Source organism: Demequina sp. NBRC 110056, from assembly GCF_002090155.1.
GTDB lineage: Bacteria > Actinomycetota > Actinomycetes > Actinomycetales > Demequinaceae > Demequina.
This window is the reverse complement of sequence record NZ_BBRM01000003.1, coordinates 1-57,671: the sequence shown is the minus strand read 5'-3', so window position 1 is coordinate 57,671 and position 57,671 is coordinate 1. Positions and strand designations below refer to the sequence as shown.

Sequence of the window (57,671 nt, the reverse complement as noted above, 5' to 3'; positions counted from 1 at the left end):
CCGCGTCGACCGAGTCGTCGGTATTCAGGCGACGCGCCTTCCGCGGCTCAGTAGCCGTCGGTCGGGAAGATCGGGCGCACCTCGACGGCCCCGGTGCCGATTGGCACCTTCTTGGCCCATGCCAAGGCATCGTCGAGGGTGTCGACGTCGAGGACGTAGTAGCCGCCCAGGTGCTCCTTGAGCTCGGCGAAGGGCCCGTCGACGATGGACGTGGATCCCTCGGCGTGACGCACGGTCGTGGCGGTCTCGTGGCCCTGGAGGGCCTCTCCGCCCTGGTAGACGCCGGCCTCGACCAGCTCCTGGGTGTACGAGCCCCACGCTCCCATGTAGGCGTCGAAGTCGTCGTCGCCAGGAGCGGGCGACGGGATGGCGGGGTCCGAGGCGAGAATCAGCAGGTACTTCATGGCAGTTCCTCCGTGTCTGAGAGAGCCGGGCCTGTCCCGAGTCTCACCCCTACGACGCAGCGTCGGCAACAGATCGACACCGCTTCGCGAGAAACTTCTACGAGTGCCCACTCGCGATGTCGGCGTGCTGGCGCACCCACTGGTGCATCGCGATGGCCGCCGCGGCCCCCGCATTGATGGATCGGGTCGAGCCGTACTGCGCGATCGCGAGCGTCGCGTCGGCGGCGTCGCGCACGGCGTCGGTCAGCCCCACCGACTCCTGGCCGAACACGAGGACGCACGCCCGCGGCAGCTCGGCAGTCTCGAGGGGGACCGAGCCGGGCAGGTTGTCGATGCCGATCACCGCGAGCCCCTCGCCGTGGGCCCACGCCACGAACTCCTCGACCGTGGGGTGATGCCGCACGTGCTGGTAGCGATCGGTGACCATCGCGCCGCGCCGGTTCCAACGGCGGCGCCCCACGATGTGCACCTCGCGAGCCGCGAAGGCGTTCGCAGTGCGGACCACGGAGCCGATGTTGAGGTCGTGCTGCCAGTTCTCGATGGCGACGTGGAACGGATGGCGCCGCTCGTCCAGGTCCGCGACGATCGCCTCGTGCCGCCAGTAGCGGTAGCGGTCGACGACGTTGCGGCGGTCGCCTTCGCGCAGCAGATCCGGGTCGAGCCGGGGGTCGTCCGGCCAGGCATCCTCGCCGCCCGGCCACGGGCCGACGCCGTGCTCGGGCACGTGCTCCGCGCCCTCAGCCCCGCTCGTGGTGTCGCTCACCGCGCCAGGCTAGCCCCCGCATCGGCGCTGCGGCGCCGGCCCGGAAGCCTAGAAGGTGACGGTGGGCGCCTCGCGCGTCTCGGGGTCGACCACCTCGAAGTAGTCCTCGCGACCGATGCCCATGGTCGACGCGACGAGGGTGGTCGGAAAGGTCTCGACCTTCGTGTTGAGGGCGCGCACGTTGGCGTTGTAGAACCGGCGGCCGGCGGCGACGCGGTCCTCGGTGTTCGTGAGCTCCGCCTGGAGCTGGCCGAAGTTCTGATTCGCCTTGAGGTCGGGGTACGCCTCGGCGACCGCGAACAGGCGGCCGAGCGCCTGCGTGAGCACGTTCTCCTGCTCGGCCTGCTGCGTGCGCGACGAGCCGGGCTCCGCCGCCGTGTTGCGCGCCGCCGTGACGTCCTCGAGCGTCTGACGCTCGTGGGCCGCGTAGCCCTTGACCGTCTCGACGAGGTTGGGGATGAGGTCGTGGCGGCGCTGCAGCTCGACGTCGACCTGGCGCCACGACTCCTCGACCAGATTGCGTAGCTTGATGAGCGCGTTGTACTGGACGATCGCCCAGATGATGACGACGACGATCAGCGCGCCGAGCACTGCGATGAAGACATCGATCACGGTGTCCACCCTCCCGTTCACCGGTACGTGCCGACCCTAGCGCGCCCGCGCGCGTTCACCCGCGAGGCAGCTGCCGCCAGTCCTCGATGCCGTCGCCGTCGGCATCCACGCCGACCCCCGTGTACCGACCCGTCGTGAGGGCCCCTGACTCGGTCGCCCAGGCCGGACCGGCGAGAGGGGGCTGGCCCTCCCGAGCCGCGAGCGCATCGGCGCTGTGCCCGCTCCCTCCACCGACCGCCGCGCCGCCGCGGCCCGGGCCGCCGCCGGCCTCGACGGGCATCGGCGTGTAGCCGGCCTGCGCGGCGAGGTCGGTCGGGCGGCGCGAGGTGAGCGCGCCGGGCTCGGTGGCCCACGAGGGCGCGCCGTCGGAGATCCCCTCGGTGACGCCGTGGCCGCGCTCGCGGTACTCGCGCAGCACGTGCGGCGGGATGCGCCGGGCGATGCCCGCGACGAGGCCGAGGCTCTTGGCGAGAGCGTCGACCCCCTGGCGGCCCGGCGTCCACGTGTAGACGGCGCCGCCCTCGATGCGGATGGCCGCGCCCCACGCGTCCGGCGAGAGCAGCCGCTCGATCATGCGGGGATCGAGCACCGCGTGGGCGTAGCGAGCGTCGTCGGCGATGACGCGCCAGCGGGCGTTGAACTCGTGCGACTCGACGTCGACGTCGCGGCCACCGAGACGCTTGGCGACCTGCGCCCCGAGCGTCTCCGGGACGATGTCGAGCCGCGGCAGCGCCACCGGCAGCTCCGCGAGCGTGACCTGATGCGCGACCGGGATCCGCACCTCGCCGTCGCGGTTCGAGCTCTCCTCGTAGACGTGGGTGAAGCTCGCGCAACGCACGCCCGAGAAGTCGCCCCGCACCACCGACTCCTGGCGCCGCTGGATGCCCTCCGCGAACGGGTACGCGCGGAACCTGCCGCCGTACTCGTGGCTGCTCGCCAGGTAGTCCCAGCCGTGCTCCGCGGCGAAGGTCGCGTAGGCGTCGCGCTGGCGCGCCGCACGCACGCCGTCCGCGATGGCCCACGCCATCCCCGTCGCGATCGCGACGACGCCGATGATCGCGACCCAGCCGCTGCTGGCGCCGAGCACGACCGCAGCGAGTCCTACGGCGATGGCCGCGAAGGCCGCCCACCGACCCCTCGTCTGGCGCAGCATGGCGCCACCCTACTCGCGGGGGTGGCCGGCGTGAAGGACGGTGTGACTAGGCCAGGCCGAGGTCGTCAAGCCCGAACAGCGACAGGTACGGCAGGCCCTCGGCCTCGATCTTCTCGCGCGCGCCGGTGTCGCGGTCGACGATGACCGCGACGGCGGCGACCGTGGCGCCCGCCTCGCGGATCGCCTCGACGGCCGTCAGCACGGAGCCGCCCGTGGTCGAGGTGTCCTCGACGGCGACCACGGTCCGGCCGGCGATGTCCGGACCCTCGATGCGGCGCTGCAGGCCGTGCGCCTTGCTCTCCTTGCGGACCACGAACGCGTCGAGGTCGAGGCCGCGGCTCGCGGCGGCGTGCATGAGGCTCGTCGCGACCGGGTCGGCTCCGAGGGTGAGGCCGCCCACCGCGTCGACGTCGGCGGGGCCGTAGCCCGACACCTCGAGGTGGTCGAGCAGCACGTGGCCCACGAGCGGAGCGGCGCGGTGGTGCAGGGTGATGCGGCGCAGGTCGACGTAGTAGTCGGCCTCCTTGCCGGAGGCGAGGGTGATGCGGCCGTGCACGACGGCCAGCTCCTTGATCAGATCGCGCAGCTGCTCACGGGGGGTGCTCATGGGCGAGATCCTACCGACGCGGGTCCGTCCGCCCCTCCCCATCTTGCTGGAGGAAGGCTTTCTGCGCGCTTCGCCATCGGGCGGCGTCCTGGAGGACCGATATCCCACCTCGCACGCGAGACAATCGGATCAGCTTTCTCGAGCGTGCGAAGAGGCGGGACCGAGCCGTGTCAGCGCGAGCGCCGCGTCAGGGAGCGGGGCGCCAGCCGCATGAGGCTGCCGCTGGCCGCGTACCGCACCGACGGGGTGACCGTCACGGCCTTGCGCCGCACGGCCGCGAGCGCGGACTCCACGACCTGCTCGGGCTCGAGCCACGCGAAGTCGGGGTAGTCGTGGCGCATGTGCTCGAGGTCGGGGCCGTCGTGGAAGTGCGTGCGCACGAGGCCAGGTAGCACGGCCGTGGCGCTCACTCCGGTGCCCTTGAGCTGGCCCGCGAGGGCCTGCGTGAACTCGACGACCCAGCGCTTGTGGGCGGCGTACGTCGTGTTCGACAGGTGGGCGGCGATCGACGCGACGTTGAGGATCGCGCCGTGGCCGCGCGCGGTCATCGCCTTCGCGGCCGCCTGCGACAGGCACAGCGGGGCGGTGACCAGCACTGCCAACGCGTCCCGCTCCTCCTCCCACGTCGTCTCCAGCACGCCCTTGCCCAGCCCGTAGCCGGCGTTGTTGACCAGCAGGCTCACGGGTCGGTCGGGGTCCGACACCCGCGCCTCGACCGCCGCGAGCCCCTCGGGCTGGGCGAGGTCTGCCTCGAGCACCTCGGCCTCGACGCCCGCGGCGCCGCGGATCGTGTGGGCGAGCTCGGAGAGTGCGTCACCGCTGCGGGACACGAGCACGACGTCGTGGCGGGCGGTCGCGAGCTGCCACGCGAACTCCTCGCCCAGGCCTCGGCTCGCTCCGGTGATGAGTGCGGTCGCCATGGCCCCAGCGTACGTGGAGCGATCAGACGCTCGGACCCCGCGGGCGCATCGACCCGGCTCCGCCCCGCCCCGCCCCGCCCCGCCCCGCCCCGCCCCGCCCCGAGATGAAAGTGGGCCCACGTTCGTGCGGAAGGCGCCGTTCGCGATGACAGTGGACCCACTTTCGTCGACGCTGGCGGCGGGTAGCGTGGGGCCATGCGTCTTGCCACCTGGAACGTGAACTCCGTCCGTGCCCGCTGCGACCGCGTGGTCGACTGGCTGCAGCGCTCAGACACCGACGTGCTGGCGATGCAGGAGATCAAGTGCAAGCCCGAGCAGTTCCCGCGCGAGCCGTTCGAGGCGGCGGGCTACGAGCTGGCGATCCACGGCCTCAACCAGTGGAACGGCGTCGCGATCGCGTCGCGCGTGGGACTCGCCGACGTCGAGACCTCCTTCCCCGCGCAGCCGGCCTTCGGCAAGCCCGGCCAGGACCCCGTCGTCGAGGCGCGCGCGCTGGGGGCGACCGCCGGCGGCGTGCGCGTGTGGAGCCTGTACGTGCCGAACGGGCGCGGCCTGGCGGACCCGCACTACGCCTACAAGCTCGAGTTCCTGCGGACCCTCCGCGAGGCGGCCGCGACGTGGGCCGATGCGCCCACCGCGCTCGTGGGCGACTTCAACGTCGCGCCGTTGCCCACGGACATCTGGTCCGAGGAGGACTCCGAAGCCGAGACGCACGTCACGCCGGAGGCTCGCGCGGCGTTCCACGCCTTCGCGGACGCCGGCTACACCGAGCTGTCCCGCCAGTTCATCCCCGACGAGCGCCGGTACACCTTCTGGGACTACAAGCAGCTGCGGTTCCCCAAGAACGAGGGCATGCGGATCGACTTCGCCTACGCCTCCCCGGCGCTGGCCGCGGCGACCACCGGCGTGACCATCGAGCGCGACGAGCGCAAGGGCAAGGGCGCCTCGGACCACGTGCCCGTCGTCCTGGAGATCGGCGCGCTGTGAGCGACTCGTTCGCCGCTCCCGGAGGGTTCACCCCTCCCGGCGGCGAGCCGCGCGACGACGGGTCGCGCGCGAGTGCCGACGCGACCCCGGCGACCCAGCCAGGCGGCGCCACCCCCGCCCCGTCCCGAGGCGAGCGTGCCGGCGCGACCCAGCCCGCGCATCGGCCCGCCGGCGGGCGCGACACGACCACCGCGCGCAAGGCCGGCCCGGCCATGGCGATCGCGGCATGGACAGGCATCGCCGCGGGCGTCGCGCTGCTCATCGGCATCTCGTGGTCCGTCGCCCTGGACTGGCAGGGCGCGTCGCTCGAGCCGGCGGACCCGGGTGCGACGGGCGACCTGGCGGCGACGGCCCTGGTGCCCGGCATGTGCCTCGAGACCGTGGGCGACGACGGCGCCGTCGGGACCGCGACGGTGGTCGACTGCGCGAGCGCGCACGAGGCGGAGGTGATCTCCGAGGTCACGTTCCCCGAGGCGCGCTTCCCCGGCGACGAGGCGGTGGCCGAGCGCTCGCTCGAGGCCTGCGCCACCCGGATGGACGGCGTGGGGCCGGCCGGGTCGACGTGGACCGCGTGGGTGCCGACCGCGGATTCGTGGCAGCGGGACGACAAGCGTGCGCTGTGCATCCTCGTGCTGGACGCTCCCACGGAGGGCCGCGTGGGACCCGACGCGGGCGGCTCGACGGGCAAGGATCCCGTCGACGGTCAGGACGTCTGAGGGCTCACGCCACCGAGACGGACGGGCCCGCCGATGCCGGCCCCTGCATTCCGGCGGCGCGAGTCGAGCGAGCGGCGATGGCCGCGTTGATCTCGGCGTCCCCGTGCGTGGACAGCCACTCGAGGACGGCGAGGGGCGTCGCCGGGTTGGCGGCGACGATGGGCCGCAGGTGCTCGTGGCGCCACGCGATCTGCGCGAGCTCGTGCGCGGACGACTGGGGGCTCGCGGCGCGGGCGCGGAGGGCCCGGCCGGCGGCGGTCTCGATCTCGCCGGAGACCTGCGTCGACGAGCGGCGCACGACGGGTGCCTGACGGGGCGTCGCGGCCGCCCTCGAGGCGTCGCGCGCGATGACCACCAGCACGATGACCGGCACGACCGGCGCCGCCCACAGGAGCGGCGGGTAGAGGACGTCCTCGATCCTCGCCAAGAGTGCGGCTGCCCCGGTGAATGCGATAGCGCCGATGGCAAACGCCGCTCGCGACACGGGGGTGAGTTCCACCCTCGGGAGGAAAGAGGATGCCACGACTACCAGGAACAGGAGGCCAGTGATGACTAGGACGAACTCCTCCGCCGACCAGTGCATCGCCCATCCCCTTCCGGGCTGTGTGGCAAGGGGGGCGAACCCCGCCTCAACCTCGTCTCCGAGACTGCCACCGACGCGGGGACCGCGGTATCCCCACTTGTGGGGGGTGAAGGTGAACTTTTCGCGTCCGGTCACGGCACAGGGCCGATGCGCGCTCGCCTGCCCGGTTCGGGCACCTCACGCCTGGTAGAGCGCTAGGGTGGCGACCAGGTCAGGTCAACGGAGAGGGGGCGCGGTGGAGGCGCATCGCATCGCGCTCGTCGAGGACCACGCGCTGGTCGCGAGGGGCTTCGAGACGCTCGTCGCCAGCGCCCCCGACATCGACCTCGTCGCGACCGTCGGCACGGTCCACGAGCTCACGACCCTCGACCCGGCGCCCCAGCTCGTCGTGCTGGACCTGCGCCTCGCCGACGGCTCCGACCCCGCCGCGAACGTCGCCGCGATCCACCGCCTCGGCGCGTACGTCCTCATCCACACCGGTGCCGAGGATCGCGCGCTCGTCCAGTCCGCCGCGCGCTCGGGTGCCCTCGGCCTGGTGCGCAAGTCGTCGGACCCAGACGAGCTGCTCGATGCGATCCGCACGGCCGTGCGCGGGGACGCCGTCTTCAACGCCGACTGGGCGGCGGCCATCGACGCCGACGCGGCGCTCGCGGATGCGCGCCTGTCCGACCGCGAGGCCGAGGTGCTCAGCATGTACGCGTCGGGCGAGACGGCGGCGTCCGTCGCCTCCGCCCTCGGCATCTCCCGAGCGACGGTCGCCGACTACGTCAAGGCCATCCGGCGCAAGTACGAGGCGGTGGGGCGGGCCGCGGCGTCGCGCGTGGACCTGTACCGCCGCGCGGTCGAGGACGGCATCCTCGAGTGAGCACGCTGTCGGTCGAGTCCGCCCGGGATCGGCTCCAGCGCGCGCTCTACACAGCGTCCGGCATCGGCGCGGTCGTGTTCGGCGCGCTCCTGCTCACGGGCTCGAGCGGCATCCTCGCCCAGCGCGCCTCGCTCGAGCCTTGGTACTGGTGGGCGAGCGTGGTGGTCGCGCTGCTGATGCCGATGTCGCTGCTGCTCATGGCCCCCTTCGGGGCGCTGCGCGCGGCCACTGCGACGGCACGCATCGCCGTGATCGGGTTCCTCACCCTGCAGGTCCTGTGGATGCCAGGCATGAGCGTCGAGCAGCTGCCCACGGGGACCACGCCGTGGATCCAGGGGGTGACGGCGCTGTGCTGCACCCTTGCCGGCATCACCTGGCGGTCGCGCTGGGTGTGGCTCGCGCCGGTCCTGCAGGGCCCGCTCGTCGCCGGCGTCCAGATCGCCGCTTCGGACACCGCCGTCATCGACGCCGTGCTGGACGGTGTGGGAGCCGTGCTGTTCTGCTCGATCCTCGCAGCGATCGCGCAGGCGGTCCTCAAGGCCGGCGAGGCCCAAGACGACGCCGCACGCCGAGCCCGTGAGGCGGCGATGGCGGCCGCCTCCACCGCGACGCGGGAGCGCGAGCTCGCCCGCATCAACGCCATCGTGCACGACGACATCATGTCGGTGCTGCTCGCCGCTGACCGCGCGAGCGACGACCCGACCGTGCCGGAGCGCGCGACGGAAGCGCTCGACGTCATCCGATCGCTGACCGCCCCGGACGCGGCGCGGCGCGACTACGCGCCCGACGAGCTCGCGGCCGTGCTGCGGTCGACCGCGACGGACGTGCGCGAGGAGGTGGTCGTGAACGCGGCCGCCACAGGCTCCGGGGAGATCCCCGCCGCGGTCGCGGCCGCGGTCGCCGAGGCGCTGAGCGAGGCGCTGCGCAACGTGGAGCGCCACGCCGGCGCCGAGGCGCGCGTCACGGTCGACGCCCAGCTCACCCCCGATCGTGTCCGGGTGGTCGTCGCCGACGACGGGCGCGGGTTCGACCCGCGGCAGGTCGGCCAGACCCGCCTCGGGATCCGCACGTCGATCGTGGGCAAGCTCGCGTCCGTCGACGGGGGACGCGCCGACGTCGACTCCGCTCCCGGCGCCGGGACCCGCGTGACCCTCAGCTGGAGCGCGCCGTGACGGCCCCCGCCTCCCGAGTCAGGCCGCCCGAGGCCGACGTCTCGTCGCTGCTGTACCTCGGCTCCCGGCCCGCCCTGGCGCTCGTCATCCTGTTCATCGCGGCGAACGCGATCTTCACCTTCGCGACCATCGACGTCCTCATCCAGCCGTGGCAGTCGTACCTCGCGATGGTGCTCGTCAGCGGCGCCGGCGTGCTCCTCGCCCGCGCGCACCCCGATCCGTTCCCCCGGGCCGACACCTACGCGGTGCTTGCGGTGGTGGTCGTGTCGACCGCGCTCGTCGCCACCAACCTCAGCGACGTCGACGACCTGGGCCGTGCGACCTGGCACCTCGGATCCAACACGTGGCTGCTGTTCTTCCTCGCCTTGCGCCGACGGGCCTCCATGGCGTGGGTCGGCATGGCGCTCATGGCTGCGATCACGATCGCGTGGGCGGATCTCAGCGGACGCGGGCTGCTCGCCGGCGTGCTGATGCTGAACACCCACCTGGGCATCCTGCTCGTGGGCACCCTCTTCGCGCTCGCGCTGCGGCGCACGGGCCGGCGCATCGGCTCCCTCGAGCGCCGGTCCCTCGCCGCCGCGGCCGACCAGGCGGAGGCCTCAGCCGCCGAGGAGATCCGCAGGACTCGGTCCGCCGAGCTCGCCAAGCTCGCGGTGCCGCTGCTCGATCGCATCGCGGCAGGTGCGCCGTTCAGCGCCGACGAGCGTGCGCGCTTCCGCCTCGCCGAGGCTCGGCTCCGCGACGGCGTGCGCGGCAGGGCGCTGATGCTGCCCGAGGTCGCCCAGGCTGCGTCGGGCGCGCGGTCCCGCGGCGTGGCCGTCACGATCCTCGATGACCGTGGCACCCTTCCCGCCGAGGGGGACGCGACCGAGCGGCTCATCGCCGCGTGCGTGGGGGCGCTCGAGAATGCGGCCTCGGGAACCGTCACCATACGACTCGTGCCCGCCGGGCGGAGCACCGCGCTGACGATCGTCGCCACCGAGGGTGACGAAGTCCGCCGCACGACGCTCGCGCCCGACGGGCACGAGGTGACGGTGAGCGACTAGCTGAGGGCCTTGGCCTTGAGCGCGTCGTACTCCTCCTGGGTGATGGTGCCCGCGTCGAGCAGCTCCTTGGCTGCCTTGATCTGGCCGGCAGCACCGCCGACCTCCTCGACCACGCCGCGGGTGTACTCGCGCTGGGCGTCGCGGATGGCCGCTGCGTCCTGCGCGTCGCGGGAGGCCATTCCCTTGCCGCGAGCGAAGAGGTAGATCAGCGCGCCGAGAGCCGGCAGCAGGATCACGAGGATGAGCCAGCCGGTCTTGCCCCAGCCGCTCAGCTCCGAGTCACGGAAGATGTCGAGGATGATGCGGATGACCACCACGAAGAACGCGATGACGATCATGAACCACAGCGTCCAGAGCAGGATGCTGAAGAAGTTGGCGAAGAAGTCCACGGGTGTTGCTCCTTAGAAGTAGTGCTGTCCCGATGCACAGGGGACTACACGCACACTAGCGCGTCGCGCGCCCCTCGACGTTGGGGAACGCGCGACGCACGAGGCTGAGCCTCAGCTCTCCCGGACGCGGCGGCGGCGACCCGCGACCGCGAGCACTCCTCCTACCGCGACGAGCCCGGCCGCTGCCGCGCCCCATGCGAGGGAGTCGGCGCCGGTGTGCGACAGGTGCGTCCGGCCGGCAACCGGGTGGTGCGGGGTCGGAGCCTGCGTAGCCGGGTGCTGAGCCGTCGGGTGCTGGACCGTCGGCTGCGGCGCGCGAGGTGTCGAGTGGGCGACGGTCGTGGTCGTGACCTTGCCGGGCACCATCGGAGGCACGGCCACCGGGGTCGGCGTGGGCACCTGGCCCGGCACCTGGTGCGGAGCGTTCAACACCTGCGGCACCATCGGCGGCACAGCCACCGGAGTCGGCGTCGGCACCTGGCCCGGCACCTGGTGCGGAGCGTTCAACACCTGCGGCACCATCGGCGGCACAGCCACCGGAGTCGGCGTCGGCACCAGCCCCGGCACCTGGTGCGGAGCGTTCAACACCTGCGGCACCATCGGCGGCACAGCCACCGGAGTCGGCGTCGGCACCAGCCCCGGCACCTGGTGCGGTGCATTCAGCACCTGCGGCACCATCGGCGGCACAGCCACCGGAGTCGGCGTTGGCACCTGGTGAGGCGCCTGGTGGGGCGCGAGCACCGGTGCGAGGGGCGGCACGGCGGCCGTCGGGTTCTCGAGCCGCACCTCGACCGTTCCCTTGCCTCCGGAGACGGTCGCCGACCGAGCGCCGGCAGCGTTCACGCCGTGGCCGGTGTAGACGGGAGCCGTGAACACCACACCATCGACGTCGTTGGCGGCCTCGGTGAGCGTCACGGTCTGACCTTCGGGGATGCGGGCCAGCGTCGCGCTCGAGCCATCGTGGACGTGCAGCACGCCGTTCTTCGCGTCGGCACCTGAGCCGTAGCTCCACGTCACGTCGAAGGGGGTGTCGCCCACCTGGGCCTCGCCGGGACCCGTGACGTCCTTGGTGACGTGCAGCGCCCACAGAGCGACACCCGTCGCGGCGCCACCGGCGCTCGCGGTGTAGGTGACGTCCTTGGTGGTGGTGACCGAGCCGATGTCGACCGTGTTCGAGTACGCCTCACCGGAGAAGGCGTCGCGGGGGTAGGCCGTCGTGTAGGTCAGCACGTACTGCCCTCCGTCGACGCGGCAGGTCTGGTCGGTGACGCTGACCTCGAGCAGCTGGCTCGACGGGTCCGAGCCGGACGCGGTCCACGCCGAGCCCGACAGGTGCTGGGTGCGGCCGAGGACGCGGCACTGGAGGGACACCGAGTCGGGGTCCAGAGTGAGGCGGTCCGAGTAGTGGTCCGAGATCACGGCCTCGCCGGAGCCGAGAGAGGCGGCATCGGCGACGACCGTCCAGGATGCCCGGCGGTTGGCGTTGTCGCCCTTGACCGACTTGGACAGCGCCGCCGGGGGGTTCCAGGTGGCGTGCGCCGTCGCCCGGTGCGCGCCGGGGACGACCGCCACGTTGCCGTAGGTGGCGCGGCCGGTCGCAGTGGCGGGGATCTGCGTCGAGTAGTCGAGAACGTACGTGCCGTCGCAGCTGGAGTCGGTGATCGACACCGTGACGCCGTCGGCACGCTCCGTCACGGCGTAGCCGCGGGCGGCGACGGCCGAGGTGTGGCCGGAGGGCTGGGCCTTGCACGTGAGCTTGGCGTCTCCGGTCAGCGACAGCGGGGTGCTGCCGCTCCAGGTGTCGGTGACGGTGAGCGGGCCGTGGCTCGGGCGGGCTGCCGTCGGCACTGTGACCTCCCAGTCGATGCGGCGACGCGTGGAGTCGACCCGGCGCGAGCGCTTGGTCGGCTGAGCTGCCGGGTGGTAGGCGTGGGTGGCGCCGGTGTGAGGCTGCGTCGGCGTCGGCTGCTGGACCGTGAGGTCGATGCGGTGGGTCGCGCCGCCAGCCTCGACGAGGTCCACGTGGGAGGCGCCGTCGGTGTAGTGCGCCGTCACCTTGAACCACAGGGTGCCGTGCACGTCCTGGTGGTGAGCGACGTAGTCGCCGGCCGTGCACTCGATGCCGCCGCGCGTGACCTCGCAGTCACCGACCGGCTGCCCGGCGGTGTCGAGCAGCGGGAAGGGCGCGATGGGCGCCGCGACGAGCTCCGCGGGGAGCGAGAGTCCGAAGGTGCTGCCGGGCGCCGTGCCGGCGGGCAGCGCCCATCCGGCGTCGATGCGCAGCTGCTTGCCGTCCGCGACGTCGCTGACGCTTGCGTGGACGTTCGACAGAGCGTCGATCGCGGTGGGCGCGGCCGGAGCGGGCGCCGGGTCGGGAGCGGTGCCGGCCGGCTGGTCGTCCTCGACGACGGCCGCGGCAGGTGCGGGCGCAGACGAGTCGCTGGCGTCGGCCGCCGGCTGGGCGGTCGGCGCGACGGAGGGTGCTGCCGCCGGCTCGGCGGTCGCGACCGCTACGGGCTCCTGCGCGCCGGGCTCGGGAGCGGGTGCCGAGGAGACGGGCTCAGAACCCGCACCCACCGACTCCGCGGCGGAGGCGGGAAGCGCCGCGAGCCCGAAGGCCAGGAGCGCGATCGCGGCGAGGGCGACGACGGCGATGATGCGGGCGACGATCGCGACGGCCAGGCCGGCCGTGCCGCGCGTGACGCGTGCAAGTGCATTCATAGGGACCACTTCCTCAGAGTTGGGCCGGAGCAGTCCTCGAGGGGGGTCGTGGTGAAGGTCGCCATCGGGCGACGGGCGGGGACTCGTGGGGCCCCGGCTTGTCATGTCGTTGTGACGTAACTCACAGTGTCACGTTCACGTGGGGAAGGCTCGGGCCCTTGGTCCCTATTTTCGCGACTCTCGCAACAAATATGGCCGGGGACAGACGAAAAGCCCCGTCACCATCGGCGACGGGGCTTGGAAGCGCGCCCTGAGGGATTCGAACCCCCAACCTTCTGATCCGTAGTCAGATGCTCTATCCGTTGAGCTAAGGGCGCACGGCCCGTGAGGGCCGAGTCACGAGTATACAGGCTTCGCGACATGCGTCGCGACGGGCCCGATCCCGGTGGCGGAGACGGTGGGATTCGAACCCACGGATGGGTAACCCCATCACATCCTTAGCAGGGATGCACTTTCGGCCGCTCAGTCACGTCTCCCGAATGCCACCACAGGGTACCGGTCACGGGCCGCGCGGAGCAAAACTGAGCCGCCGGAGCGGAGAGTGCGGGATTCGAACCCGCGGAGACGGGTTACGCCTCAACAGTTTTCAAGACTGTCACCTTCGGCCGCTCGGTCAACTCTCCTCGGCGACCCGGGGGTCGCCAGCGACCATTGTGCCAGGCCCTGTGAGCGCATCGGCCCTCAGGTGGGGCGTCCGCCCCCATGCCAGCCCGGCTCGAGGCCGGGCGTGATGACGGTGAGTCCGTAGAGCTCGGCGGCCTGCGCGAGCTCCGCGTCGTACGTCGCGATCGTGTCGATCGCCGGGTGCGCGACGGCGGCCCCCAGATGGAGCGCGGCGAAGGGCTTGAGGACCGCAGCCGCGTGGGTCGAGACCGACACGTTCTGGTCGGAGAAGCGGATCATCGCGATCTTCGCGCGGACCTGATCCACCACGTCGTAGGCGAGCGACTTCTGCTCGCGGGGCATGAGCTCCGCCGCCTGGCGCAGCTCCGTGACGCCCAGCTGCGTCATCGCGACCTGGTCGATGCGCGGCACCACCCAGGAGTTCCAGTCGTCGAAGTGCTTCACGCCGGGCAGGAAGCGGCACAGCGCGGAGCCGTCGACGTAGATCACGGACACCAGGGTAGTCGGGCGGCGAGCCGATGCGCACGCCCCATTGCGCGCGCACCGGCCGTCTTGTTCAGCCCTTCCGGAGCTGCTTCATCGCGAGCTGGACGACCGCGATGAGGGCCTGCTTGGTGGCCGCCTTCTCACGGGCGTCCGTGTACATGACGGGGACCTCGGGCGGGATGCCCAGGGCCTCGCGGACATCCTCGAGAGTGTGGCGGGCGACGCCGTCGAAGCAGTTGACGCACACGACGAACGGGACGCCGCGGCCCTCGAAGTAGTCGACGGCCGGGAAGCACTGGTCGAGACGCTCGGTGTCGACCAGCACGACCGCGCCGATGGCGCCGCGCACCAGGTCGTCCCACATGAACAGGAAGCGGTCCTGCCCCGGCGTGCCGAACAGGTACAGCCACAGCGAGCCCGGAAGCGCGATGCGTCCGAAGTCCATGGCGACCGTGGTGGTGGTCTTGCGGTCGGTCACACCGCCCGCGTCGTCGATGCCGATCGACTTCTCGGTCATCGCCGCCTCGGTGTTGAGGGGGTCGATGTCCGAGATCGAGCCGATGAACGTGGTCTTGCCCACCGCGAATCCGCCCGCGATCACGATCTTGACGACGGTGGGGGCAGTGGGGGCGGCGGTCGTCACGACCGCCGCGTCAGAGGGCTGCGATGCCATCGAGGACACTCTCCAGGAGACTCAGGGAAATGCCGCCGGACTCGTCGTGCGTGGACGTGTCGTCGGCCGTTCCGCCGGTGTGAATCGTCAGGTGATTTTCTTCAGCAAGATCCGTCACCAGCACGCGGACCACACCGAGCGGGAGCCGGGTGTGGGCCGAGAGCTCGGCGACGGATTGATATTGACCTGTAGCAAGCTGCAGGATCTTCTTCTTCTCCGGGGTGAGCCCCTTCAAAGCCTGGGTGTCGGAGCGCGACTCGACCAACGCCTCCATGGGGAGGTCCTTGCTCGCGGCGCTCACGCGGCCGCCCGTCACGGCGTAGGGGCGGACCGTGTAGGTCTCCTCCTCGCCGTGCGGCGTCAACGCGTCGGTCATGGTCGCATCCCCTTACGAGCGCAGCAGGCCGTCGGTGGGAAGGTTCTGACGCATCTCGGTGATGAGCTGCGGCGTGAGGGCGTTCTCGGTGCGCGACACGAGCAGCGTCATCTCGTAGCCGACGAGGCCGACGTCGCAGGTCGAGTCCGCGGCCACGGCCAGCACGGAGCCGTTCGACACGCTCATGAGGAACAGGAACAGCTCGTCCATCTCGATGATCGACTGACGGACCTCGCCGGCGCCCAGCTGGCGGGCGGCGCCGCGCGTGAGGCTCGCCATGCCGGAGACGACCGCGGCAAGCGTGTCCCCACCCGTGCGGTCGAGGTTCTTCGACATCGCCATGAGCAGACCGTCGGCGCTGACCACCAGGGTGTGGCGGGTGCCGGGCACGGTCTGAACGAAGTTGTCGAGAAGCCATCCGAAGTTGGTGGCCTCAGTGCTGAGCTCGGTCACAGCTCCTCCTTGCTGGTCGCGCTCCCTCGGTGGAGCGAGTTCTGGTTGGTGGGGATGGTAGTCGGTCGGTGTGTCACGATTCGTTCGCCTCCACAGGCTCACCCTGGCGCTGGAAGGTCGCGACATCGTCCTTCGCGCGCTGGGTGCCGGAGTAGAACGAGCTGAAGCGGTTGCGCACCGCGTCCGCGTCGCGCTCCGCCGGAGCGATCTCGACGGACTCCTCGATGGGCTTGACCTCGACGGGCGCCGCGTTCGACGGGCGACGACGCTGCAGGCCAGCGCGGGTCTTCTCCACCTTCGGGCGCTCCGAAGCGAGCGAGCTGAGCTCCGAGAAGACCGCGGACATGTCCTCGCCGCCGCCGGCATCCGGCTGGATGACCGGCTGGTAGCTGGTCGCGACCTCGGGCTCCGCCGCCTGCAGCGCGCTCGCACCGGCAGCCTCCCAGCCCTCGGGCTTGGCCAGCTGCTCCGGCGTGTAGGCGCCCGGCTGGGCTCCGGCCGTCTCCTGGTAAGGGCTCCAGTCGCTTTCCGCGGCCGGGAAGTCCTCCGCGACGGGCTGCGCCTGGGACTCCGGCGCGAACGACGTCGGAGCGGACGGCGCCGCGGGCGCCTCGGCGACGGGCTGCGCCTGCGGCTCTGGGGCGAAGGAGGTCGGGGCCGACAGCCACGGCGCCTGAGGCTCCTCCACCGGGGCGGACGGTGCCTCGTTCACCGGCTCGCTCGCGGGCTCGGCGATCGGCTCCGGCGAGAAGCCGGTGGGCGCCGATGCGGGCTCGGGGGCGGACTGGGGAAGCGGCTCCGGGGTGAAGCCCGTCGTGCTCGGCGCGGACGGCGCGCTCGGGTACAGGCTCGGTGCCGACGGAGCGGCTCCCAGCGTGGGCGACGGCGCGCTCGGCGCGGGCTCGTTGGCCGCCACGGGCTCGAACGTCGGTGTCGACGGCTGCGAGGGTGCGCTCGAGCGGGTCGCGGCCGTCGCCGCGGCTCCGGCGGCGACTCCCGCAACTGCGGCTCCGGCTGCCTTCTTGTTGCCGCGTCCGAAGAGGCGGGCGAAGAAGCCGGGACGCTGCTCTGTGTCCTCGTCGACGGCGCTCTGGATGAGGTCGTCGAGGCTCGGGCTGGTGGTCGCGGGTGCCGCGTCGGCCGGCTGAGCCGATGCGGGGTTCGCGACCTCGCCGTACGCGGGCGCCGGGGCGGCGAAGCCCACGGGCGGGTCGTCGGCGATGGCCTGCGGCTCCGGGGCGCTCACGGCCGCAGGGCCTTCGAACGCCGGGGTCTCAACCGCCGGGGCCTCAGGCGCCTCCGCCTCGTATGCCGGTGCCTCGTACGCAGGTGCCTCGGGCGCGGTCGGCTCCTGGGCCGACGTCGCCCACGGCGCGGGCGCCGCGTCGTCGGCCTGTGCCGCGGTGAAGGGCTCAGGGCTCGACGCCGCGAACGGCGCGGGCGAGACCGCTGAGGGCGCCTCGGGCGCGGACTGCTCCCACGCGAGGGCCTCGGGCGCGGACGGCGCCGCGTCGAAGGCAGGCTCAGGGGCCGAGGGCACGCCGGGGCCGGCGTACTCGTCCTCGTCGAGCGACACCTGGTCGACGCCGCCGAGCACGGGCTCGGGAGCGCTCGCAGGCTCGGGAGCGGACACGGAGTCCGTCACGGGCTCGTCGTCGGCCTCGAGGCTCGGGATCACCATCGGCGCACCCGAGTCGGCCGCGAGCGTGGGCTCGTAGGCGTCGGCGCTGGTGACCGACGGCTCGTCCGCATCCTCGTTCTCGAGCGACGGTGTCGAGGCGGGCTCGGGCGCAGACGCGCTCGTCGCCGCGACGGCGGCGGCCGCAGCCCCAGCACCCGCGAGCTTAGGCATGCGGAACGTGGGCAGGTCGTCGTCATCGTCGGCGGCCACGTCGGACTCTGCGGCCTCGGCCGACTCGTCGTATGACTCGTCCACGGGGGCGGCAGAGGCAGCCGATGCGGGCTCGGGTGCCACCTCGTTGTCGCCGTCGAGGACGACGGCCTCGGGCGCGCTCGCCACGCTCGGTGACGACACCGCGGAGGTGACGTCCGACGCCTCGTCGGCGGGCGCATCGGCCCCACGCGATCCGAAGAACGCTGCAGCACCGAACGCGGCGGCGCCAGCGGCCGCGGCACCAGCCGCGGCACCGAAGCCGTCACCCTCCGGGCTCGAGGCGGTCTCGGGCGCGGAGGACTCGGCGACCGGGGCCGCGTCGTCGGGCTCGAGCGCGGGGATCGACAGCTCGGGCTCGTCGTCCTGGTGCGCGGCGGCGAGCGCGGCGGCGTCGAGGCCGCCGCGGCGCGCGGCGTGACCCAGCGACTCGCCCTCGGGGTCCACCGCCGCGTCCTCCTCGGTGGACTTGCGCGACCGGAAGCCGCGGAACATCGACGCGCGCTCCTCGGCGGACTGCGGGGCCACCTCGGACGGCGACACGGTCGGCATGAAGCCTCCCGCCTGCTCGGCCTCGAGGGCGGACAGCTGCTCGTCGGTGGCGCGGGCCGGCAGGCCCACGATCGACTGCTGCTCGCGCTCGGCGTCCGCCGGTGCGGGCGCCTCGCGGCGGCGGCGCGTCGGCAGACCAGCCTCGGTGGTGCCCTCGGTGAGGTCCGCGAGGTTGGTCTGCTCGCCTGCCGGCGCATCGGCCGCGTCGGCGGCGATGAGCGCCTCGATCGAGTTCGGGTCCTGCGCTGGCGTGGCCTCGGCGGGGGCGCCGGCGGCGGCGCCGCGGCCCGCGAGCAGGCTCGCGCCCTCCTCGATCACGGTGGGCGTGTAGGCCGGCGCCGCGTTGGCACGCGACGGCAGGTCCGTGATCTCCTCCCGCGCGTCGTGGCTGACCAGCGCCGCCGGAGCGTGCGTGGTCTCGTCCACGGCGGTCGACGAGACGTGCGCCTCGGGAGCGTGGTCCTCTGCCGCGAACAGCGACGGCGGCATGGTGATCGTCGCGACCGTGCCCTTGTTCTCCTGCGACGCGATCGAGACGCGTGCGCCGACGCGGCGGGCAATGCGGCCGACCACGAACAGGCCCAGGCGCTGGGCGCCGAGGATCTCGGATGCGGCGGTCGACGCGACACGGTTGTTGGCCTCGACGAGCTCCGACTCGGACATGCCGATGCCGGAGTCCTCGATCTCGACGACGTAGTTGCCGTCGACCTCGCTCGTGCGCACCACGACCTGCGTGCCCGGGTCGGAGAACACGGTCGCGTTCTCCAGCAGCTCCGCGAACAGGTGCGCGGCGGTGAGCGCCGAGTGGCCGAGCATCGACGGGTCGGCGTCGAGCTCAAGCTGCACGCGCTCGTACAGCTCGATCTCCGACGACGCGGTGCGGATCACGTCGGACAGCGGCATGGGGCGACGCAGGCGGCGACCGGTGTCGATGCCCGCGAGCACCAGCAGGGACTCCGAGTTACGACGCATTCGCGTCGCGAGGTGGTCGAGCGCGAACAGACGCGTCAGCGTGTCCGGGTCGTCCTCGGTGCGCTCCATCTCGTCGATGGACTTGAGCTGGCGGTTCAGCAGCACCTGGTCGCGACGGGCGACGTTGACGAACATCTCCGAGATCGAGCCACGCAGCGCGGCCTGCTCGGCCGCGATCGACAGGGTTGCCGCGTTGACGCCGTTGAACGCCTCCGCGAGCGTGCCGATCTCGTCCTGCGACTCCACGGTGATCTGCACCTCGGAGACGTCGACCTGCTCGCCGGGCATCGCGACGCGCTCCACCAGTCGCGGCAGCTCCTGACGCACCGCGGTAGCGGTCGTGGTCAGGCGTCGCAGCGGGTTGATGATGCGGCGGGCGATGACGAGCGCGATGAGGATCGAGCCGGCGACGACGAGGATCGCGACGATGCCGGTGGCGATCGCGCGGAACAGCGCGTTCTGAGCGTCCTCGGCCACGAGCGCCTCGACCTCGTCCCAGCGCGCCTCGCGCAGCGGGTCGTAGACCGCGAGCTCCTCGTCCACCTGGGTGGCCCACTGGGAGTCGCGCTCGCCGACGAGGTCGGTGTCGGTGCCGCGCAGGATGGACGAGCGGACGGACTCGTAGGAGACCTGGTCCAGCCCGGAGTCGAAGCCCACGGAGGCGCCGTAGTCAGGCACGGGCTCGGCGCCGGCGATGGACGCCGACGAGGCCTGCGCGTCCTCGAGGCTGATGTCGGTACGGGCGACGAGGTTGCGGGCCTGGGTCGACTCACCGACGAGGAAGGTTCCGGCGCGGATGAGGCGCTCGAACTGCACCTTCTCGTACTCCATGTTCTCGATCAGGATGTCGAGGTCACCGTAGGCCTGGAGGTTCGCGACGACGTCGCGCTGGGGGATGGCGACGGCGATGTCGTCGGCCGCGCCCACGATGGTCGTGAGGATCGTGCGGTAGAAGCCCGCGTAGGTCGCGACGTTGCCGGCGCCGGCCTTCACGCCGGCGCGCACCTCGCCGAGGCTCGCGATGGCAGCCTCGCCCTGGCCCAGCGCGGACACCGCCTGGGCGTTGTCCTCGTTGTCCTGGAGCTCCTCCGTCGAGCCGAGCATCGCGGCGATGGACGCGTCCACCGCGGCGGACGAGCTCTCGATCGCGTCGATGTACTCCTGCGGCTCCGTGAACAGCGTCGTCGCGGTGTCGGACTCGAAGGAGATGCGGAAGTCGAGAGTGTTGAAGGAGCCGCCGGTGTCGGCCGGCGCCTGCGCGCGCACCGCGGCGAGCGCCTCGCGGGCGGCGGTGTAGCCGTTCTGCATCGCGGTGACGTCCTCGGCAGCGGGGAACTGGACCCAGCCGCCCTCCTCGGTGGGCGGGCCGAGCGCGAGCGCGCGCTGGTCCACGAACAGCGGGTCCTCCGCGCCGGTCACGCCGAGCGCAGCATACGTGGCCGCTACCAGGTCGTTCGCGTCGTCGGCGCCGGAGGCCTGGAGGTCGGCGACCAGGGTGGCGAGCGCCTCGTCGGTGGCGACGCGTCCCTGCACCAGCTTCGACGAGGAGTCCTGGATGACGTTGACGTAGGTGACGGAGCTGTAGCGCTCGTCCTGCAGGTCCGACTCGAGCGTGCGCGCCGTGTCGAGGGTCTCGACGAGCTTCTCGGCGTTGCGCGCGGTGGAGAGGTCCTGGGCAGCACCGAAGGTGATGAAGACCGCCGCGAGCACCAGCACCAGGATGGGCACTGCGACCACGGCGAGGATCTTCCCTCGAATTCCAAGCCTCTGGAGCATCTACTCTCTCCTCACAAGCCATGTGCTGGGCGGACCGGATACCTTCCAGCCGCGCGACCATGCATCTGGACCCCAGCGTTATCGGCACCTTCGCCGAGAACCTGAACCACGCGGCTCTGTGGACTGAGACGCTATACCGTGGCGGCGATGACGGGAACAAAAGGCGGTCCAGGTGTGATCATCTCCACTTTGCGAAGTTTTGGTGGACCCGAGGTGCTCGACCTCGCGGAGGTCCCCGCGCCGGTGCCCGCCCCGCACGAGATCGTGATCTCGGTGCGCGCGGCCGGAGTCAACCGCGCGGACGTCCTCCAGCGCGAGGGCCACTACCCCCCGCCGCCGGGTGCGCCCGAGTGGCCCGGGCTTGAGGTCGCGGGCGAGGTCGCCGCCGTCGGCGAGGCCGTGTCCCGGTGGCAGGAGGGCGACGCGGTGTGCGCGCTGCTGGCCGGCGGCGGCTACGCCCAGGGCGTGGCCGTGCACGAGGACCTCGTGCTGCCGATGCCCTCAGGCCTCACCTGGGAGGAGGGCGGCGGCATCGTCGAGGCCGCCTGCACCGTGTGGTCCACCCTGCAGGCGGCCGATGCGCGGGCCGGGGAGACGCTTCTCGTCGAGGGCGGCTCGGGCGGGGTCGGTCATCTCGCGATCCAGATCGCCCGGGCCCACGGGATGCGGGTGTTGGCGACCGCACGGGGGCCGGAGCGCGCCGCACGCTGCGCCGACCTCGGCGCGACGGGCGTCGACCACTCCGCCGGCGACGTCGTCGACCGCGTCCGGGACGCCGGCGGCGCCGACGTGATCCTCGACGTGCTGGGCGCTGCCGCGCTGGCCGACCACCTGAGCATGCTGCGCCCCGACGGACGCCTCGCCGTCATCGGGCTGCAGCGGGGAGCGCGCGGCGAGCTCGACCTCGGCCGGCTGCTCTCGCTGCGCGCACGCGTGATCGGCACGACGCTGCGCGCCCGGCCTCACGAGCAGAAGGCCGCGATCATCCGTGCGGTCGAGCGCGACGTGTGGCCGCACGTCCCTGACGCGGTGCGGCCCGTGATCCACGCGGCGTATCCCCTCGCCGAGGCGAGCGAGGCGCACCGAGCCCTCGAGGGAGGCGACGTGTTCGGCAAGGTGGTGCTGACGCCACCAGGGTGACGAGCGCATCGGCGCTGCGAACCCCCTCTTGCGCGAGTTGGGCCCTTCTCGTTCATCTATGGCCGTTGCACTCACGACCTGAGACCGCCGCGCTAGATGAGCGAGAAGGGCCCAACTCGCCGGAGAGAGGGGTGGGGGGTCAGTGCAGGTTGCCGGCGGCGAGGGAGGCCGCGAGCGCGGGCGAGACCGGCAGTCGCGGGATGAGCGTGGCCTGGACTGCGTGATAGATGTCCGCCTTGCCCTCCCAGACGGTCCGCGACACGGTGTTGTCGGTGCCGAGCTCGTGCCACCACGACCCGCCGTCGCGGTCGAAGTGGAACTCCGCTGCGTAGTCCCACCAGCGGCGGTAGTCCTCCGCGTAGGACGCCTGCTTGGTCGACGCGTACAAAGCAGCCGCGGCGCCGATCGCCTCTGCGGTCACCCAGTGCATGCGCTCACGCACCACCGGCTTGCCGTCCCAGTCGACGGTGTAGACGAAGCCGACGGCCCCGTCGACGTTCCAGCCCTCGCTCACGGCGGTGGCATACAGGTGTCGGGCGTCCTCGAGCATCCAGTCAGGCCGGGCGAGGCCGGACTGCTGCAGGGAGGAGCCGAGCTGGAGGGTGAGGCGCGCCCACTCGAGCAGGTGGCCGATGGTCGCGCCGTACGGGCGGAACGGGTGCGCGGGCTGCTCCTCGTTGTAGTCGAGCAGCGGGTTCCACTGCGCGTCGAAGTGCTCGGGCAGACGCCAGTCGTTCTCGCGGGCGTACGCGTGGACCACGCGCTCGGTGATGCGCAGCGCCCGCTGGAGCAGCTGCTTGTCGCCAGTGACGTCCGCGGCGGCCATGTACGCCTCGACGGTGTGCATGTTCGCGTTGACGCCGCGGTAGTCCTCGATGTCGGACCAGTCGCGCGCGAAGGCCTCGCGGCTCATGCCGGCCTCCTCGTCCCAGAACCTGCTCGCGTGGACCTCGAGGGCCTCGTCGAGCAGGACCTGTGCGCCGGGCCGGCCCGCCATGACGGCGGAGGACGCCGCGAGGATCACGAACGCGTGCCCGTAGGCCTCCTTCACATCCTTGGTGACGGTGTCGCCGTCGACCGCGGCGAACCAGCCGCCGTGGGTGTCGTCGTGGAGGCGTCCGCGCAGCGCGTCGATGCCGTGGTCCGCGAGCGCGCCGGCGCCCGGCCGGCCCATGAGCGCCGCCAGGGAGAAGCAGTGCGTCATGCGGCACGTGATCCAGAGCTCGACGTCGTGCTTGGGGTCCAGAGTGCCGTCCTCACCGAGCCAGCCGAAGCCGCCGCGGGGATCGAGGCTCGCGGCGCCGAACTCGAGGAGGCGATCGGTCTCGGACTCGAGCCAGCGCACGTGAGCGGGGTTGGTCATCCAGGTCATGGTGCGAGGCTAGCGGGGCGAGCTACAGAACGGCGAGGCGGTCCGGGTCGATCAGGCGCTCGAGGAGCGGCAGGATGCCGTCGTCCTCGACCGAGCCCAAGACCTCGTCCGCGGCATCGTGCACGTGGGCCGGGGCGTTGCCCATGGCGGCGGACTGTCCCGCCCACGCGAGCATCGCGAGGTCGTTGTTGCCGTCGCCGACCGCCACGGTGTGCGCGGGATAGACGCCGAGCTTGCGGCGCAGCGCCTCGAGCGCGGAGGCCTTGGTCACGTTCGGAGGGGTGAGGTCGAGCCACGCCGAGTAGCCCACCGCGTAGGTGACGTCGCTGAGGCCGATGCGCTGGACGAGGTCGTCGAAGTGGCTGACGTCGACGCCCGGGGCGCGGATCACCACGCGCGTCACCTCGCCCTGAGCCAGCTCCTCGAAGCTGTCGACGACGATCTGCCGGCCGACGAGCTCTCCCATGGGGAACTCGCGGCTCACGCGGAAGCCCACGCCGAGGTCCTCGACCGCGAAGAACGCGTCCGGCATCTCCTCGCGGATCAGCTCGAGCGCGGCTGTCGGGTCGAACGTCACGGTCTCGAGGATGTCGTAGCCGCCGGGGCTCGCGGGGTTGAGGCGGATCGTCACCGCGCCGTTGGCGCACACCGCGTAGCCGCGGCGGATCCCCAGGCGCTCCGCGACCGGCATGGTCGCGACGATGTTGCGGCCCGTGGCGAGGATCACGTGGTTGCGGCACATCCGCACCTGCTCGATCGCGCGCACGACACGATCGGAGATGTCGCCGCCCCAATGCATGAGGGTGCCGTCGATGTCGAGCCCGAGCAGCCTCCACGCGTCGTTGTCGAGCGGGGGGTGCATGTCCTCGGGCGCCGCGTTCATGACCCCGATGCTACGACGCCGTGGTGACACGCAGGTGAAGCCGGCCCGCGCATCGGCGCTCGTGACGGCTCAGCCGACGGGCTCGAGCCGCTCGGCCCCGCCCAGGTACGGACGCAGGATCTCCGGCACGTGCACGGAGCCGTCCGCCTGCTGGTGGTTCTCCAGCAGTGCGACGATCCACCGCGTGGTGCCGATGGTGCCGTTGACGGTCGCCACGGCCTCCGTGCCACGCTCGCCGCGCTCGCGGATGTTGAGGCGTCGAGCCTGGTAGGTGGTGCAGTTGGACGTCGAGGTGACCTCCATCCAGCGCTCCTGGCTGGGCAGCCAAGCCTCGCAGTCGAACTTGCGTGCCGCGCTCGATCCCAGGTCGCCGGCCGCGGTGTCGATCACGCGGTACGGCAGCTCGAGCGCCTGCAGCATCCGCTCCTCGGTGGCGAGGAAGCGCGCGTGCTCTGCGGCGGCGTCGGCCGCCGTCACGTAGGAGAACATCTCGACCTTGTGGAACTGGTGGACGCGGATGATGCCGCGGGTGTCGCGGCCGGCCGAGCCCGCCTCCCGGCGGTAGCAGGCGCTCCACCCGGCGTAGCGCAGAGGCCCGTCGGACAGGTCGAGGATCTCGTCGGTGTGATAGCCCGCGAGCGCGACCTCGGAGGTACCCGTGAGGTACAGCTCGTCGCGCTCGAGGTAGTAGATCTCGTCCGAGTGCCTGCCGAGGAAGCCCGTGCCGGCCATCGTCTCGGGGCGCACCAGAGTGGGAGTGATCATCGGGCTGAAGCCGGCCTCCTGCGCGACCGCCATGGCCGCGTTGAGGATCGCGAGCTCAAGGCGCGCTCCGATGCCCGTGAGGAAGTAGAAGCGCGCGCCCGAGACCTTCGCGCCGCGTTCCATATCGATCGCCTTGAGGCCCTCGGCGATCGCGAGGTGGTCGCGCACCTCGACGCCCTCGGCCCCGAAGTCGCGCGGCGCGCCCTCGTGGCGCAGCACGGTGAAGTTGTCCTCGCCGCCGCTCGGCACCCCCTCCTCGGGGATGTTGCCCAGCGACCGGGCGAGCTCGACCGCCGTGGCGGCGGCAGCATCGGCGCTCGCCTGGAGCTCCTTGACCTCGGCCGCGAGCTCCTTGGTGCGGGCCAGCAGCGCCTGCTTGGCCTCGCCCTGGGCCTGAGCGACGTCCTTGCCCAGCGCCTTCTGCTCGGCGCGCTTGGTCTCGAAGCCCGCGAGGGCGGCGCGGTGCTCGGCGTCCGCGGCGAGCACCTGGTCGACCACTGCGGGGTCGTCCCCGCGGGAGCGCTGGCTGTCCCTCACGAGGTCCGGTTGGGCGCGCAGGAGCTTCAGGTCGATCATGACCGCGAGTCTATCGGGGGCGTAGGCTCACCCCATGGTTGCCCTGGTTATTGGCGTGATCGCCCTCGTGCTGGCGGTGGTCGCGCTCGTGCTGGTCATCACGATCACGCGCCGCGTCGGCACCCGCGACCCCTTCGTCGTGCCCAAGTTCTGGCGACGTCTGCTCCGCATTCGCGCTGCCGTCCCGAACGTCTCCGGCGCGTTCAGCCTCGACCACCCGGACAAGCAGCGCGTGGCGTTCGTCGCCAACCCCAGCAAGGACGGCATCCCCGAGATCAAGGAGCGCGCGATGCGCGCCTGCGCGATCCGCTACCTCCCGCAGCCGATGTGGTTCACCACGACCGAGGAGGACCCCGGCACCGGGCAGGCTCGTGCGGCGATCGAGGCGGGTGCCGATGTCGTGGTCGCCGTCGGCGGCGACGGCACCGTCCGCGCGGTCGCCGAGGCTCTCGCCGGCACGGGCGTCGCGATGGGGATCCTGCCGATGGGCACCGGCAACCTGTTCGCCCGCAACCTCGACCTGCCCTTGGCGGACACCAGCGCCCTCATGCGCACGGCGCTCGAGGGTGCCGATCGGGCCGTCGACGTGGGCTACATGGACGTCGAGCACGCCAACGAGGCGCACGGCGAGGACGGGCGTCACCTGTTCCTCGTGATGGCCGGCGCCGGCATCGACGCGGAGATGGTCGCGGGCGCCAACCCCGCGCTCAAGAAGCGCCTGGGCTGGCTCGCCTACTTCTTCGCCGCGCTCGAGCACCTCGGCGACAAGCGCATGACCGCCACCGTCACCATCGACGATGGCGAGCCGGTCACCAACGAGATGCGCACCGTGCTGCTCGCGAACGCCGGCCGCCTCCCTGGCGGTCTGCAGCTCATCCCTGATGCCTCGATCTCGGACGGCACCCTCGACATCGCGACGCTGGACGCCCGCGCCGGCATCGTGGGCTGGACGGACCTCTTCGGCTCCGTCATCGCGCAGGGGGCCGGCATCAAGCAGTCAGAGGTCCTGCAGGCCTGGCGCGCGTCGCGCATCGACACGGCGACCGGGCAGAAGGTCGAGATCTCCATGGCCCAGCCGGAGCGCGTGCAGGTGGACGGCGAGGAGCTGGGCCGCGCGACGCGGATCACGGCCTTCCTGGACCCGGGAGCCCTGAAGGTCCGCGTCCCCACCACGTAGCGTCCTCCCCAATCCCGCCATTTGGATCCATTTCGCTGGCCTGAGGGCTTAGACCAGCGAGAATCAACCGCCAGGCGACTGGCAGCTTCGAGCGCTAGGTTCGGCGCGCACGCAACGCCTGCCTCGCCCGCTCGCGGCACCAGTCTGGCCGGCGCGTCACGTCCTCCCAGGTGAGACGGATGACGATGAATCCAACTGAGGCCAGAAGCGCATCCCGCTCGATGTCGCGCCTGCGCTGTTGGTCGTCAGAGTGGTAGCGCGCACTGTCGAGTTCGATGGCAACGCTTCCAGCACGATGCACCATGTCCGGGTGGAGCACCGCGTGCCCCGCCCGCACCGGCGCTTGCCGCTCCCACTCGCGCCACTCTGGTCCGTGGAAGACCTCCGTTGCAGCGATGAACTCGAGCATGCTCTGGACACCTTCACGCGCGAGCGCGACCACCTTGAGGAGTCCCGCGCGGTCTGGCAGCCGTCGTGTGGCGTCGATGCGCGCGGGCAGGGCGCGCGCCTCGACGGGTCCGTCGCGCAAGACGTCGAGTAGCAAGCCTCGGCGAGACTCTGGACGTGCTCGGCGCCACACCATGAGCGCCGCGTCCTCAGCCGACACGGTCGGCGTACCTGCTATGACCACCCGTGCCACCTCATCGTCGGTCCGGAAGGTGTCAACATACGGTGGGCGCGAGAGTCGGATGTCACGGGGAAGCGTAACGTCGATGCGCTCGGGCCGCACGACTCGCCAGCCGCGCAGCCAGAGCCCAGCCAATCCAGACACAGCGCCGTGCGGAGCCATCCACGTCCGCACGGCGCGCAGGCGGCAACTCACATCGCCGACGTGGTCGCGGTGCGCGTACTGGCCCGGCGCGATACGCGCGACGAGGCCCCGGCGCATCGCCTCCGACAAGGTTGCTCCGCTCCAGCGCTCCTCCAACACGGCGCGCGTCCATGGCAGAGGAGCCGATTGCATCGCTATGGTCATGGACCGAATCGCGGGCGCGGAACGTCGTCGAGTCATGGTGTGCACGGTAGGCACGCTCTCGGCTCGCCGGTCAGGCCTGATGTCTGAGTTGTGGAAAACTCCGCCTCGCTGCCAATGCTGGCGGTTGATTCTCGCTGGCCTAAGCCCTCAGGCCAGCGAAATGGATCCAAATCGCGCAGAAGGCGTGGAGCGACGGGGCCGCGGTGCTAGGCCTGGCCGTTCCTCAGGCCCGCCACCCAGTCCCTCGCCTCGTCGAAGGCCGCGTCCGTCATCCCCGCTGGGATCGCCGTCGCGCCCGAGCCGACGGCGGGGTACGAGCCGAGGAACACCACCAGGGGGCACGTGCGGCGCAGGCCCGCGAGGGCATCGGCGATCCGCTCCTCGGCGATGTGGCCGAGCGCGTCGATCGAGAACGAGTACTCGCCGGGGCGGTCCCATCGCGGGCGCGACTCGATGCGCGACAGATTCACGCCGCGCGCGGCGAACTGCTCGAGCATCTCGAGCAGCGCGCCGGAGCGGTCGGTCGGCAGGTGCACTGTCAGCGTCGTCTTGTCTCGCCCGGTGGGCGCGGGAACGTCGCCCGGGCGGCCGATGCGCACGAACCTGGTCGCCGCGTGAGGGTTGTCCGCGACGTGGGCCTCGACGAGGGTCAGGCCGAGCCGCTCGGCAGTGCCGGGAGGTGCGAGCGCAGCGTCGACGGCGACGCCGTCGAGGGGCTCGCCGGCGGCGATCGCCAGGGCTCCGGAGGCGTTCGACGACGCGGGCACGAACACGGCCTGCGGGATCGTGACGTGGGCCCACCGGCGCACCTGCGCCCACGCGTGCGAGTGCGCCGTGATGCGCTGGATGTCGCCGTGCGCCACGCCGGGCTGCGCGACGAGCTCGAACTCGACGGGCAGCACCGTCTCCCCGAGGATCACCAGCGGGGCACCCTCGGCGAGGGTGTCGAGAGTCGCGGTCACGCCGCCCTCGACGGTGTTCTCGATCGCGACCACGGCGTAGTCCGCCTCGCCGGAGCGGACGGCACCCAGCGCCGCGGGAACGTCGACGACGGGAACCGCCTCGACGTCGGCGTCGCCGACCATCGCGTACAGCGCGGCCTCGGTGAACGTGCCGGCCGGTCCCAGGAAGGCGTAGCGGGGCCTGTCGGTCACTGGTCCTCCCCTGTCTCCGTCCGCGCCGCGACGTCGCCCGCAGCGTCGCGCTTCGCCGCCTCGACGGTGCCGTCGCCGCCGCGCCTGCTCATCCGGCGGCCCACCGCGGCCCTCGCGCCGGTCATCCCCGACCGCACGCGCCGCGCGCTCACCGCCATCATGACGTCACGGTACTGGGTGGCGCGCTTGGCCGCCGCGCGCGGCGAGCTGCCGCCGGGACGGTGGCGGATGTCGCACTCGACCTCGGTGACGGTGAGGCCGGCATGCAGGACGTCGAGCGTCATGGCCACCTCGAGCCCCGCGCCGCGCGCGAGGGGGACCGCCGCCTCGAAGGCCTCTCGGGTGATGCAGCGGATGGGTCCGAGCGGGTCGTGCGGGGCCCATCCGGAGAAGTGCTCGACCGCGCGCCGCGCGAGCCGGCCGGAGTTGCTCAGCGCCTTGTCGTCGTGCTCGGTGACCGCGACCGCGAGGTCCGCGACCTGCTCGACGACCGCGGGGACCAGCGGTGCGGCGCCCACGGCGTGATGGCCGAGCCCTCCGGGCAGCAGCAGGATCGCGCGGGGCGTCCGGCCGGGTTCGTCGCGCATGGCGATCACCGACGCACCGGTCTCCACGGATGCGCTCTTGCCGCGGTAGTGCGAGTGGCGGATCACGACCGCGCCAGCCTTCCGGGCGAGCTCCTGGGTGTTGTCGCCCGACGCGTCGTCGACCACGAGGACGAGGTCGACGCCGGGGATGGATCGCGCGGCCCGCACCGTCGCGGCGATGCGCCGCGCTTGGTTGTGGGCGACGATGAGCGCCGCGGCTGCGTGGAGGTCCTGGGGCTTGACGACGGCGCGCCTCCGGGCGGACGCGGCCGGCGAGTCCGTCCGGGCGGCCGATGCGCTCGTCTTCTTGGTGCGCTTGGTCACCTTGACGGCGGGCTTGGCGCGCGGCTTGGGAGCCTGCGTCGCCTCGGCGTCCGCAGGCTCCGGGGTTGCGCTGGTCGTGCGCCGGGCTGCCACGTGCCCAGCCTAGCCCTCCAGCCGGGGGGTTTTTCCAGTCTTTGGCATGACCGTGACCTCGACCTGACCCGTGTGTCGTGGCGACCCACCGATGGACGGCCAGCCTCGTTCGGTGGAAGAGTGGGAGCCATGCACGAGCGCGCCGGAACTCCCGCCCAGCCACAAGACCTCATCGACGTCGACCAGCTCCTCGGCGACTACTTCGACAAGGTCCCCGACCCCGCCGACCCCGCCCAGCAGGTGGTGTTCGGCACCTCCGGCCATCGCGGCAGCGCCTTCGACACGGCGTTCAACGAGGCCCACATCGTCGCCACGACCACGGCCATCGTCGAGTACCGCCGCGCCCAGGGCACGGACGGCGTCCTCTACCTCGGCAAGGACACGCACGCGCTGTCGGGTCCCGCGCAGGACACGGCTCTCGAGGTGCTCGCTGCCGCGGGAGTGCGGGTGCGCATCGACGCTCGCGACGGCTACACGCCCACGCCTGCGGTATCGCTCGCGATCCTCGTCGACAACGGCGCCGTGTCGCCCACCGGCCTGCGGACGGGCGGAGCGGGCCTCGCGGACGGCATCGTCGTCACGCCGTCGCACAACCCTCCTCGCGACGGCGGGTTCAAGTACAACCCCCCGCACGGCGGACCCGCGGACACCGATGCCACGAGCTGGATCGCCAACCGGGCCAACGAGATCCTCCGCGGCGGCGCCTGGAAGCAGGTGTCCCGCAAGCAGCTCACGGCGGCCCTCGCGGCCGAGACGACCGAGCGCTTCGACTTCCTCAAGCTCTATCTCGAGCACCTCCCGAGCGTCATCGACCTCGACGTGATCCGCGACGCCGGCGTGCGCATCGGCGCTGACCCGCTCGGCGGCGCGGCCGTCGACTACTGGGGCGCCATCGGCGAGGAGCACCGCCTGAACCTCACGGTCGTGAACCCGGAGGTGGACCCGACCTGGCGCTTCATGACGCTCGACTGGGACGGCAAGATCCGCATGGACTGCAGCTCCCCGTCCGCGATGGCGAGCCTGCGTCACCTCATGGAGGGCGCCGACGCGCCGTACGACATCGCGACGGGCAACGACGCGGACTCGGACCGCCACGGCATCGTCACCCGAGACGGCGGACTCATGAACCCCAACCACTACCTCGCCGCAGCGATCTCGTACCTCTACGGTGGGGCGCGTCCGCAGTGGAGGGACGATGCGCGCATCGGCAAGACGCTCGTGTCGAGCTCTCTCATCGACCGGGTGGGCGCGAAGATCGGCCGCCGGGTCGAGGAGGTGCCGGTGGGCTTCAAGTGGTTCGTGCCCGGGCTCCTCGACGGCTCGACCGGCTTCGGCGGCGAGGAGTCGGCAGGCGCCTCGTTCCTGCGCCGCGACGGCCGCGTGTGGACCACCGACAAGGACGGGATCATCCTCGCGCTGCTCGCCTCGGAGATCACCGGGGCGACGGGGCGCACGCCGTCGCAGCTGCACGCCGCGCTCACCGACGAGCTGGGCGAGTCCTGGTACGCGCGCGTCGACGCCGCCGCCACCAAGGCGGAGAAGGACACCCTCAAGAGGCTGTCGCCCTCGCAGGTGCGCGCCACCGAGCTCGCGGGCCAGGAGATCACCGCGAAGCTCACCGAGGCGCCGGGCAATGGCGCGGCGATCGGCGGCCTCAAGGTGACCACCGCCGACGCGTGGTTCGCCGCGCGCCCGTCCGGCACCGAGGATGTCTACAAGATCTACGCGGAGTCGTTCGTGTCCGAGGCGCACCTCGCCGAGGTGCAGGCGGCGGCCAAGGACGTCGTGGGCGAGGCGCTCAGCGACTGAGCAGGGCCGCCCGAGCTCGGGCGGTGTCGCGGGGCGTTCCCCGCGACACCGCACCGGTGCTCACTCCTTGCCGCGACGCCTCACGACGACCAGCACCACGCCGAGCACCAGCAGCACGCCCGCGATCACCGCGATCCACCAGCCGTCGAAGCCCGTCAGCGGCAGGACCGCGTCGTAGGTGTTCACGGCCGTGACCATCACGGAGGTGCCGGCGGCGATCGTCACGAGCGCCGTGCCGGCCTCCGGGCCTGCGGGCGTCATCGTGACGGCGTCGGCGTCTCCCGAATCGGTCTCGGTGATGAGGCACTCGGAGCCCGCGACGATGCCGTCGATGCCAGCGCTCAGCGGCTCGTCCCCTCCGAGCACGACGTCCGCGGTGTACGTGGGAGCCGCGCCGCGGCCCGGCTGCGCGAACGTGCACGCCACCGAGAAGGTGAACGGGCCGGCGTCGGCGTAGGCCTCGGGATCGCCGGCGAGCTGCTTCTCGATGGTCAGCGAGCCGGGCTCGTACGCGTTCGTCACGACCACGAAGGTGGTCGCCTCGTCCGCGTCGTCGTTCGGCGTGATCGCGACAGCGCCCTCGGTGCCGTCGACCGGCTCGCCCGCACCATCGGCGTTCGCCACCGTGACCGTGCTCGACGCGGCGCCGCCGTCGATGAGCTCGGTGACGGTGCACACCGACGTCGCGGGGATGCCCGTGTAGACCACGGTCTCGCCGTCGTCGAGCAGCGCGACCATGGGCCGCAGCAGGCCGTGGCCGTCGGCGTAGACCTCGTGCTCGTTGGGGCCGCCCGGGTCGTAGATGCACTCCACGGCCACCACGTACGGGCCGAGGTCGGGGACCTGGCCGTTCTGGTCGGCGACCGTCTCCTCGACGACCTTGGTGACCTCGAGCGAGGCGAGCGGCTCGAAGTGGTTGGTCACCGTGACCGTCACCGGCGCCTGGGCGTCGGCTGTGACGAGCACCGTGCTCTGGCGTGCTCCCGGAAGCGCGGGCGAGAAGAACACGGCGTCCGCGCCGCCGTCGTCGGTCTCCGTCACCGTGCACAGCGACGGCGCCAAGATGCCTTCGATGGTCGCGGTGAGCGGCTCGGTGCCTCCGAGGATCACGTCGCCGGACCAGGTGTCGACGCCGAACGTCGGCGAGGTGCACTCGACGTGGAGCGTGAACGGTCCGGCTCCGCGGTCCGCGACTCCGTCGCCCGTGAGCTCCTTCGCGAGCGTGAGCGAGCCCACCGGGAACTCGTTGACGAACGTCACGTGGTTGGTGGTGCCGCCGAGCGGGCCGTCCTCCGTCAGAACGATCTCGGTTTCCGTGCCATCCACGGCGCCGGTGGTGGCGTCCGCGTTCTCCGCCTCGACCGTCGTGCCGATGGCGCCGGCGGTCTCGACCTCCTCCACCGTGCACACCGTGCCCGTGGGCATGTCCTCGAGCACCTGCACGTCGCCGTCCATGAGCTCGAAGGTCATCGGACTCGAGGTGTACCCGGCCGCGAGGATCTCGCGCTCGTAGGGCGTGTCCTCGGCGTAGATGCACGTGACCGTCACCTCGAACGGACCCACCTCGGGGATGCCGCCCTGGCCGTCGTTGAGGGGCGTGTCGTCGACGATCTTGGTGACGTCGAGATCCACGAGGGCCTCGAAGCGGTTGGTCACCGTGACGTCGACCGCCTCGGTGTCGTTGTCGACCACGACGAACCCGGAGTCGGGGTTGGCGGGGTCGGTCGCGGGGTCGAAGGTCCACTGGTCCGCGCCGTTGGTGACGCTCTCGGTGACGGTGCACTCCGAGCCGACCAGGATGCCGTCGATGCTCACCGGCACCCCCGGGGTGAGGTCGACCGGGCCGTCGTACGACACGACCGGCTCGGCGTCCTCGGGCGACGTGGGCTGGAAGGTGCAGTAGACGTCGACGGTGAAGGTGTCGTCGAGGTGCTCGTCGCCGGCGGGACCGTCGACGACCTTCAGCAGCTGGATGCTGCCCTCGGCGTACTGGTTCACCACCAGCACGTCGTTCTGCGTGGCGGGGGGCTCATCGCCCTGCGGGTCATCCGGAACCAGGGTGAAGATGTCCGACACCAGCGGGGACTCGTCGGCGTCGTAGACGTTCGCGCCTGTGACGCCACCGGCGTCCCATGCGACGCCCACCCGGTTCGCGTCCAGCGGGTCGATCTCGCCCGCGACGCACTCGGCGCCTGCCGGAAGGCCTGTGAGGACGATCGAGTCCTCGTGGCCCAGCGACACCACCATGAGGTTGGGGAAGGCATCGGGGTTGGTGACGCCGGTCGCGGCGTCCGCGACGACGAAGTCTCCGAGGTAGCGGCACAGGACGGCGATCTGGAACGGACCCGCGAGGTCGGGGTCGACCGTGGTGCCGCCGCCGTCGCCGATCACCCTCTTGGTGAGCCGCAGCGAGGCGAGCGGGTAGTCGTTGGTGATGGTGATGGTCGCCGGCGCGACGGAGCCGTCGGGCACGACCACCGTCTCCGGGTCGAGGGTGACGGTGTACTGACCGAAGTCAGCCTCCTCGAGGGTGCACTCCGCCTGGTACGGCAAGTTGTCCACGAGCACGCTCGGGTCCACGGTGAGGTCGACGTCGAACGTGTTGCGGTAGACCTCCTCGCCGAGCGAGGTGCACACCACGGTGACCTCGAACTCGTCAGGCGCGAAGTCCGGAGCGCCGTCGCCAGTCACCTCCTTGTTCAACTCGATCGCTCCGGTCGCGAGCGCCACGCCCGCGGCGTTGCCCTCGGTGGCGAGCAGGTTCGTCCCGTCGTCCGTGGTCGCGGACGTCGCGACGGTGTTCCACGCGATCGGATCGGCCGTCGCGGTCGCCGGGTCGGTCAGCTCGGGAGCAGTCGCAGGCGTCGTGGTCTCGACGTCGATCCAGACGACGTCGGTCGGCTCGAGCTCCTGACCCTCCGGGAAGTCCGCGATGTACATGGAACCGGTGAGGTCGGCCGGATCGCCCGACCAGTCCTCGAGCAGGGTCCACGATCCCCCACAGTCTCCGGAGTGCTCGATGACCTCGGTGCACGGCTCCGGATCCTCGGTGACGTACACCGTGAGGACTGCGGACTCGTTGCCTCCCGAGCCGGAGATCGGGCTCGTGAGCACCGGCGCCCACTGGGAACCGCGCGGGAAGTCCGGGTTCAGCGCGGTGCCGTCGCCCACGTCGGGGAACCGGTCGACCGCGATGATCTGGCTCAGGGGAACGTTGCCCGTGTTGCGCAGCACCAGGCGCCAGGTCTCGGTCTGGCCGGGAGCGGTCCGCGGCACACACGGCAGTGCGAAGAAGCCGTCGTTGAAGGTGCCGTCGTAGGGCTCGCACTCCGCGCTCGGGTCGAGCGTGTTGATCTCTCCGAGCGAGTCGTCGGGCTCGTCCTCGGTGCCCGCGCGGACGAACTTGCCCGAGCGGAGCGCTCCGCCGGCCGCCACCGAGTTGGTGGCGTCTCCCTCGCAGGTGTCGAGGATTCCGGGCGTCAGCGGGTCGTACGGTCCCGGACCGCAGTAGTCGAAGGGCCGGTCGCCCTCGATCACCGCGTTGTTGATGATTGTCGCGTCGGGCGACAGGCCGGCACGCGGGTACATCAAGATGGTGATGGTGTAGGTGTCGCCGACTCCGAGCGCGTAACCGTCCGGGAAGGAGAAGGAGATCTCCGTCGTACCCTCGGGTGCCGGGTCTGGGGTGACGGTGATGAGCGACTCGTCCTCGGGAAGCTCGCTCCACCCGACGGGCAGGTCCTCTCCGGTGTCCGCGCGGTCGAAGCCGTACGGGCTGTCTCCGCTGAGCGCCGGCTCCGGGTCCACGAACAGCAGGGTGCCCTCTCCGTCGGAGGGGATCTCGTCCGTGAACACCGGGTTGAAGATGGGGGTGTCGCCGGTGTTCTCGAACTCCAGCGTGAACTCGGTCGGCCCGGTGAGGTTGAGCGGCGACGCGCCTTCCTCCGACTCGGTGTCCGGCGTCTTGACCACGTTGGCGGCGGTCACCGAGTGCCGGTAGATGACGACCGCGTCGTCGTCGTCGGCGATCGCGTTGACGCCCTCGCTCTGCGGGCCGCCCGCGTCCAGGTACGCCGTGATGGCGCCCTGCACGGTGTTGACCCAGACGCCGGGCAGGTCCTCGCCCGGGGCGGGATCGTTGCCGGACAGGTCCGTGGGCGGCGGCCCTCCCGTCACCATCTCCTCGCGTCGCTGCACGACGATCGGGATGGTCTGGAAGGGGTTCCAGGGGTCCTCCCACGCGGAGTCGCTGGAGAACCGGAACAGCACGCCGAGCACGTCCTCGGGCGCGACTCCCGTCGGCAGCGCGAAGGGGTTGGTGCCGTCTCCTGCGAGCTGGAGCGTTCCGGAGTAGTCGACCGTGTTGTTGAGGGGGTTCGCGGCGCGCAGGCAGCCGCCGGAGATGACCCCCGCATCGTCCGCGGTGAGGGTCTCGCCGGTGCACACCCACATCTCCACCTGCTCGATGGGCGGCTGCAGCACGAACGCCTCGTCGTCGACCTCGACGAACTCGTAGGCGTTCCAGAAGGTGCGGTCGAGGTCCGACACGTCCATCACCCTGGGCCGGGCTCCCTCGGTGGGCTGGCCCGACAGGGTCATGAGGAACGGCTCGCGGTTGGGCTCGACCTCGAGGTAGGTGCCGCCGGAGGGGCCCTCGAGTGGTCCGAACTGCTTGGTGACCTGCATCGAGATCTCGAAGAGGTCCAGCATCACCTCAGCCGAGGCGTCCTGCGAAGGCGGCTCGCCGTCGACCGCGGGGTTGCGGCCCGCGTCGTCGACCACACCGGTCGCCGTGTTGTGCACGAGCTCACCCTCGTAGTCGTCGCCCCGCACGCCCTGGGGAGCGCGGTACCGGTCGACGGCGCGCAGCCGCTCGATCATGGTGATGCCGCCGACGGCCTGCGGCGCGATGCCGGCCGTGGTCGGGTTGCCCGATCCGTCGCTCGGCTCGCTCCGGCCGTGGAACACCAGCTCGAGCCCGACCACCGGCGCGAGCTCGGTGGGGCTCCAGGCGCGTGCCACCGCGACATCCGACGTCTGCAGGTGGACGTCGCCCGCGTCGTCGAAGAGCGTCAGCGTGAACGAGTCCGCGCCCGCGGGCATCGTGATCGCCTGGATCGCCGCGAGGTCGAAGACGTCAGGCATGAGCAACTCGGGGTCGTCGTCGGGACGGCCCAACGTGGGGCGATCGGTGAGGCGGAGCTCATCCACGTACACGATGGAGGTGTCGTTCCGCACGGTGAGCCGGACGCCGGTCGTCGGGTAGTCCGAGAGCGCAGTCGCGAGCGGCGGGATGCCCACCGGGGAGCCGTCCCAGGTCTTCGTGGTGGCGACCGCGAGGTCCGGGCTCGTGATGACGATCTCGGTGCCGTCGGTGACGGTGACCGGGTCGCCCGTCGCGTACTCGGAGGATGCCGACGCGACGTCGCGCACCACGCCGTTCTCGCCGGCGACGTTGTAGACCTCGAGTCCGTCGACAGGCACCAGCGGGTCGGGGCTCGAGCGCAGCCAGTCGCGCACGCGGAAGGTGAGGTCGAGGGTTCGGCCGTCCTCGGCGCTCGAGCGAGCGACGCCCGAGCCGACCGGCGGAGCCGTCACGGCTCCACGAGCCTCCTCGTACTCGACGTACACGACCTGGACGCCGACCGTGCTGGCCTGCTGCTCGGGACTCAGCTCGATCGCCGGCAGCGTGCCGGCGCAGGCGTCCACGTATGCACCATCGAGCTCGCCACAGGGGCCGATCGCGGTCCACGTCGTGCCGTCCGAGATCAGCACCGCGTCCACCGCGTCGTACTGCATGAGCGGATCCGACGTCGCGGTGATGGGACCGACCTGGATCAGGTCGAACTCGTCGTAGAAGGAGCTCGTCAGCGGCGTCACAGGAGCGCCGGCCTCGTCGGAGAGCGTGAGGGCCTCCACGCCCGAGGTGCCGCCGGTCGACCACTGCAGCCGAGCCGTCGTCGTCTGGTGCGACCGAGCGGGGATGCTCGGATCCTCCGAGCCGTCGGGGTTGACGAACCTCTTGTCCATCGTGGGCCCTGAGCCGTCCGGGTCCGGCTCCAGCACGTTCACGTCGTCGCACGCCGGCGGGGCGTCTCCGGAGGAGGTCTCCCCACCGTCATTGGCCGAGGCCGTCACGCAGTTGGTGAACTGCGCGGGAAGATCGCTGTCCCAGGCCGACGTGTCCGCGTTGTCGCGGTCGAAGTTCATCACCACGTTCGGCTGGAACGTCTCGCCGGGCGGGAATCCGGCACCGTCCAAGCCGGTGTAGTCGTACTGGAACTGCAGGCCGCCGATCTCCTCAGGGGTGGGAGCCGGGTCAGGCAGGTCGTCGATGTTGACGGAGTACGTGGTGGCGCCGTCGATGGGACCCACGAGGTACACCCACTCGTCGCCGTCCCAGTAGTTCACCGTGAGCGAGGCGTTCGCCGGGATGTTGATGTCCACGAGTTGGGTCGGGTGGAACGCCTCCCAGAACGGATCGGGGTTGTCCGGGTCGGGGTTCGCGGGGTCGCTGATGACGATCTGCTGGGACGGGATCGACGAGTAGGGGTCGTCCGTGCTTCCGCCGTCGGGAGCACCTGCGGTGCCTCCCGAGAGCTGCATGACGATCCACTCGTTGTCCCATCCGGTGATCGTGCTGGGCGAGATCGACTTGGACGTGGTCGAGTCGATGTGCTCCTCGAACGCGTACAGCGTGTCGTCACCCGTCGCGACACCGTTGACGCCGTCCGAGGTGGTGCCCGTGACCGTGGTCTCGTTGGGCAGGGGGGTCACCTCGGCGGTGTCGTTCGGGTCGGTGCCGACCGTGAAGGGGATCGACGCCGGAGTGCCGCCGGCGACGATGCCGGATCCGTTGGTGTCCTCGAACGTGATCGAGAAGGACTCGACCGCGTCGAGGTCCGCGGGAAGCGGCACGTCCTGGCCCGGGGTGAACGGCCCGAAGGTGCCGCCCGCGTCGTAGGTGATCGTGGCCTGCTCCGCACCTTCGGGGAAGGTGATGGGGTTGACGAAGCCCTCGAAGCTCATCGCGTCCGAGAACACCGTGTTGGTGGGCTCGGTGACGGTGAGGGTGTCGACGTCGAGCGGCTCGGCGACGCCCGCGGTGATGGTGGCCGTCGAGGAGTCGCCGTGGAGCACCTGGTTCGGCGTGAAGCTCTTGTCCGCGGTGACGGAGGGGATGTTGGTGGTGATGTCGTAGGTCGCGTCGCCGGTGTCCGTTGCCGGCACATCGTCGCGGCTCACCTCTGAGCCGGCGGTGTTCTCCACCGTCACGTTGTCGGTGAGCTCGCCCGGGTCGCGCTGCACCATGCCGACGTCGACGCCGGCGGTGGCGCCTTCCTCGATGTGGGAGCCGTCGGTGTCCGTGAACTCGATCTGGATGCCCACCACGGACTCGAGGTCAACGCCCGCGAGGGAGATCACGTACGGCGTGTCCGGCGGGTTCACGTCGATGGCTGCGCCCACCGGCTCCATGCCACTGCCCGTGTCGACGTACACCGTCATCTCGTCCGCGCCCGCGGGGATGTCGGTCACCGTGATCGAGTCGAGCGCGAGGTAGTCGAACGTCGTGCTGCCAGAGCCGGGCGCGGGATCGGTGATGACGAGCGAGTCGACCCCGGTCTCGGACTGGTTCGAGGCCTCGATGGAGATCACCGTCGGCTCGCCCTCGCGAGCCGTCGACTCGTCAGGCGCGAAGGACTTGGTGACGTCGGTGTCCACCACGAGCGGCACGTCGAGCGTGACGTCGTGGGAGTCGGAGACGGGGTCCGTGTCGGGGTTCGACGCGTCGAACTGTGCCTCGTTGACGATGGTGTCGCCGTCGTAGTCGTAGTCGACGTCATCGGGGACCACCACCGGGATCGTGATGGTCGCGATGGTTCCGCCCAGCATGCCGGAGCCCGGGTCGGTCGGGTTGAGGAACGTGGTGTCGAACGTTACGGTCACGTCGTTGCCGCTGGTCTCGATGTCCGCCGAGTTGCCGTCGGACACGACGGTGGGCGTCCCTGCGAGCTCGAACGGCTCGGGGATCGTGTCCGTCATGACGGCGTCGTAGCAGCCCGAGTTGGGGATCGGGTACGAGCACTGGACGGTGACGACGTAGTTGAACGGCACTCCAGGCTCGAGCGGGAGGTCGTCCCCGGAGGGTCCGGTCTTCTCGATCGAGAGGCCCGCCTCCTGGATCGCCGCGGACGCTGACGTCGAGGCGACGACCGTGGTCGCGCCCGCCATCAGCAACGCGAGGAGCCCCGCCGTCCACCGTCGACCTGAACTCCACTGCGCGCGACCGTCCGTCACGTGCCCTCCCTTGCCCGCGTATGTTGTGACACCGGCTCCCTCAGCGCAATGCCGTCCAGGAGCCACGGTAGCCGAACCGCCCCGAAACTGCTCCTACCTGCCTTATCGGCGGTCACGCCGCCGACTGAAGCCACCGGCCGTGCGGATGCGCCCGTGCGACGACCGGAGCATCGGCGAAGACCGGGCCGACGCGAATCTCCGGATCCTGCCCCGCCGTGACGGGCTCGAACCCGATGCGCACCACCTCTCGCGTACGCGCGGCGGCCGCCACGGCCGCGTCTATGTCCGCGAGCACCGGCGGGGGCGCCTGGTACAGCGCGATGGTGTGCCAGATGACCACGGCGCCGGGCGGCAGCGCCGCGACGACGTCGGCGAGCGCGGTCGCGGCGTCGCCCGCCACCATGCGCACGTCCACGGACCGCCGCACCTCGATCGCGGCGCGCAGGCGCTCGAGCCGGTCCTGGTGCTCCGGCCAGACGAGCGCCTCGAGCCACGCGGCGGCGTCGGGGTCGGTCGCGTCGATCGGGGAGAGGTCGATGCCGGTGCGGCTCGCGAGCTCCGGCAGTCGAGTTGGCAGCGCGATGTCGCCGTGCACCTCGCAGTCCAGGCGCGGCTCGCCGCGACCGAGCCGGGCGGCACGGTCTCCCGTGTAGGCGTAGGAGAAGCGGTCCAGGCACAGGTTCAGCCCGGCCGATGCGCCCAGGTCGATCGCGTGGACCGGCACCTCGGTGGGGATCCACGGCAGCAGCACCGCGGCCCTCGCGGTCTCGTTCGTCTGGGTGCGGTGGGTCGCCGCGATGGCGAGCAGCTCGTCCGCCCGTGACAGCACGTGGTCGCGGAACGCCGCGAACGCCGCGTCACCCGCCGGCCGCGCCTGCGAGGTGAGGTGCGGGTACCAGGCCGCGAGCGCATCGGCGCTGCTGAGGGTGAGCTTGACGGCCCCGAGCAGCAGGTTCATGGGCGGCACGTTGTCGATGCGGGCGACCAGCCGCAGCAGGTCGGGGTCCTCGGCGATGCCCAGCGCGAAGGCGCTGTAGAGCGGCGAGTCAGGGACCGAGCGCTCCCAGCTCAGCACCTCGGCAGCGATCCGGGCGAGGTCGGTGCGGTCCGCGGACGACCAGTTGATGAGCGCCATGGAGCGATGCTCTCGCATCCCGGGCCCGGATGCCGAGGTCCGGGGTTCGCCGAGCCGGCACCTGCTCGGGAGGCGCGGTCAGACCCACTGGCTGAGGGCGAAGATGACCAGCACGTAGACGCCGATGACGCCGAGGATGGTCAGACCTCCCAGGACGGCCGCCCACATGCCGAGGGCGCCGTTGGTCGCGAGCCCGTTGCGTGCGGAGGCCCAGCCGCGCAGCCCCATGACGATGCCGCCGATGGCCGCGCCGAGGATGAGCAGCAGCGGCGTCTGGATGCTGGCGAACCACGAGGCGAGCGAGGCCAGCCCGATGCCCGACAGCGCGATGCCGATGACGGCGCTGGCGTTGCGTTCGCGCGAGCGGTCGGGGCCCCAGCGTTGCTCCTGGTGGTGGCCCGTCGCCACGTGCGCGCGCCTGCCGATGACGGGGGCGTCGTCGGCCGCGTAGGCGGGACGTGGCGCGGGCGTGGGCGCGGCAGGCGGCGCCGTCGCGGACGGCGCGGTGGGCTCCGGGGGGTCCACCGGCGGCAGGCCCGAGGGCGCGTCGGGCATCCAGCTGGTGCGGTGCTCGGGCTGCTCGGACATGGGCCCCTCCTCGCGGATGCGGCCAGGCTAGACCTTCGCGGGCTCGCCGGCAGCGTCACCGCGCCGTCGCGCGCGCCTTCCGCTCGCGAGCAGCGCGACGAGCGGGAGGAGCAGGATCGCCCCCGCCGCGGAGAGCCCGGCGTAGCCCAGACCCGCGAGGGCGACGCCCGACAGGATCCCGGCGGTCGCGCCCGCCAGTCCCATGGTGAGGTCGGCGACGCCCTGGACGTCCGTGGGCGCGGCGCGGCCGTGGTGCGACAGCACCGCGATGAGCGTCGCGGCCGCCACGGTCACCGCGGACCAGCCGAGGCCGATGAGGACGAGTCCCGCCGTCGCGAGCGCCTCCGCGGTGCGGTGCGAGCCGTGCCCGGCGTCCACCCAACCGGACGCCGCGGTGCCCGCGCACCCGACCAGCAGCGTCACCGCGCCGAGCCCCACCACCCAGCCGGCTCCGCGGCGGTCCGCGAGCCAGCCGAACACGGGAGCGAGTAGATACATCCCGGCCACGTGCGCGCTGATGACGAGGCCGATGAACCGCAGGCTTGAGCCGTGGCCGTGCAGGTGGACGCTGCTCATGGCCATGACACCCACCATCACGGCATGACCCGTGGCCATCGCGACCAGGCCCAGCCGTCCCGACGGGTGCGCCCAGGTCGCGCGAACGGTGTCGAGGATCCGCCTCTTCGCCGGCGGCGTGGCGGGCCGCGTCCCGCGCAGCCCCACGAGCACCACGCCGGCCGCGATCAGCAGGGCCACGCACGCGAAGATCCAGGGGCCGCCGAGCGGCAGGATCCCGAGCCGCGTCCCCAGCGCCGCGCCGGGCTCGATGAGGTTGGGGCCCAGGATCGCGCCGATCGAGCTCGCCCACACCACGATCGACAGCACCACGCCGCGATGCCGGTCGGCCACGCCGTCCGTGGCGGCGAAACGCGCCTGCAGGCCGGCGGCCATGCCGGCGCCCACGAGCAGGCAGCCGAGCACGAGCAGCACGAGGCTCTCGACGGCGGCCGAGGTCAGCGCCACCCCGGCGCCGACCGCAGCGAGCGCGAAGCCCAGCGCGAGCGCGGGGCGGCGTCCGGCGCGGCCCGCGAGACGGGCGAGGGGGACGGCCATGAGCGCTGCGCCGAGCACGCTGCCGGTCTGCGGCAACCCCGCGTAGGCGGCCGTGCCCGAGATCGCCTCGGCCAGGAGGCCACCCACGGACACCGCCGACGCGACGCCGATGCCGGCGACCAGCTGAGCCGAGCCCAGCACCGCGACGCGGCCCTTGGAGCCTGGCGGCGCGCCGTGGCCGATGCCGGCGTCGCCGGAACCCTCCGGGGCCGGTTCACCCGCGCGGGGCACCGCGACCGGACCGTCGACGGTCGCGGGCACGGGCACGGCCAGGGCCGGCGGGTCCTCCGCCGGTCCGGAGCCGGTCACGCCCAGACGAGTCCCTGCGCCGGGTCCTCCATGACCCGGCCGACGTCGTACAGCACGCGGGCGCCCAGCTCGCCGTCGACGAGGCGGTGGTCGAAGCTCAGCGCGAGCTGCGTCACCCACCTGACCTTGATCTCACCCTCGTGGACCCACGGCTGCTGGCGCACGGCGCCGAACGCGAGGATCGCGGCCTCGCCAGGGTTGAGGATCGGGGTTCCGGTGTCGATGCCGAGCGCGCCGACGTTCGTGATGGTGATCGTGCCGTCGGTCATCGCGGCGGGAGGCAGCTTGCCCGCGCGCGCCTCGGCGGTGAGGTGCTGGAGCTCGACCGCGAGCGCGTGCAGCGGCAGGCGGTGCGCGTCCTTGATGTTCGGCACGACGAGGCCGCGCGGCGTGGACGCGGCGATGCCGAGGTTGACGTAGTGCTTGTAGACGATCTCCTGCGCGTCTTCGTCCCACGCGGCGTTGATCTCCGGGTGGCGGCGCACCGCGAGCAGCAGCGCCTTCGCGACGATCAGCAGCGGAGTCACGCGCACGTCCTGGAAGTCGCGGTCCTGCTTGAGCTTCGCGACCAGGTTCATGGTCTCGGTGACGTCGACGGTGTGGAACTCGGTGACGTGGGGCGCGGTGAAGGCGGACTGCACCATGGCCTCCGCCGTGCGCTTGCGCACCGACTTCACCGGCACGCGCGTGGTGCGGCCGTCGCCCTGGGTCGTGCCGGTCTCGAGCCACGGCTGGTCGTCGCCGGGGTAGGTGGCGAGCGTCTGGGCCGCGGTGGCCTTCACATGCTGCTCGACGTCCTCGCGCGTCACCAGGCCGCCGGGGCCCGAAGGCGTGACGGTGGTGAGGTCGACGCCGAGGTCGCGCGCCAGCTTGCGCACCGGGGGCTTGGCGAGGACCGGGTAGTCGCCCAGGTCCTGCGCGCCGCCGACGGGCTCGAGCGCATCGGCGTTGCGCGGGCGTCGCTGCGCGGACCCGGCACGCACCCCGTACCCCACGAGCACCGCACCCGAACCCTCGTCCGAGCTCGACCCGGCGGCCGCATCGGCGCTGGGGACGGGCGCGTCCTGTGCGGGAACGTCGTGGGCAGGGCTCGCGGGCGCCGCAGCCGGTGCAGCAGCGGGAGCGGTCGCGGCGTCCGCGGACGGCGCGGGCTCCGCCGGTGCCTCGCCGTTCGGGTCCACGTCCACCTCGAGGATGGGCGCGCCCACGTCCACCGTCTCGCCCTCCTGGGCGAGCAGCCGGGACACGACGCCGTCGAACGGGCACGGGAGCTCGACCAGGGACTTCGCGGTCTCGATCTCGACGATGGGCTGGTTGACCTCGACCGTGTCGCCGGGGCCCACCATCCACGTGATGATGTCCGCCTCGGTGAGGCCCTCGCCCGCATCGGGCATGGTGAACTGCTGGAAGGTGGGCACGCGCGCTCCTTAGTGCTGCATGACCCGGTCGACCGCGTCGAGGACGCGATCGAGCGAGGGCAGGTAGTCGTGCTCGAACGTGGCTCCAGGGTAGGGCGTGTGGAAGCCGCCGACGCGGAGCACAGGCGCGTGCAGGTGGAAGAAGGCCTGCTCGGTGACGCGCGCGGACAGCTCGGCGCCCGAGCCGAAGCTCGTGGGGGCCTCGTGCACGACGACCACGCGACCGGTGCGCTTGGCGCTGCGCACCACCGCGTCGGAGTCGAGCGGGGAGATCGAGCGCAGGTCGATGACCTCCGCGTCGACGCCGTCCTTCGCGGCCACCTCGGCGGCCTGGAGCGCGAGCCTCACCGTCGGGCCATACGCGACCAGCGTGAGGTCGGAGCCCTCGCGAGCGACGCGGGCGCGAGCCATCTCCGCGGTGCCGGCGGCCTCGCCGTCGGCGGCGTCGAGCTGGGCGGTGACGCGGCTGGTGTCGACCTCGCCCTTGTCCCAGTAGCGGGCCTTGGGCTCGAAGAACATGACGGGGTCGGGGCACGCGATCGACTGCTGGATGAGGTCGTAGGCGTCCTGCGGCGTCGCCGGGGAGACGATGCGCAGGCCGGCCGTGTGCGCGAACAGCGCCTCGGGGCTCTCGGAGTGGTGCTCGACCGCGCCGATGCCGCCCGCGAACGGCACGCGGATGACGATCGGCAGCGTGATCTGGCCCTGCGACCGGTAGTGCATCTTCGCGAGCTGGGTGGTGATCTGGTCGTACGCCGGGAAGATGAAGCCGTCGAACTGGATCTCGATGACGGAGCGGTAGCCGCGCATCGCCATGCCGATCGCGGTGCCGACGATGCCGGACTCCGCGAGCGGGGTGTCGATCACGCGGTCGTCGCCGAAGTCCTTGTGGAGCCCGTCGGTGACGCGGAACACGCCGCCGAGCGCGCCGATGTCCTCGCCCATGAGCAGGACCTTGGGGTCGCGGTCCATCGCCGCGCGCAGCCCGGCGTTGATCGCGCCCGCCATCGTGAGCGTGGTCGGGGCGGGCGGAAGGGCCGATGCGCCCGCTGAGGGCCGCTCGATCGTGGCGGTCATCGTGCGGCCTCCAGGTCCTCGAAGGAGCTCTCGTAGCGCTCGAACCACGCCCTCTCGGCCTCCACGGTGGCGTGGGGCAGGGCGTAGACGTGGTCGAACATCGTGGCGGTGGCGGGCTTGGACCAGCTGCGCACCGTGGTGCGGGTGCGCTCGCCGAGCGCCTTGCACTCGGCGGCGACCTGGGCCCGGAACTCGTCGGTCAGCTCGCCGGTGCTGGTCAAATAGGCGTCGAGGCGGGCGATCGGGTCGCGCTCGGCCCAGTACTCCTCCTGCGCCTTGGAGCGGTAGCGGGTCGGGTCGTCCGAGGTCGTGTGGGCCCCGCGCCGATAGGTGAAGGCCTCGATGAGCACGGGGCCCTGCCCCGACCGCGCGTGCTCGAGCGCCCAGCGTGTGACGGCGTGGCTCGCGATCACGTCGTTGCCGTCGACGCGCACCGAGGGGATGCCGAAGCCCTTGCCGCGGTCCGCGATGGGCACGCGCGACTGGCGGGTGGCGGGCTCGGAGATGGCGAACTGGTTGTTCTGGACGAAGAACACGACGGGCGCGTTGTTCACCGCGGCGAACACCATCGCCTCGCTGACGTCGCCCTGGGAGGTGGCGCCGTCGCCGAAGTACGCGACCACCGCGCCGTCGGCGGCCGGGGTGCCGCTGGCGACCAGCCCGTCGCGGTCCATCGCCATGGCGTAGCCGGTGGCGTGCAGCGCGTGGGTGCCGATGACGAGCGAGTACAGGTGGAAGCCGTGGTCGGCGGGGTTCCACGCGCCGTGCTGCAGGCCGCGGAAGATCCGCAGGATCTCGACCAGGTCGACGTCCCGGGTCAGCGCGACGCCGTGCTCGCGGTAGCTGGGGAAGACGAAGTCGGGCTCGCGCAGGGCGTGGCCCGACCCGATCTGGGCTGCCTCCTGCCCCCACGACTGCACCCAGAGCCCGAGCTCGCCCTGGCGCTGGAGGCTCGTGGCCTCCATGTCGAACGCGCGCAGCACCGTCATGTCGCGCCAGAACGCGCGCAGGTCGTGAGCGGTCAGATGGGACGCGTAGGCGTCGAACTGCTCGTGGCCGATGCGCTCGCCGCTCGGGGTGAGGAGCTGGACGAGGCCATCGGAGGAGAGCGGACCAGTGGTGTCCACGGGGCCTCCAGGTTCCGCGGGTGCGCACACCCGCCTTCGCTAACTTACGCCAGCGTAGGCTACGGAACCGTAGGTTGCAACCGAGTCAGTTCTTCGACGCCTGGTACGCGTCGACGACCTCCTGGGGGTCGCCGTCCATCTTGAGGTTGCCGTGATCGATCCAGATGACCCGCGAGCAGGTGTCGAGGATCGAGCGCATCGAGTGGCTCACGAGGAACACCGTTCCGGCCTGGTCGCGCAGCTCGCGGATGCGGGCCTCGGACTTGGCGCGGAACTCCTTGTCGCCCACCGCGAGCGCCTCGTCGACCAGCAGGATGCGGTGGTCGCGCGACACGGCGATCGAGAACCGCAGGCGCGCGGCCATGCCGGAGGAGTAGGTCTTCATCGGCAGGTCGATGAACTCCTCGAGTCCGGAGAAGTCCACGATCTCCTGGTAGTTCTCCTCGGCCTCGGCGCGCGAGTGGCCGAGCGCGAGGGAGCCGAGGATGACGTTCTTGCCGCCCGACAGGTCGCCCAGCAGGGCTGCGTTGACGCCCAGCAGGGCGGGCTGGCTCGACGCGTACACGCTGCCGCTCGCCGGCTGCTGCAGGCCCGCGATCGAGCGCATGAGGCTGGACTTGCCCGAGCCGTTGTGGCCGATGACGCCGATCGACTCGCCCTCGCGGGCCACGAACGACACGCCCTTGACCGCGTGCACGACGCGCACGCCGCGCTGACGCTGCAGCAGCGCGCGGGTGGAGTTGGCGGCCTTGCCCGAGGCGAAGGTCTTGTACTTGATGTGGAGGTCGTCCACGATCACCGTGGGGCGGCTGGTCGCGGTGTCAGTCACGTCCGTACCTCTCCTCGGCCTTCCAGAAGTACACGATGCCGAAGGTGAAGGTCACGACGGCGGAGGCGATCGCGATCCACCACATGAACGGCTCGATGGGGTTGCCCGAGACCATGTAGCCGCGCACCAGCGCGATGAAGTCGTGCACCGGGTTGAGGCGGGCGAGCATCAGCAGGTCGGGCTGGTCCGCGAGCACGCGCTCGAGGTCGAAGAAGATGCCCGAGGTGTAGAAGACCACGCGGGACACCAGCGGGATGATCTGCGACAGGTCCCGCACGTGCACCGTGAGGCGCGCGGTGATGAGGGCGATGCCGGCGTTGAACATCGTCATCAGCAGCATGACGGGGACCAGCATGAGCCACCACCACGTGATGGGCTCGCCCAGCAGGATGAGGATCACCATCATCACGATGAGCATGGGGATCAGCTCGAGGAACTGCCGAATGACGATCGCGACCGGCAGCAGGATGCGCGGGAACGTCAGGCTTCTGACCAGCGACTTGGAGCCGACGATCGAGTTCGCGCCGCCGGACAGGCTCTTCGAGAAGTACTCGAAGATGAAGAAGCCGACGACGAGGAACGGTACGAAGTTATCGGGCCTGGTGTCCGAGGGCATGATGATGCCGAAGATGGTGCCGAACAGCGCTGCGTTGAGGATGGGCCGGAGCACGACCCAGCCCATGCCGAGGCGGTTCTCGGACATCGACGCCTGCAGGCGGTAGCGCGCGAGGGTGGCCGCGAAGTCGCGGCGACGCCAGGCGTCGGCGAGGTAGCGGTGCAGCGGCGGCCGAGCGCCGACGCGCTCCAGGCCGTTCTCGCTCGCCAGCGCCTCGAGGTCGGTGGAAGTCACACGTCTCCTTGGAAACAGGTCCTCAGCGGAGATTCCCGCGGGACACAGGCGCGACCACGTTACCAGCGGCGTGCCCGAGAACGAGAATTGCGACCACGTCAGCTCGCGTTCGCCCCGAGCGACGCGAGCGCCGCGAGCATGGCGTCGTTCTCGTCGCGGGTGCCGATCGTGACCCGGATCCCTTCCCCGGCGAACGGGCGCACGAGCACCGCGGGCTCCGCGGCGGCGAGGGCCGCGGCGATCTCGGCGGTGCGCTCGCCCGCGGCGAGCCACACGAAGTTGCCCTGCGGGTCGGGGACGGTCCACCCGAGCTCGGCGAGCGCATCGGCCACCCGTCCGCGCTCGGCGACGACGGCCTCGACGCGCTCCAGCAGCTCGTCGCGAGCGTCGAGCGAGACGATCGCCGCGGTCTGGGCCGGCGCGGACACCGAGAACGGGGTGACGCACGAGCGGACCGGTGCGATGAGTTCGGCGTCGCCGGCGACGTAGCCGACGCGAAGCCCGGCCAGTCCGTACGCCTTCGAGAAGGTGCGGGCGATGAGCAGGTTCGGGTGGCGGTCGAGCGCCGCGCGCCCGTCGATCACGTCGGGGTCGCGGACGAACTCGACGTACGCCTCGTCGAGCACCACCAGCACCCGGCTCGGCACGTGCGCGAGGAAGCCCTCGACCTCGGCGGTGCGCAGCGTCGGGCCCGTGGGGTTGTTGGGCGAGCACAGCAGGATGACCTTGGTGCGCTCAGTGATCGCGGCCGCCATCGCGTCGAGGTCGTGGCGGCCGTCCTCGGTGAGCGGCACGGGCACGGCGGTGGCCCCGGCCACCTGCGTGAGGATCGGGTATGCCTCGAAGCTGCGCCACGCGAAGATCACCTCGTCGCCGGCGCCGGTGTAGGCCTGGAGGACGTGGTGGAGCGCCGCGACCGAGCCTCCGCCCACGGCGACGGACTCCGCGCTCAGGCCGAGGAAGGCGCCGATGCGCTCGTGCAGCTCGACCGCGAACATGTCGGGGTAGCGGTGGGCCACCTCGCCCGCGGCCGCGACGGCCTGCGCGACCGACGGCAGGGGCGGGTACGGGCTCTCGTTCGAGGACAGCTTCACCGGCGGCGGGCCGTCCGCGGCGCCGCGGGCGCCCGGGACGTAGCGCGGCAGGGCGGCCACCGCGGGGCGGGGCTCGGGACGGGCGGCGGGTCGATCCATGCACCCAAGGATGGCAGGTGCCGCGGCCGTCCGGCACCTTCGGGGCCACGCGGCGTTGTGGAAGACTGCTCGCCATGAAGTTCCTGCTCAACGTCATCGTGTCCGCCGTGGCCATCTGGATCGCGACGCTCCTGCCGCTCGAGCTGGCCGTCACCGGCGGCGAGGCGGAGTGGTGGACGCGCGTCCTCGCGTTCCTGGCGCTCGGCGCCGTCGTCGCGCTGCTCAACGCGATCGTCAAGCCGGTGCTGAAGGTGTTGGCGCTTCCCATCACGATCCTGACGCTGGGCCTGTTCGCCCTGGTGATCAACTGGTTCATCCTGTGGCTCACCGCGTGGATCTCGGAGCAGGTCGACTTCGTCAACCTGTCGATCGGTGGCTTCTGGCAGACCCTCTTCGCCGCGCTCGTCATCTCGATCGCCACGGCGATCATGGGCGCGCTGGTGGGATCCCGCCGAGACTAGGCTCGGCCAGCCGCGGCAGGTCCGCGGTGCGCGAGCCCACGGCTCCCGCGGGTCGGCACGGCTCGACCTGCTGCGCCGCTGAGGCCGTCGCTCCGGCGCCGGCCGGGGGACCTCCGGCGGGCTCGTGCAGCTGCCCGTAATGGGTGCGTGTCGACTCGCCTGACAGGAACGGCGCGGACTGCTGCTTCCAGTGGGTCAGCGACGCGCTGCGGTGGCGGTCGGCAGCCGCGAGCGCCGCGGCGTAGGTGGTCGCGTGGTGCGCCCCGACGATCGTGCGGGACCGCTCGGCGAGAGCGCGGTCCTCGGTGGCCCGGCTGTCGAAGGCGACCACGGTGACGTGGGGCCCGAGGGGGTTGAGCGCGCCGTCGGCGCCGGGCGTCGGGTCGGGCGCGTTCTCGAGGTGGAGGTACTGGACGTCCGGAGCGTGGCCGATCGCCGCCGCTGGGGCACCGATCGTGAGCACGGACCTCACGTCGTACCTGCCCGTCTCGGACGCGGCGAGCGCGATGTCGGCCGCGAGCATGCCGCCCTGGGAGTGGCCTGCGAGCATCACCGGCTCGCCCGGGGCGATGCCCGCCTCGGCCATGGCCGCCAGGACCACGTCGCCGGCCTCCGAGGGGTCACCCGCCACGGCCGCGACGTTCGCCTCGATGTCGAACTCCTCGGGGTTGGCCCCCACGGTGTCCGCGGTGCCGGGGATGGTGACGATCCACGCCAGCGTGCCGTCGGCCTGCACCACGCGGTCGACCGCGACCTCGCGGGGGTGGATCGCGTCGAGCTCGGCGAGCAGGGTGCCGAGGTCCGCCAGCGAGCGCACGGGGTCGGCGTCGGGGCGCGGGCGAGGCTCGACGCCCACGAGGTCGGGCTCGCCGGCGAGGTGGTCGACCCACCGGGTGAGGGCGCGTAGGCGCTCGCGCATCGGCTCGTACCACCCGCGCCGGCGCAGGGTGACGGCGAGCAGCTCGGTGACGTTCTTGTGGAAGTAGCCCGCCGTCGGGACCGGGTCGTCGGGCGCGAGCGCCTCGCGCACGGGGTCCGTGCCCACCGCGCCGGCGATGATGCCGAGGGGGCTCGCGCTCCAGGCGAGCGCGGCCGCCGAGCGCGTGACCCACACCCGAGTGTCGACGGCGTCGCGCAGCGTCCAGGCCAGGTGCACGAAGGTCGGGACGTGGGAACGGGCCGCGTCCTCGCGCTCGAGGAGGATGCGGGCGACCTCGCCGACGCGGACGCCGATCTCCTCCGCCTCCCGCGCGAGGACCGCCGCCCCGTGCGGGCCGTCGCGCGCCTCGACCGCGGCCTCGCGGGCGTCCCACACGTGCGGCGCGACCTCGGGCAGCGCGAGCCGGTGCGCGTCCTCGAACGCGAGGGCTGCGAGCAGCAGGGCGCGGCCTGCCTCGACGAGGTCCTCCGAGGATGCGCCGAGGACGCGGGAGGCCGCCTTGAGGTCCTCCGTGACGGCCTGCGTGCCGCCCGCGCCGCCGTAGACGTTGAGGCGCAGGGGCGCGTCGCTGATGTCGGGCTGGGTCACAGCTGTCCGTGCGCGTGAGCCGCCCAGCGGGCGCGCGTGAGCCGGTCGCGGGCGTGGTCGATCGCGGCGGCGAGCGCGTGCACGCGCGCCTCGAGGTGGGCGAGCTCGGCGCGATACCGGTCGCCGACCGCCGAGACCCAGGTCACCTCGGACGCCCGCGCAAGGGCCGCGCGCGCATCGGCCACGCAGGCCTCCGCCTGGGCGAGGTGGTGCACCGGCAGGTACAGGATCGGGGCGGCGAGAGGCGCGGGCTCGGTCATGGCTCGACGCTAGGAAGGCGCTCCGAGCTCCGTCGCTGACGGCGGCGCCGCTGTGGACGACGCCCACCCGCGAGCGCCCTGGGGGCGTGGAACAATGGGCGCCGTGACCGCCTGGGACCCCGCCTCCATGACCTCGTTCGCCGCGCTCGAGCCCGCCGTGGCGCTCGGACCGCTCGACGGCCGCTACCGGGCCGCCGCATCGGCCCTCGTGGACCACCTGTCGGAGCCGGCGCTCAACCGCGCTCGCCTCCACGTCGAGGTCGAGTGGTTCATCCACCTGTGCGCCACCGCCGCCGTGCCGGGCGCACGCGAGCTGACGGCCGCGGAGACCGACCTGCTGCGCGCCATCCCGCGAGACTTCGACGCCGACGGCATCCGCGAGCATGCCGCGATCGAGAAGGTCACCGTCCACGACGTCAAGGCCGTCGAGTACTACATCAAGCGCCGCATCGAGGGCAGCACCCTCGAGCCGCTCGCGGAGCTCGTGCACTTCGCGTGCACCTCCGAGGACATCAACAACCTGTCCTACGCGCTCATGGTCAAGGGCGCCGTCGAGCAGGTGTGGCTACCGGCCGCCGAGGCGCTCGCTGCGCAGATCGCGGAGCTCGCCCAGGCCACGGCCGGCGTGCCGATGCTGTCGCGCACCCACGGCCAGACCGCCACCCCCACCACCCTGGGCAAGGAGCTCGCGGTGCTCGCGCACCGCCTCCGCCGCCAGCTCGCGCGCGTGCGCGCGCAGGAGTATCTGGGCAAGATCAACGGCGCGACCGGCACCTTCGGCGCTCACACCGCCGCCGTGCCCGGCACCGACTGGGTGACGGCGTCGCGGACGTTCGTCGAGGGACTGGGCCTGACGTGGAACCCGCTCACCACCCAGATCGAGAGCCACGACTGGCAGGCCGAGCTCTACGCCGACGTCGCGCGCTTCGGTCGCATTCTGCATAATTTGGCGACGGATGTGTGGACCTACATCTCGCTGGGCTACTTCGCGCAGGCTGCGGTCGCCGGCGCGATCGGCTCCTCCGCGATGCCGCACAAGATCAACCCCATCCGCTTCGAGAACGCCGAGGCGAACCTCGAGATCTCGGCGGCGCTGTTCGACACCCTGGGCGCCACGCTCGTCACGTCGCGCCTCCAGCGGGACCTCACGGACTCGACGTCGCAGCGCAACATCGGCGTCGCGTTCGGCCACTCGCTGCTCGCGATCGACAACGTCCGCCGCGGCCTCGGCGCGCTGTCGGTGAACGAGGCGGCGCTCGCGGCCGACCTCGACGCGTCGTGGGAGGTGCTCGCCGAGCCCATCCAGTCCGCGATGCGCGCCGCCGCCCTCGCCGGCGTCCCCGGCATGGAGAACCCGTACGAGCGCCTCAAGGACCTCACCCGCGGTCACGTCATCGATGCCGCAGCGATCCGGGCCTTCGTCGGCGAGCTCGAGCTGCCCGACGAGACCAAGGAGCGGCTCGCGGCACTCACCCCCGGCACGTACGTGGGTCTCGCCGAGTCCCTGGTGCGCGACTACCTCAGCTGAACGCGCCTCCCGAGCCAGACCGCGCATCGGCCCGTCGCGGGCATCCTGGAAGGCATTGGGTGCCGGTTTCGGCGGGAAAACGGCACTCAGTGCCTTCCAGCGCGAGCATCGGTGCCGCCAGACCTACGGGCAGCTCCTACGAGGTGCTGACGGCACGCTCGGGGCCGTTTCCGTGCACTCAGCACCTCACAGGGCTCGCGATCAGGTGAGGACCGGGTCCCCCACCGCGATCTGGCCAGGCGTCACCACGTCCAGGTAGACCGCGACGCGCAGGTCTCGCTCCGCGCCGAGCGCCTTGAGCCACTTCGTCGTGGTGTCGACCCCGTCCTGAGCGAGGTCGATGGTGCGGCAGCGCTCGATGCGCCCCGCGGTCCTCAGCACAGCAGAGCCGATGCGCACCTCGCCTTCCCAGCCCTCCTCCTCGAAGGGCTCGGTCGTCTCGACGACGAGGTTCGCGCGCAGCCGCCGGGCATCCGCATCGACGCCGAGCTCGCGCTCGCACCAGGCGAGCGTCGCGGTGCCGATGAGCGAGATCGCGCCATCGTCGAAGTGCGGCACGTCAGTCTCGGGGGCGACGGCGACGTCGGCCGCGAGCGCATCGGACAGCCACGCGTCGAGGTGGGGCGCGCCCACGACCGCGTGCCGCCCGCCGGGCCCGGTGACGACGACGCCCTCGGCCTGGGTGGCCGCACGGAACGCGAAGATCCCGTCGCGGCGCACCATGCGCTTGGTGTTCTTGCCCGACGCGAGACGGGAGTCGTGGTCGCGCACCGCGTACGCGCGGTCGCCCACCAGGCCGCGTGCGTCCACCTCGACGGAGGCAAGCGACTCGCCTCCCATCGACTTCACGGGATAGCGGCGGATCGACACGACGGAGGTCATGGCCTCCAGGCTACGGTCCCTCGATCCGCTGCCACGAGTAGACCGGTCCCGTGACCGTGCCGTCGGCGTCCACCGCTGCGGCCGCGCTCACCGCGTAGAGGTCGAAGCTCTCGGGTTCCTCGCCGGGGCAGTCCTGCAGGTCCCTGAGGTCGAAGAGCCACGCGTGCGCCGCCGCGCCCGACTCGTCGCGGTCGACGATGAGCCCCTTCTGACGCTCGGGGTACTGCGGGTCGGTAGTCGTCACCACCTCGCCCCAACGCACCCCGACGACGGAGATCGACGTGGACTCGAACGGCGCGTGACTCGTGAGCAGGGAGTCGCCCGTCCCCGGCTCGAACGTCCCTGATTCCCCTGGAACTCCGCCCGTGAGCAGGGTGCCGTCGACGTCGATCCTGAGAACGTCCTGACGAATCTCGCCGACCCACACGGCGTCGACGCTGCCGAAGCTGTCCGTCAGAGCCTGCGCCGCCTCGTCAGCGGTGAGCCACTCGGTGCCCGTGATGCGCCACTGACCGGTGCCGTGCGCCGTGCTCGGGAACGCGAAGCCGCACTGGTACGGGGTCGTCGCGGTCGCAGCCGCGATGCTCGCGCTCGGCGCGGGAGAAGGGTCGCGCTCGGGTGGGCTCGCCGTCGCGAGGGCGGACGGCTTCGGAGCGGTCTCGGTCGACGCCAGGTCGGGACGCTCCTCGAGGGTGGTGGTGGGGACGCACAGCACGCCCGTGCCCGGGGCGGTCGCCTCGGTGGAGGCCGAGATCTCGGTGGGCTCGGGCGCCTCGCCGGCGAAGCCGAACGCCACGTCGGAGCCCGCCTCGAAGGTCACCCATCCTCCGCCGGGCGCCTCGAAGACGTAGAGGCCCTCATCATTGGGCGCGATCTCGTAGGTCACCCCGCTGGTCTCGATGACTTCGACGTTGCCGCCCGGCAGGACCGTGAACTCAGCCGCCGGCTGCTGCGCGACGTCGTCGTAGATGACCCACGTCTCGCCCGCGCGCACCTCCGAGATGTCGATGCCGTGGGTGGTGGGGGACGCTCCCGGGACCGGCGCGTACGCGCCATACAGCTCCGCGCCGGAGACGGCGAAGTAGCCGTCGACGCACTCGCCCGCGCTCGGCACGAGGCCTCCGCTGATCGGCTCCGCCACCAGCGTGGGGACCTTGGCGGCGCCGAACGCCACCGCGCCCACGGACACCGCCGCCATCGAGCCGATGCCGGCCGCCCGAGCCGCACGGCGCCGGCGGACCCGGCCGCGCACCGCGCCGCCCAGAGCGTCGGCGAGGTCGTCGCCCCTGGTGGCAGCCGCATCGGCCGTCACCGTGGCCCTCATCAGATCGCGCAGATCGTCCATCATCGTGCTCCCTTCTGCGCCGGCGCCTCCACGGGCACCGAGGTGTGGTCGCCGTCCCAATCGGCGTGGGTGTCGAGCAGCACGGCCATGCGGGCCGATGCGTCTGCCAGGTAGCGCTTGACCGTCCCCTCGGCGAGCCCCAGGTGGGCGGCGATCGCGGGCACGGTCAGGTCGTCGTAGAAGCGCAGCACCATGCACGCACGCTCGCGAGGCGCGAGCCGGGTCAGGGCGTCGCGCACGTCGAGGACCGCGGCCGTGTCGGGCCGATGCGGCTCGGGGTCGCGGGTGCGCCGGTGGGCGCGCGCCGCGGCGTCGCGCTTGCGCAGGCGGTCGATGAACACCGTCGGGATCGCGCGACGTACGTAGGCCTCCGCACGGTTGACGTCGTCGAAGGCGCGTCCGCGGGAGAAGCTGCGCACCAACGCGTCCTGGAGCACGTCCTGCGCCTCGGCGTCGTCGCCCGTGAGCAGGCGCGCGTAGGCCAGCAGCCTCGCGCCACGCTCGCGCATCACCGCGTCGAGCACCGGCTCCCATCGCGCCACGCGCGCCTCCCTCACCTCGCTGGCATTCTCGCCCACACAACGCGGGCGGTGGGGCAGATCGTTGGGGAGCAGATTCTCGTCCTGCAGAGAGCCGGAGGTGAGGGAGGTGGGGACGGGACGGCGCGGTGGATCGTTAGGGTGGCGTGATCATGGACGACCGCCCCCGTACCGACGACGCTCCCGAGCCCGCGGGCCCCGCCGACGCCACCGTCGCGACGCCGAGCCGTCGCCGCCCGCGCGCGGAGATCGTCATCGTGCTGGGCCTGTCGCTTGGCTACTACGCCATCACCGCGGCGCTGCGCCTCGTCGAGCGCTACCTCGCCGAGCCGGCCATCGGCAACCAGGTCACCACCATCAACCCGTCGCGCTCCGAGATCGACTACGTCGACCTCGCGTTCCAGGTCGTGCGCCAGCTCTACCTGCTGATGCCGGTCGCGCTGGTGCTGTACCTGCTGAGCGCCGGTGGCAAGAGCGCCCTGCGGCGCCTGGGGCTCACCGGCCCGGGCCGCGCCTGGTTCAAGGACCTCGGCTCCGGCGTGCTGCTCGCCGCCTGCATCGGCATCCCCGGCCTGGTCCTGTACGCCGTCGGACGCGCGATCGGCCAGACGGTCCGCGTGGACACCTCGGGCCTGCCCGACGCGTGGTGGACGGCGACCATCCTGCTGTTCTCCGCGGCCGTCGCTGGCGTCATGGAGGAGACCATCGCGGTCGGGTATCTCGTCACCCGGCTCAAGGACCTGCGGTGGTCGCCGTGGGCGGCGATCGCCGCATCGGCCCTGCTCCGCGGCTGCTACCACCTCTATCAGGGGTGGCCGATGGCGCTCGGCAACGTCGTCATGGGCATCGTGTTCGCATGGTGGTTCCACCGCACGGGCAGGCTCGGGCCCCTCATCCTCGCGCACTGGACGCTCGACGCGGTCGCGTTCATCGGACCGGAGGTCATCGGCCAGGAGACCCTTGAGTCCTGGGGCATCTCCTAGGTGTTCTTCCCTGGGAGGTTGTGAACGCGTGAAGTAAGCGAAGACCTCCGGGACGATGTGGGTTACCACACTCACTTCGTTCCACGGAGGCCTTCGTGACCCACGCTAACGCTCCCTTGACGCCCGAGGGGCGTCGCAGGCTTGCTTCACTGATCGTCGATGACCATTGGACGGTGCGGCGAGCGGCTGAACGGTTCCAGGTGTCACCGGCCACCGCGTCGCGGTGGGCTGGCAGGTATCGTGCCGGGCTGGCACTGATTGACCGGTCGTCGCGGCCCGGCCATTGTCCGGGCCGGTTGTCGTCCAGGCGCGAGCGACGCATCATTGCACTGCGGTTCAACCGCCGTTGGGGTCCCCACCGCATCAGCTATCACCTGGGGATCCCCCGCTCGACCGTGGGGCGGGTGCTGGCCCGCTATCGGATGCCGCTGCTGCATCACCTGGACCAGGCCACCGGGCTGGCGGTGCGCAAGCCCAAGCCCGTCCACTACGTCAAGGACACCCCGGGCGAACTCGTGCATGTCGACATCAAGAAGCTCGGTCGGATCCCCGACGGTGGAGGCTGGCGCAAGGTCGGCAAGAAGACCGGCCGGCACAACAGTGGCAAACGC

47 protein-coding genes and 3 tRNA genes are annotated in these 57,671 nt (G+C 71.8%); 12 read left to right on the top strand and 38 right to left on the bottom strand.

Annotated elements, in window-relative coordinates; translation table 11 throughout:
• Nucleotides 1–47: 47 nt before the first annotated feature.
• The 6 genes from B7K25_RS04690 to B7K25_RS04665 form a co-directional block, all read right to left on the bottom strand.
• Nucleotides 48–404, bottom strand: coding sequence for a YciI family protein (locus B7K25_RS04690; protein WP_084104572.1), 357 nt, complete (start codon nt 402–404; stop codon nt 48–50).
• Nucleotides 405–501: 97 nt separating this feature from the next.
• The gene (locus B7K25_RS04685) at nt 502–1,167 is read right to left on the bottom strand and encodes a TrmH family RNA methyltransferase (protein ID WP_084104571.1); all 666 of its coding nucleotides are present in this window, start codon (nt 1,165–1,167) and stop codon (nt 502–504) included.
• A 48-nt stretch (nt 1,168–1,215) separates the two neighbouring features.
• Entirely contained in the window at nt 1,216–1,779 is a 564-nt protein-coding gene (locus B7K25_RS04680) for a LemA family protein (RefSeq protein WP_234988081.1), read from the bottom strand.
• Nucleotides 1,780–1,834: 55 nt separating this feature from the next.
• A complete protein-coding gene (locus B7K25_RS04675) occupies nt 1,835–2,932 on the bottom strand; it encodes a hypothetical protein (RefSeq protein ID WP_084104570.1) in 1,098 nt (365 codons plus the stop codon).
• A 46-nt stretch (nt 2,933–2,978) separates the two neighbouring features.
• Entirely contained in the window at nt 2,979–3,539 is a 561-nt protein-coding gene (gene pyrE, locus B7K25_RS04670) for an orotate phosphoribosyltransferase (RefSeq protein WP_371328282.1), read from the bottom strand.
• Nucleotides 3,540–3,709: 170 nt separating this feature from the next.
• On the bottom strand, nt 3,710–4,459 hold the full coding sequence (locus B7K25_RS04665) for an SDR family oxidoreductase (RefSeq protein WP_084104568.1): 750 nt from the start codon (nt 4,457–4,459) through the stop codon (nt 3,710–3,712).
• 195 nt (nt 4,460–4,654) lie between these two features.
• Between B7K25_RS04665 and B7K25_RS04660 the strand changes: the two genes are divergently transcribed.
• A complete protein-coding gene (locus tag B7K25_RS04660; protein ID WP_084104567.1) occupies nt 4,655–5,446 on the top strand; it encodes an exodeoxyribonuclease III in 792 nt (263 codons plus the stop codon).
• Nucleotides 5,443–6,162, top strand: coding sequence for a septum formation family protein (locus tag B7K25_RS04655; RefSeq protein ID WP_084104566.1), 720 nt, complete (start codon nt 5,443–5,445; stop codon nt 6,160–6,162). The genes B7K25_RS04660 and B7K25_RS04655 overlap by 4 nt, the downstream gene beginning before the upstream one ends.
• 4 nt (nt 6,163–6,166) lie before the next feature.
• Here the strand turns inward: B7K25_RS04655 and B7K25_RS04650 are convergent, their stop codons facing one another.
• On the bottom strand, nt 6,167–6,589 hold the full coding sequence (locus B7K25_RS04650; protein WP_144018848.1) for a hypothetical protein: 423 nt from the start codon (nt 6,587–6,589) through the stop codon (nt 6,167–6,169).
• A gap of 391 nt (nt 6,590–6,980) precedes the next feature.
• Here B7K25_RS04650 and B7K25_RS04645 point away from each other — a divergent pair, with 391 nt between their 5' ends.
• Genes B7K25_RS04645 through B7K25_RS04635 form a run of 3 tightly spaced genes read left to right on the top strand, consistent with a single transcriptional unit; the run spans nt 6,981 to nt 9,828 of the window.
• Nucleotides 6,981–7,610, top strand: a complete 630-nt coding sequence (locus B7K25_RS04645) for a response regulator transcription factor (RefSeq protein WP_144018847.1) — start codon at nt 6,981–6,983, stop codon at nt 7,608–7,610.
• A complete protein-coding gene (locus B7K25_RS04640; protein ID WP_084104563.1) occupies nt 7,607–8,782 on the top strand; it encodes a sensor histidine kinase in 1,176 nt (391 codons plus the stop codon). The genes B7K25_RS04645 and B7K25_RS04640 overlap by 4 nt, the downstream gene beginning before the upstream one ends.
• Nucleotides 8,779–9,828 (top strand): hypothetical protein, encoded by a 1,050-nt coding sequence (locus B7K25_RS04635; protein ID WP_084104562.1) that lies wholly within the window; start codon nt 8,779–8,781, stop codon nt 9,826–9,828. Before B7K25_RS04640 ends, B7K25_RS04635 begins: the two co-directional genes overlap by 4 nt.
• On the opposite strand, the gene B7K25_RS04630 is transcribed toward B7K25_RS04635, so the two are convergent.
• From B7K25_RS04630 to B7K25_RS04585, 10 genes are all read right to left on the bottom strand, one after another.
• Nucleotides 9,825–10,217, bottom strand: a complete 393-nt coding sequence (locus tag B7K25_RS04630) for an SHOCT domain-containing protein (protein ID WP_234988080.1) — start codon at nt 10,215–10,217, stop codon at nt 9,825–9,827. The two genes, B7K25_RS04635 and B7K25_RS04630, sit on opposite strands and share 4 nt — an antisense overlap.
• 111 nt (nt 10,218–10,328) lie before the next feature.
• A complete protein-coding gene (locus tag B7K25_RS04625) occupies nt 10,329–12,938 on the bottom strand; it encodes a DUF5979 domain-containing protein (RefSeq protein ID WP_084104561.1) in 2,610 nt (869 codons plus the stop codon).
• A gap of 244 nt (nt 12,939–13,182) precedes the next feature.
• Nucleotides 13,183–13,255 (bottom strand) — tRNA-Arg (locus tag B7K25_RS04620).
• 69 nt (nt 13,256–13,324) lie between these two features.
• Nucleotides 13,325–13,414 (bottom strand) — tRNA-Ser (locus B7K25_RS04615).
• Between the two features lie 59 nt (nt 13,415–13,473).
• A tRNA-Ser gene (locus tag B7K25_RS04610) sits at nt 13,474–13,561 on the bottom strand.
• A gap of 58 nt (nt 13,562–13,619) precedes the next feature.
• Nucleotides 13,620–14,051, bottom strand: coding sequence for a hypothetical protein (locus tag B7K25_RS04605; protein WP_084104560.1), 432 nt, complete (start codon nt 14,049–14,051; stop codon nt 13,620–13,622).
• A gap of 67 nt (nt 14,052–14,118) precedes the next feature.
• The gene (locus B7K25_RS04600) at nt 14,119–14,721 is read right to left on the bottom strand and encodes an ATP/GTP-binding protein (protein WP_084104559.1); all 603 of its coding nucleotides are present in this window, start codon (nt 14,719–14,721) and stop codon (nt 14,119–14,121) included.
• On the bottom strand, nt 14,702–15,097 hold the full coding sequence (locus tag B7K25_RS04595) for a DUF742 domain-containing protein (RefSeq protein WP_200807849.1): 396 nt from the start codon (nt 15,095–15,097) through the stop codon (nt 14,702–14,704). Before B7K25_RS04595 ends, B7K25_RS04600 begins: the two co-directional genes overlap by 20 nt.
• Before the next feature lie 12 nt (nt 15,098–15,109).
• Nucleotides 15,110–15,550 carry a roadblock/LC7 domain-containing protein gene (locus B7K25_RS04590; protein ID WP_084038955.1) on the bottom strand — a complete coding sequence of 147 codons (441 nt, stop codon included), beginning with the start codon at nt 15,548–15,550 and terminating at the stop codon, nt 15,110–15,112.
• Nucleotides 15,551–15,623: 73 nt separating this feature from the next.
• Entirely contained in the window at nt 15,624–20,741 is a 5,118-nt protein-coding gene (locus B7K25_RS04585) for an ATP-binding protein (RefSeq protein WP_084104558.1), read from the bottom strand.
• Nucleotides 20,742–20,915: 174 nt separating this feature from the next.
• Here B7K25_RS04585 and B7K25_RS04580 point away from each other — a divergent pair, with 174 nt between their 5' ends.
• A complete protein-coding gene (locus B7K25_RS04580; RefSeq protein WP_234988079.1) occupies nt 20,916–21,881 on the top strand; it encodes an NAD(P)H-quinone oxidoreductase in 966 nt (321 codons plus the stop codon).
• Between the two features lie 139 nt (nt 21,882–22,020).
• Here B7K25_RS04580 and B7K25_RS04575 read toward each other — a convergent pair whose 3' ends face one another.
• The 3 genes from B7K25_RS04575 to serS form a co-directional block, all read right to left on the bottom strand.
• Nucleotides 22,021–23,253 (bottom strand): AGE family epimerase/isomerase, encoded by a 1,233-nt coding sequence (locus tag B7K25_RS04575; protein ID WP_084104557.1) that lies wholly within the window; start codon nt 23,251–23,253, stop codon nt 22,021–22,023.
• Between the two features lie 22 nt (nt 23,254–23,275).
• Nucleotides 23,276–24,136 (bottom strand): HAD family hydrolase, encoded by an 861-nt coding sequence (locus B7K25_RS04570; RefSeq protein ID WP_234988078.1) that lies wholly within the window; start codon nt 24,134–24,136, stop codon nt 23,276–23,278.
• Between the two features lie 69 nt (nt 24,137–24,205).
• On the bottom strand, nt 24,206–25,477 hold the full coding sequence (serS, locus tag B7K25_RS04565; RefSeq protein WP_084104556.1) for a serine--tRNA ligase: 1,272 nt from the start codon (nt 25,475–25,477) through the stop codon (nt 24,206–24,208).
• Between the two features lie 34 nt (nt 25,478–25,511).
• Here serS and B7K25_RS04560 point away from each other — a divergent pair, with 34 nt between their 5' ends.
• Nucleotides 25,512–26,654 carry a diacylglycerol kinase family protein gene (locus B7K25_RS04560; protein WP_084104555.1) on the top strand — a complete coding sequence of 381 codons (1,143 nt, stop codon included), beginning with the start codon at nt 25,512–25,514 and terminating at the stop codon, nt 26,652–26,654.
• Between the two features lie 94 nt (nt 26,655–26,748).
• Here the strand turns inward: B7K25_RS04560 and B7K25_RS04555 are convergent, their stop codons facing one another.
• The 3 genes from B7K25_RS04555 to B7K25_RS04545 form a co-directional block, all read right to left on the bottom strand.
• Entirely contained in the window at nt 26,749–27,585 is an 837-nt protein-coding gene (locus B7K25_RS04555) for an endonuclease domain-containing protein (RefSeq protein WP_159450113.1), read from the bottom strand.
• Nucleotides 27,586–27,836: 251 nt separating this feature from the next.
• The gene (pheA, locus tag B7K25_RS04550; RefSeq protein WP_084104553.1) at nt 27,837–28,784 is read right to left on the bottom strand and encodes a prephenate dehydratase; all 948 of its coding nucleotides are present in this window, start codon (nt 28,782–28,784) and stop codon (nt 27,837–27,839) included.
• Nucleotides 28,781–29,788, bottom strand: a complete 1,008-nt coding sequence (locus B7K25_RS04545; protein WP_234988077.1) for a glycosyltransferase — start codon at nt 29,786–29,788, stop codon at nt 28,781–28,783. Before B7K25_RS04545 ends, pheA begins: the two co-directional genes overlap by 4 nt.
• Before the next feature lie 129 nt (nt 29,789–29,917).
• Between B7K25_RS04545 and pgm the strand changes: the two genes are divergently transcribed.
• On the top strand, nt 29,918–31,597 hold the full coding sequence (gene pgm, locus B7K25_RS04540; RefSeq protein ID WP_084104552.1) for a phosphoglucomutase (alpha-D-glucose-1,6-bisphosphate-dependent): 1,680 nt from the start codon (nt 29,918–29,920) through the stop codon (nt 31,595–31,597).
• Between the two features lie 60 nt (nt 31,598–31,657).
• On the opposite strand, the gene B7K25_RS04535 is transcribed toward pgm, so the two are convergent.
• From B7K25_RS04535 to hisC, 10 genes are all read right to left on the bottom strand, one after another.
• Nucleotides 31,658–39,895, bottom strand: coding sequence for a DUF5979 domain-containing protein (locus B7K25_RS04535; protein ID WP_144018845.1), 8,238 nt, complete (start codon nt 39,893–39,895; stop codon nt 31,658–31,660).
• A 112-nt stretch (nt 39,896–40,007) separates the two neighbouring features.
• Nucleotides 40,008–41,030, bottom strand: coding sequence for a DUF2332 domain-containing protein (locus B7K25_RS04530; RefSeq protein WP_159450112.1), 1,023 nt, complete (start codon nt 41,028–41,030; stop codon nt 40,008–40,010).
• A 78-nt stretch (nt 41,031–41,108) separates the two neighbouring features.
• Nucleotides 41,109–41,618 carry a hypothetical protein gene (locus B7K25_RS04525; RefSeq protein WP_084104549.1) on the bottom strand — a complete coding sequence of 170 codons (510 nt, stop codon included), beginning with the start codon at nt 41,616–41,618 and terminating at the stop codon, nt 41,109–41,111.
• 27 nt (nt 41,619–41,645) lie between these two features.
• The gene (locus B7K25_RS04520) at nt 41,646–43,040 is read right to left on the bottom strand and encodes an MFS transporter (protein WP_200807847.1); all 1,395 of its coding nucleotides are present in this window, start codon (nt 43,038–43,040) and stop codon (nt 41,646–41,648) included.
• Nucleotides 43,037–44,458, bottom strand: a complete 1,422-nt coding sequence (locus tag B7K25_RS04515) for a dihydrolipoamide acetyltransferase family protein (RefSeq protein ID WP_200807846.1) — start codon at nt 44,456–44,458, stop codon at nt 43,037–43,039. Before B7K25_RS04515 ends, B7K25_RS04520 begins: the two co-directional genes overlap by 4 nt.
• A gap of 9 nt (nt 44,459–44,467) precedes the next feature.
• Entirely contained in the window at nt 44,468–45,535 is a 1,068-nt protein-coding gene (locus B7K25_RS04510) for an alpha-ketoacid dehydrogenase subunit beta (protein WP_084104548.1), read from the bottom strand.
• Nucleotides 45,532–46,662, bottom strand: a complete 1,131-nt coding sequence (locus B7K25_RS04505) for a thiamine pyrophosphate-dependent dehydrogenase E1 component subunit alpha (protein ID WP_084104547.1) — start codon at nt 46,660–46,662, stop codon at nt 45,532–45,534. The genes B7K25_RS04510 and B7K25_RS04505 overlap by 4 nt, the downstream gene beginning before the upstream one ends.
• 85 nt (nt 46,663–46,747) lie before the next feature.
• Nucleotides 46,748–47,491: an ABC transporter ATP-binding protein gene (locus B7K25_RS04500; protein ID WP_084104546.1), complete on the bottom strand. Its 744-nt coding sequence runs from the start codon at nt 47,489–47,491 to the stop codon at nt 46,748–46,750.
• Entirely contained in the window at nt 47,484–48,341 is an 858-nt protein-coding gene (locus B7K25_RS04495; protein ID WP_084104545.1) for an ABC transporter permease, read from the bottom strand. The genes B7K25_RS04500 and B7K25_RS04495 overlap by 8 nt, the downstream gene beginning before the upstream one ends.
• Nucleotides 48,342–48,439: 98 nt before the next feature.
• Nucleotides 48,440–49,534, bottom strand: coding sequence for a histidinol-phosphate transaminase (gene hisC, locus B7K25_RS04490; protein ID WP_084104544.1), 1,095 nt, complete (start codon nt 49,532–49,534; stop codon nt 48,440–48,442).
• A 74-nt stretch (nt 49,535–49,608) separates the two neighbouring features.
• Between hisC and B7K25_RS04485 the strand changes: the two genes are divergently transcribed.
• A complete protein-coding gene (locus B7K25_RS04485) occupies nt 49,609–49,995 on the top strand; it encodes a phage holin family protein (RefSeq protein WP_084104543.1) in 387 nt (128 codons plus the stop codon).
• Here B7K25_RS04485 and B7K25_RS04480 read toward each other — a convergent pair.
• Together B7K25_RS04480 and B7K25_RS04475 are read right to left on the bottom strand one after the other, a co-directional pair.
• The gene (locus B7K25_RS04480; RefSeq protein WP_084104542.1) at nt 49,961–51,523 is read right to left on the bottom strand and encodes a hypothetical protein; all 1,563 of its coding nucleotides are present in this window, start codon (nt 51,521–51,523) and stop codon (nt 49,961–49,963) included. The two genes, B7K25_RS04485 and B7K25_RS04480, sit on opposite strands and share 35 nt — an antisense overlap.
• Complete coding sequence (locus B7K25_RS04475; protein WP_084104541.1) at nt 51,520–51,783, bottom strand: hypothetical protein; 264 nt, start codon at nt 51,781–51,783, stop codon at nt 51,520–51,522. The genes B7K25_RS04480 and B7K25_RS04475 overlap by 4 nt, the downstream gene beginning before the upstream one ends.
• A 94-nt stretch (nt 51,784–51,877) precedes the next feature.
• Between B7K25_RS04475 and purB the strand changes: the two genes are divergently transcribed.
• Nucleotides 51,878–53,311, top strand: a complete 1,434-nt coding sequence (purB, locus tag B7K25_RS04470) for an adenylosuccinate lyase (protein WP_144018844.1) — start codon at nt 51,878–51,880, stop codon at nt 53,309–53,311.
• Nucleotides 53,312–53,512: 201 nt separating this feature from the next.
• Here the strand turns inward: purB and B7K25_RS04465 are convergent, their stop codons facing one another.
• From B7K25_RS04465 to B7K25_RS04455, 3 genes are read right to left on the bottom strand one after another with little or no spacing between them, the layout of a single operon-like run.
• The gene (locus tag B7K25_RS04465) at nt 53,513–54,193 is read right to left on the bottom strand and encodes an MOSC domain-containing protein (protein ID WP_084104540.1); all 681 of its coding nucleotides are present in this window, start codon (nt 54,191–54,193) and stop codon (nt 53,513–53,515) included.
• Nucleotides 54,194–54,203: 10 nt separating this feature from the next.
• Nucleotides 54,204–55,538, bottom strand: coding sequence for a hypothetical protein (locus B7K25_RS04460; RefSeq protein WP_084104539.1), 1,335 nt, complete (start codon nt 55,536–55,538; stop codon nt 54,204–54,206).
• Nucleotides 55,538–56,080, bottom strand: coding sequence for a sigma-70 family RNA polymerase sigma factor (locus B7K25_RS04455; protein ID WP_084104538.1), 543 nt, complete (start codon nt 56,078–56,080; stop codon nt 55,538–55,540). Before B7K25_RS04455 ends, B7K25_RS04460 begins: the two co-directional genes overlap by 1 nt.
• Nucleotides 56,081–56,229: 149 nt before the next feature.
• Here B7K25_RS04455 and B7K25_RS04450 point away from each other — a divergent pair, with 149 nt between their 5' ends.
• Nucleotides 56,230–57,060, top strand: coding sequence for a CPBP family intramembrane glutamic endopeptidase (locus B7K25_RS04450; protein WP_084104870.1), 831 nt, complete (start codon nt 56,230–56,232; stop codon nt 57,058–57,060).
• Nucleotides 57,061–57,155: 95 nt separating this feature from the next.
• Nucleotides 57,156–57,671, top strand: a 516-nt coding sequence (locus tag B7K25_RS04445) for a helix-turn-helix domain-containing protein (protein WP_144018843.1), incomplete at its 3' end; no start/stop codon positions are given.

What these genes read in the sequence shown, in the direction of transcription:
- B7K25_RS04690 (WP_084104572.1), bottom strand. Translation starts at nt 404, where the DNA reads ATGAAGTACCTGCTGATTCTCGCCTCGGACCCCGCCATCCCGTCGCCC.
- B7K25_RS04675 (WP_084104570.1), bottom strand. Translation starts at nt 2,932, where the DNA reads ATGCTGCGCCAGACGAGGGGTCGGTGGGCGGCCTTCGCGGCCATCGCC.
- pyrE (WP_371328282.1), bottom strand. Translation starts at nt 3,539, where the DNA reads ATGAGCACCCCCCGTGAGCAGCTGCGCGATCTGATCAAGGAGCTGGCC.
- B7K25_RS04665 (WP_084104568.1), bottom strand. Translation starts at nt 4,459, where the DNA reads ATGGCGACCGCACTCATCACCGGAGCGAGCCGAGGCCTGGGCGAGGAG.
- B7K25_RS04660 (WP_084104567.1), top strand. Translation starts at nt 4,655, where the DNA reads ATGCGTCTTGCCACCTGGAACGTGAACTCCGTCCGTGCCCGCTGCGAC.
- B7K25_RS04625 (WP_084104561.1), bottom strand. Translation starts at nt 12,938, where the DNA reads ATGAATGCACTTGCACGCGTCACGCGCGGCACGGCCGGCCTGGCCGTC.
- B7K25_RS04600 (WP_084104559.1), bottom strand. Translation starts at nt 14,721, where the DNA reads ATGGCATCGCAGCCCTCTGACGCGGCGGTCGTGACGACCGCCGCCCCC.
- B7K25_RS04595 (WP_200807849.1), bottom strand. Translation starts at nt 15,097, where the DNA reads ATGACCGACGCGTTGACGCCGCACGGCGAGGAGGAGACCTACACGGTC.
- B7K25_RS04585 (WP_084104558.1), bottom strand. Translation starts at nt 20,741, where the DNA reads ATGCTCCAGAGGCTTGGAATTCGAGGGAAGATCCTCGCCGTGGTCGCA.
- B7K25_RS04575 (WP_084104557.1), bottom strand. Translation starts at nt 23,253, where the DNA reads ATGACCTGGATGACCAACCCCGCTCACGTGCGCTGGCTCGAGTCCGAG.
- B7K25_RS04570 (WP_234988078.1), bottom strand. Translation starts at nt 24,136, where the DNA reads ATGAACGCGGCGCCCGAGGACATGCACCCCCCGCTCGACAACGACGCG.
- serS (WP_084104556.1), bottom strand. Translation starts at nt 25,477, where the DNA reads ATGATCGACCTGAAGCTCCTGCGCGCCCAACCGGACCTCGTGAGGGAC.
- B7K25_RS04560 (WP_084104555.1), top strand. Translation starts at nt 25,512, where the DNA reads ATGGTTGCCCTGGTTATTGGCGTGATCGCCCTCGTGCTGGCGGTGGTC.
- pgm (WP_084104552.1), top strand. Translation starts at nt 29,918, where the DNA reads ATGCACGAGCGCGCCGGAACTCCCGCCCAGCCACAAGACCTCATCGAC.
- B7K25_RS04530 (WP_159450112.1), bottom strand. Translation starts at nt 41,030, where the DNA reads ATGGCGCTCATCAACTGGTCGTCCGCGGACCGCACCGACCTCGCCCGG.
- B7K25_RS04525 (WP_084104549.1), bottom strand. Translation starts at nt 41,618, where the DNA reads ATGTCCGAGCAGCCCGAGCACCGCACCAGCTGGATGCCCGACGCGCCC.
- B7K25_RS04510 (WP_084104548.1), bottom strand. Translation starts at nt 45,535, where the DNA reads ATGACCGCCACGATCGAGCGGCCCTCAGCGGGCGCATCGGCCCTTCCG.
- hisC (WP_084104544.1), bottom strand. Translation starts at nt 49,534, where the DNA reads ATGGATCGACCCGCCGCCCGTCCCGAGCCCCGCCCCGCGGTGGCCGCC.
- B7K25_RS04485 (WP_084104543.1), top strand. Translation starts at nt 49,609, where the DNA reads ATGAAGTTCCTGCTCAACGTCATCGTGTCCGCCGTGGCCATCTGGATC.
- B7K25_RS04475 (WP_084104541.1), bottom strand. Translation starts at nt 51,783, where the DNA reads ATGACCGAGCCCGCGCCTCTCGCCGCCCCGATCCTGTACCTGCCGGTG.
- purB (WP_144018844.1), top strand. Translation starts at nt 51,878, where the DNA reads ATGGGCGCCGTGACCGCCTGGGACCCCGCCTCCATGACCTCGTTCGCC.
- B7K25_RS04465 (WP_084104540.1), bottom strand. Translation starts at nt 54,193, where the DNA reads ATGACCTCCGTCGTGTCGATCCGCCGCTATCCCGTGAAGTCGATGGGA.
- B7K25_RS04460 (WP_084104539.1), bottom strand. Translation starts at nt 55,538, where the DNA reads ATGGACGATCTGCGCGATCTGATGAGGGCCACGGTGACGGCCGATGCG.
- B7K25_RS04450 (WP_084104870.1), top strand. Translation starts at nt 56,230, where the DNA reads ATGGACGACCGCCCCCGTACCGACGACGCTCCCGAGCCCGCGGGCCCC.